General features: G+C 63.4%; 47 protein-coding genes and 3 pseudogenes (1 of these 50 running past the window's edge). 25 read left to right on the plus strand and 25 right to left on the minus strand.

Annotation, left to right across the window (positions count from 1 at the left end):
- From IPF85_RS18405 to IPF85_RS18420, 4 genes and pseudogenes are all read right to left on the minus strand, one after another.
- Positions 1 to 985: pseudogene (locus IPF85_RS18405) on the minus strand (transposase); the annotation flags it as partial.
- An 8-nt stretch (positions 986 to 993) separates the two neighbouring features.
- Positions 994 to 2,016, minus strand: a complete 1,023-nt coding sequence (locus IPF85_RS18410) for an aldo/keto reductase (RefSeq protein WP_343409518.1) — start codon at positions 2,014 to 2,016, stop codon at positions 994 to 996.
- A gap of 168 nt (positions 2,017 to 2,184) precedes the next feature.
- Positions 2,185 to 2,931 (minus strand): SDR family oxidoreductase, encoded by a 747-nt coding sequence (locus IPF85_RS18415; protein ID WP_343409519.1) that lies wholly within the window; start codon positions 2,929 to 2,931, stop codon positions 2,185 to 2,187.
- A gap of 89 nt (positions 2,932 to 3,020) precedes the next feature.
- A complete protein-coding gene (locus tag IPF85_RS18420) occupies positions 3,021 to 3,704 on the minus strand; it encodes an NAD(P)-binding domain-containing protein (RefSeq protein ID WP_343409520.1) in 684 nt (227 codons plus the stop codon).
- Positions 3,705 to 3,816: 112 nt separating this feature from the next.
- On the opposite strand from IPF85_RS18420, the gene IPF85_RS18425 reads away from it, so the two are divergent.
- Both IPF85_RS18425 and aspS read left to right on the plus strand, forming a co-directional pair.
- Positions 3,817 to 4,425, plus strand: a complete 609-nt coding sequence (locus tag IPF85_RS18425; RefSeq protein ID WP_343409521.1) for a TetR/AcrR family transcriptional regulator — start codon at positions 3,817 to 3,819, stop codon at positions 4,423 to 4,425.
- A gap of 859 nt (positions 4,426 to 5,284) precedes the next feature.
- Positions 5,285 to 6,658 carry an aspartate--tRNA(Asn) ligase gene (gene aspS, locus IPF85_RS18430; RefSeq protein WP_343409522.1) on the plus strand — a complete coding sequence of 458 codons (1,374 nt, stop codon included), beginning with the start codon at positions 5,285 to 5,287 and terminating at the stop codon, positions 6,656 to 6,658.
- A gap of 173 nt (positions 6,659 to 6,831) precedes the next feature.
- On the opposite strand, the gene IPF85_RS18435 is transcribed toward aspS, so the two are convergent.
- From IPF85_RS18435 to fdrA, 10 genes are all read right to left on the minus strand, one after another.
- Positions 6,832 to 8,796 carry a glycoside hydrolase family 3 N-terminal domain-containing protein gene (locus tag IPF85_RS18435; protein WP_343409523.1) on the minus strand — a complete coding sequence of 655 codons (1,965 nt, stop codon included), beginning with the start codon at positions 8,794 to 8,796 and terminating at the stop codon, positions 6,832 to 6,834.
- Position 8,797: 1 nt separating this feature from the next.
- Positions 8,798 to 9,337 (minus strand): hypothetical protein, encoded by a 540-nt coding sequence (locus tag IPF85_RS18440; RefSeq protein WP_343409524.1) that lies wholly within the window; start codon positions 9,335 to 9,337, stop codon positions 8,798 to 8,800.
- Between the two features lie 137 nt (positions 9,338 to 9,474).
- Complete coding sequence (locus tag IPF85_RS18445) at positions 9,475 to 10,896, minus strand: solute carrier family 23 protein (protein ID WP_343409525.1); 1,422 nt, start codon at positions 10,894 to 10,896, stop codon at positions 9,475 to 9,477.
- A 202-nt stretch (positions 10,897 to 11,098) separates the two neighbouring features.
- A complete protein-coding gene (locus IPF85_RS18450) occupies positions 11,099 to 11,740 on the minus strand; it encodes a carbon monoxide dehydrogenase subunit G (protein ID WP_343409526.1) in 642 nt (213 codons plus the stop codon).
- A 181-nt stretch (positions 11,741 to 11,921) separates the two neighbouring features.
- Complete coding sequence (locus IPF85_RS18455) at positions 11,922 to 14,267, minus strand: xanthine dehydrogenase family protein molybdopterin-binding subunit (RefSeq protein ID WP_343409527.1); 2,346 nt, start codon at positions 14,265 to 14,267, stop codon at positions 11,922 to 11,924.
- A gap of 33 nt (positions 14,268 to 14,300) precedes the next feature.
- Positions 14,301 to 14,780, minus strand: a complete 480-nt coding sequence (locus IPF85_RS18460) for a (2Fe-2S)-binding protein (RefSeq protein WP_343409528.1) — start codon at positions 14,778 to 14,780, stop codon at positions 14,301 to 14,303.
- A gap of 25 nt (positions 14,781 to 14,805) precedes the next feature.
- The gene (locus IPF85_RS18465) at positions 14,806 to 15,666 is read right to left on the minus strand and encodes a xanthine dehydrogenase family protein subunit M (RefSeq protein ID WP_343409529.1); all 861 of its coding nucleotides are present in this window, start codon (positions 15,664 to 15,666) and stop codon (positions 14,806 to 14,808) included.
- A gap of 66 nt (positions 15,667 to 15,732) precedes the next feature.
- Positions 15,733 to 17,406: a cyclase family protein gene (locus tag IPF85_RS18470; protein ID WP_343409530.1), complete on the minus strand. Its 1,674-nt coding sequence runs from the start codon at positions 17,404 to 17,406 to the stop codon at positions 15,733 to 15,735.
- Between the two features lie 200 nt (positions 17,407 to 17,606).
- Positions 17,607 to 18,857, minus strand: coding sequence for a DUF1116 domain-containing protein (locus IPF85_RS18475; RefSeq protein WP_343409531.1), 1,251 nt, complete (start codon positions 18,855 to 18,857; stop codon positions 17,607 to 17,609).
- A gap of 149 nt (positions 18,858 to 19,006) precedes the next feature.
- Positions 19,007 to 20,728 (minus strand): acyl-CoA synthetase FdrA, encoded by a 1,722-nt coding sequence (gene fdrA / locus IPF85_RS18480; RefSeq protein ID WP_343409532.1) that lies wholly within the window; start codon positions 20,726 to 20,728, stop codon positions 19,007 to 19,009.
- Between the two features lie 283 nt (positions 20,729 to 21,011).
- On the opposite strand from fdrA, the gene IPF85_RS18485 reads away from it, so the two are divergent.
- Complete coding sequence (locus tag IPF85_RS18485; RefSeq protein ID WP_343409533.1) at positions 21,012 to 22,397, plus strand: carboxypeptidase-like regulatory domain-containing protein; 1,386 nt, start codon at positions 21,012 to 21,014, stop codon at positions 22,395 to 22,397.
- Positions 22,398 to 22,430: 33 nt separating this feature from the next.
- On the opposite strand, the gene IPF85_RS18490 is transcribed toward IPF85_RS18485, so the two are convergent.
- On the minus strand, positions 22,431 to 23,591 hold the full coding sequence (locus IPF85_RS18490; RefSeq protein WP_343409534.1) for a hypothetical protein: 1,161 nt from the start codon (positions 23,589 to 23,591) through the stop codon (positions 22,431 to 22,433).
- Between the two features lie 100 nt (positions 23,592 to 23,691).
- On the opposite strand from IPF85_RS18490, the gene IPF85_RS18495 reads away from it, so the two are divergent.
- Together IPF85_RS18495 and IPF85_RS18500 are read left to right on the plus strand one after the other, a co-directional pair.
- Positions 23,692 to 24,768 carry a zinc ribbon domain-containing protein gene (locus IPF85_RS18495; protein ID WP_343409535.1) on the plus strand — a complete coding sequence of 359 codons (1,077 nt, stop codon included), beginning with the start codon at positions 23,692 to 23,694 and terminating at the stop codon, positions 24,766 to 24,768.
- A gap of 10 nt (positions 24,769 to 24,778) precedes the next feature.
- Entirely contained in the window at positions 24,779 to 25,345 is a 567-nt protein-coding gene (locus tag IPF85_RS18500) for a class I SAM-dependent methyltransferase (RefSeq protein WP_343409536.1), read from the plus strand.
- A gap of 25 nt (positions 25,346 to 25,370) precedes the next feature.
- On the opposite strand, the gene IPF85_RS18505 is transcribed toward IPF85_RS18500, so the two are convergent.
- On the minus strand, positions 25,371 to 25,922 hold the full coding sequence (locus IPF85_RS18505) for a hypothetical protein (RefSeq protein WP_343409537.1): 552 nt from the start codon (positions 25,920 to 25,922) through the stop codon (positions 25,371 to 25,373).
- Positions 25,923 to 25,943: 21 nt separating this feature from the next.
- Between IPF85_RS18505 and IPF85_RS18510 the strand changes: the two genes are divergently transcribed.
- The 5 genes from IPF85_RS18510 to IPF85_RS18530 all read left to right on the plus strand — a co-directional run bounded on the left by IPF85_RS18510 (position 25,944) and on the right by IPF85_RS18530 (position 30,217).
- A complete protein-coding gene (locus IPF85_RS18510; protein WP_343409538.1) occupies positions 25,944 to 26,342 on the plus strand; it encodes a cation transporter in 399 nt (132 codons plus the stop codon).
- Positions 26,272 to 26,937 carry a cation diffusion facilitator family transporter gene (locus tag IPF85_RS18515; protein WP_343409539.1) on the plus strand — a complete coding sequence of 222 codons (666 nt, stop codon included), beginning with the start codon at positions 26,272 to 26,274 and terminating at the stop codon, positions 26,935 to 26,937. Before IPF85_RS18510 ends, IPF85_RS18515 begins: the two co-directional genes overlap by 71 nt.
- 34 nt (positions 26,938 to 26,971) lie before the next feature.
- Positions 26,972 to 28,351, plus strand: coding sequence for a radical SAM protein (locus tag IPF85_RS18520; protein WP_343409540.1), 1,380 nt, complete (start codon positions 26,972 to 26,974; stop codon positions 28,349 to 28,351).
- 46 nt (positions 28,352 to 28,397) lie between these two features.
- Entirely contained in the window at positions 28,398 to 29,366 is a 969-nt protein-coding gene (locus IPF85_RS18525; RefSeq protein ID WP_343409541.1) for an NAD-dependent epimerase/dehydratase family protein, read from the plus strand.
- Between the two features lie 173 nt (positions 29,367 to 29,539).
- Positions 29,540 to 30,217 carry an acyltransferase gene (locus tag IPF85_RS18530; RefSeq protein WP_343409542.1) on the plus strand — a complete coding sequence of 226 codons (678 nt, stop codon included), beginning with the start codon at positions 29,540 to 29,542 and terminating at the stop codon, positions 30,215 to 30,217.
- 7 nt (positions 30,218 to 30,224) lie between these two features.
- Here the strand turns inward: IPF85_RS18530 and IPF85_RS18535 are convergent, their stop codons facing one another.
- Positions 30,225 to 31,646: a glycosyltransferase family 39 protein gene (locus IPF85_RS18535; RefSeq protein WP_343409543.1), complete on the minus strand. Its 1,422-nt coding sequence runs from the start codon at positions 31,644 to 31,646 to the stop codon at positions 30,225 to 30,227.
- 206 nt (positions 31,647 to 31,852) lie between these two features.
- On the opposite strand from IPF85_RS18535, the gene glgB reads away from it, so the two are divergent.
- Together glgB and IPF85_RS18545 are read left to right on the plus strand one after the other, a co-directional pair.
- A complete protein-coding gene (gene glgB / locus IPF85_RS18540) occupies positions 31,853 to 34,093 on the plus strand; it encodes a 1,4-alpha-glucan branching protein GlgB (protein ID WP_343409544.1) in 2,241 nt (746 codons plus the stop codon).
- 112 nt (positions 34,094 to 34,205) lie between these two features.
- On the plus strand, positions 34,206 to 34,520 hold the full coding sequence (locus tag IPF85_RS18545; RefSeq protein WP_343409545.1) for a hypothetical protein: 315 nt from the start codon (positions 34,206 to 34,208) through the stop codon (positions 34,518 to 34,520).
- A 47-nt stretch (positions 34,521 to 34,567) separates the two neighbouring features.
- Here the strand turns inward: IPF85_RS18545 and IPF85_RS18550 are convergent, their stop codons facing one another.
- Positions 34,568 to 35,185 (minus strand): CBS domain-containing protein, encoded by a 618-nt coding sequence (locus IPF85_RS18550; RefSeq protein WP_343409546.1) that lies wholly within the window; start codon positions 35,183 to 35,185, stop codon positions 34,568 to 34,570.
- Between the two features lie 154 nt (positions 35,186 to 35,339).
- Between IPF85_RS18550 and IPF85_RS18555 the strand changes: the two genes are divergently transcribed.
- A complete protein-coding gene (locus IPF85_RS18555; protein ID WP_343409547.1) occupies positions 35,340 to 36,530 on the plus strand; it encodes a hypothetical protein in 1,191 nt (396 codons plus the stop codon).
- 128 nt (positions 36,531 to 36,658) lie between these two features.
- On the opposite strand, the gene IPF85_RS18560 is transcribed toward IPF85_RS18555, so the two are convergent.
- The 5 genes and pseudogenes from IPF85_RS18560 to IPF85_RS18580 form a co-directional block, all read right to left on the minus strand.
- A complete protein-coding gene (locus tag IPF85_RS18560; RefSeq protein WP_343409548.1) occupies positions 36,659 to 37,018 on the minus strand; it encodes a LysM domain-containing protein in 360 nt (119 codons plus the stop codon).
- Positions 37,019 to 37,230: 212 nt separating this feature from the next.
- A complete protein-coding gene (locus IPF85_RS18565) occupies positions 37,231 to 38,487 on the minus strand; it encodes a DUF1501 domain-containing protein (RefSeq protein WP_343409549.1) in 1,257 nt (418 codons plus the stop codon).
- 14 nt (positions 38,488 to 38,501) lie between these two features.
- Complete coding sequence (locus tag IPF85_RS18570) at positions 38,502 to 39,128, minus strand: DUF1800 family protein (protein WP_343409550.1); 627 nt, start codon at positions 39,126 to 39,128, stop codon at positions 38,502 to 38,504.
- A pseudogene (locus IPF85_RS18575) lies at positions 39,094 to 40,203 on the minus strand (DUF1800 domain-containing protein); the annotation flags it as partial. The gene IPF85_RS18570 and the pseudogene IPF85_RS18575, both read right to left, overlap by 35 nt.
- 22 nt (positions 40,204 to 40,225) lie before the next feature.
- Entirely contained in the window at positions 40,226 to 42,145 is a 1,920-nt protein-coding gene (locus IPF85_RS18580) for a molybdopterin biosynthesis protein (RefSeq protein WP_343409551.1), read from the minus strand.
- Between the two features lie 467 nt (positions 42,146 to 42,612).
- Here IPF85_RS18580 and IPF85_RS18585 point away from each other — a divergent pair, with 467 nt between their 5' ends.
- Entirely contained in the window at positions 42,613 to 42,981 is a 369-nt protein-coding gene (locus tag IPF85_RS18585) for a DUF2089 domain-containing protein (protein ID WP_343409552.1), read from the plus strand.
- Between the two features lie 43 nt (positions 42,982 to 43,024).
- Positions 43,025 to 44,311: a hypothetical protein gene (locus IPF85_RS18590; RefSeq protein WP_343409553.1), complete on the plus strand. Its 1,287-nt coding sequence runs from the start codon at positions 43,025 to 43,027 to the stop codon at positions 44,309 to 44,311.
- A gap of 109 nt (positions 44,312 to 44,420) precedes the next feature.
- Here the strand turns inward: IPF85_RS18590 and IPF85_RS18595 are convergent, their stop codons facing one another.
- A complete protein-coding gene (locus tag IPF85_RS18595; protein WP_343409554.1) occupies positions 44,421 to 44,729 on the minus strand; it encodes a CopG family antitoxin in 309 nt (102 codons plus the stop codon).
- 267 nt (positions 44,730 to 44,996) lie between these two features.
- On the opposite strand from IPF85_RS18595, the gene IPF85_RS18600 reads away from it, so the two are divergent.
- Genes IPF85_RS18600 through IPF85_RS18610 form a run of 3 tightly spaced genes read left to right on the plus strand, consistent with a single transcriptional unit; the run spans position 44,997 to position 47,458 of the window.
- Positions 44,997 to 45,230: a hypothetical protein gene (locus IPF85_RS18600; RefSeq protein ID WP_343409555.1), complete on the plus strand. Its 234-nt coding sequence runs from the start codon at positions 44,997 to 44,999 to the stop codon at positions 45,228 to 45,230.
- A gap of 24 nt (positions 45,231 to 45,254) precedes the next feature.
- Entirely contained in the window at positions 45,255 to 46,175 is a 921-nt protein-coding gene (locus tag IPF85_RS18605; protein WP_343409556.1) for a site-specific DNA-methyltransferase, read from the plus strand.
- A complete protein-coding gene (locus tag IPF85_RS18610; protein ID WP_343409557.1) occupies positions 46,172 to 47,458 on the plus strand; it encodes a carboxypeptidase regulatory-like domain-containing protein in 1,287 nt (428 codons plus the stop codon). Before IPF85_RS18605 ends, IPF85_RS18610 begins: the two co-directional genes overlap by 4 nt.
- Positions 47,459 to 47,608: 150 nt before the next feature.
- On the opposite strand, the gene IPF85_RS18615 is transcribed toward IPF85_RS18610, so the two are convergent.
- Positions 47,609 to 47,800 carry a hypothetical protein gene (locus tag IPF85_RS18615; RefSeq protein ID WP_343409558.1) on the minus strand — a complete coding sequence of 64 codons (192 nt, stop codon included), beginning with the start codon at positions 47,798 to 47,800 and terminating at the stop codon, positions 47,609 to 47,611.
- Here IPF85_RS18615 and IPF85_RS18620 point away from each other — a divergent pair.
- From IPF85_RS18620 to IPF85_RS18650, 7 genes and pseudogenes are all read left to right on the plus strand, one after another.
- Positions 47,793 to 49,064 carry an MFS transporter gene (locus IPF85_RS18620; protein ID WP_343409559.1) on the plus strand — a complete coding sequence of 424 codons (1,272 nt, stop codon included), beginning with the start codon at positions 47,793 to 47,795 and terminating at the stop codon, positions 49,062 to 49,064. The genes IPF85_RS18615 and IPF85_RS18620 overlap by 8 nt on opposite strands.
- A gap of 96 nt (positions 49,065 to 49,160) precedes the next feature.
- Positions 49,161 to 49,964 (plus strand): polyphosphate kinase 2 family protein, encoded by an 804-nt coding sequence (locus IPF85_RS18625; protein WP_343409560.1) that lies wholly within the window; start codon positions 49,161 to 49,163, stop codon positions 49,962 to 49,964.
- A gap of 20 nt (positions 49,965 to 49,984) precedes the next feature.
- Positions 49,985 to 50,455 (plus strand): DinB family protein, encoded by a 471-nt coding sequence (locus tag IPF85_RS18630; protein ID WP_343409561.1) that lies wholly within the window; start codon positions 49,985 to 49,987, stop codon positions 50,453 to 50,455.
- A 45-nt stretch (positions 50,456 to 50,500) separates the two neighbouring features.
- On the plus strand, positions 50,501 to 50,998 hold the full coding sequence (locus tag IPF85_RS18635) for an ASCH domain-containing protein (protein ID WP_343409562.1): 498 nt from the start codon (positions 50,501 to 50,503) through the stop codon (positions 50,996 to 50,998).
- Between the two features lie 172 nt (positions 50,999 to 51,170).
- The gene (locus tag IPF85_RS18640; protein ID WP_343409563.1) at positions 51,171 to 53,936 is read left to right on the plus strand and encodes a lamin tail domain-containing protein; all 2,766 of its coding nucleotides are present in this window, start codon (positions 51,171 to 51,173) and stop codon (positions 53,934 to 53,936) included.
- A gap of 43 nt (positions 53,937 to 53,979) precedes the next feature.
- Positions 53,980 to 54,366, plus strand: a pseudogene (locus IPF85_RS18645) (lamin tail domain-containing protein); the annotation flags it as partial.
- Positions 54,367 to 54,694: 328 nt separating this feature from the next.
- Positions 54,695 to 57,671, plus strand: the beginning of a protein-coding gene (locus IPF85_RS18650; RefSeq protein WP_343409564.1) for a lamin tail domain-containing protein. The gene runs 4,115 nt beyond the window's last position; the window shows 2,977 of its 7,092 coding nt (coding positions 1-2,977); its start codon is at positions 54,695 to 54,697; its stop codon lies beyond the right edge, outside the window.

The raw sequence follows: 57,671 nt of genomic DNA on the forward strand, positions 1-57,671 counted from the left end.
TACAAGGGCGGCAAGCCAATGCGGGTTGGGGCTGAGCCTGGGTGTAGACTGCTTCCGGTATGTCAAGCAAGTCCAAGATACGCCGCTGCAGGTGCGACAATGGCGTGACGTACTCCCAAGTGGTTTGACCATCCGACACTTGATACCAGGTGATGTCATCGAAAGCCCGCAACAAGCGTTCAGCGGTCGGTTGTTGGGTGGCCCGTTTGGGGTTGCCCGCATACAAACCCCGCAACGGCGTGGTTTGCTGGGCGAGTTGGCGCCGGGCCACGAATTCGAGCAAGGTCAAGACCCGCAACGCGATGACCAAGATGCGCACCAGGCCACAGATGCGCTGATCAGAGCGCAGCAACAAGGGCCGGATCGCCAGCGCCGCACCCTTGAGCCGATGAAAGCCGCGTTCTGGTTGCCATTCTTCCCGGTAGCAAGACACGGCGGCCTGGACATCCAGGCGTGCGGCTGGGGCGTTGGTGACGTAGATCCGCCAGCCGGCCAATTGGTTGAAAGTGGCAATGGCCTGCGTGAGTTGGGTCACCTGCACATGCCACGAACTGCTCTTCACCAACTCAAACGGGCTCTTTGGGCCGTGGCGGCCGCGCTTGAGATAGTGTTTGGTCTCTGTCGTGTGCGCCGTCCAGGTCACCTGCAGGTAGGCGGCGACGTCGTGGCGGTCCAGCAGGGCCTGGCTTTGGCTCGTGAGTTGCGCCAAGTCGGCCTCCGGGGTCGCCTTCAATTTGGTGAGCGCCCGTTCCGCCCGCCGCAGACGTTCGACCAAACCGTGTTGCTGGCGGTGGGCGTGTTTGTCACTGCGCACGACCAAGGTGCGCTCGCTCCAGGTAATCACGGTCGCAGCCGGGGTTTTCTTGGTCTCATTCGCCGCCGGCGGCTGGGTCCAGGTCTGGTCTACGACTACCTCAAAACCCTGGCCGACCGGCTGCGGTTCGTCCGGCAGATGGATGGCGCACGGTGGCGTGGGTGGGGTCAATCGAATTTTTATCTATGGTTATCTATCATCGCAAACGTGCCGCCAAACACAACGTCATGGATTTCATCCGAGGCCAGAAAGTCGTGCGGGAAGCCGAGTTCGATCTTGCTCACGGCGTCCAGCTTCGCCAGTTGCGCCGCATCCAACGTGATCTTGAGCGAGTCGAGGTTCTCCTGCAACTGCGTCACTTTTGACGCGCCAAGCAGGGGGATGATCACACCTGGCTGTTGGCGCACCCAACTGAGCGCGACCTGCGCCGGCGGGCAGCCGATCTCCTGCGCCACATCCACCACCGTCTCTGCCACTTTCAACTGATAAGGCGGAATCTCCTTCCAGTTGGCGGCGCGTCCCTGCGCGGTTTCCTTCTGATTGTATTTGCCCGTCAGCACCCCTGCGCCCAGTACGTTCCACGGAGTCACGGCGAGATCGAGCGCGCGCGCCATCGGCAGTAGATCGCGCTCGGCGGCGCGGTCCACCAGATTGTAGCGAATCTGCAAACCGACGAAGCGCGACCAGCCGCGCAGTTCGGCCAGCATGTTGGCGCGCGAGACGATCCAGGCGGGCGTGTCGGACACGCCGACGTACAGGATTTTGCCCGCCCGCACCATATCGTCCAGCGCGCGCATGACTTCTTCCACGGGAGTCATAAAGTCCCAGGCATGTACCCAATACAGATCAATGTAATCGGTGTTGAGCCGTTTCAGGCTGGCTTCCAAAGACTGGATCATATTCTTGCGATGATTTCCGCTGGCGTTCGGGTCATCTCGCCGCATGAACAGGGAGTACTTGGTCGCCAACACGAAGCGCTCGCGCTCCGCCGCGACAAACTCGCCGACGTATTTCTCGCTCGTGCCGTTGGTGTAGCGGTTGGCGGTGTCAATGAAGTTGCCGCCCGCCTGCGCGAAGGCGTCGAAAATCTTGCGGCTCTCTTCCTTCGACGCGCCCCAGCCCCACTCTTTGCCGAAAGTCATCGTGCCGAGCGCGAGTTCGGAAACGCGCAAGCCGCTGTGTCCCATTAGTTTATAACGCATCGTTTTATCTCCTGCTTTCCAAAAGTTGAACCTGACGGGAATCGTTGAAGTAGATTACTTGAATGCTTCCGCGTAATCCTTGGCGAACTGCTCGAAACGGACAGGCTGGCGGCCCGTGATCTGCTTGTATACCGAGTTAACAAGCAGAAGCCGCCATCCCTGCCAGCGTCATGGTCTTGCGGACTTCGATGAAATTCCGGCGCACCGCTGGCTCGGCTTTGTTGGCAAAGCCTGCTCCTCCGACAACGCAACGTACTCGATCTTCTTTCCAGCGGCGCGGGAAAGTATCTCCGCAACCTGGTAGTAGGAAAGGGACTCCGAGCCGGTCAGGCTATAGCTCTTGCCCGCGTGGCCGCCGCTCGTCAACGTCACAACGGCGGCAGCGGCGACGTCGCGCACGTCTATGAAACCGACCTTGCCGTCGCCTTGCGCCAGATAAAATATGCCCGTGTCCCTGATCGCTTGCCCGTAGTAGTTGATTAGATTCTGCATGAACACGTTGGGCCGCAGGTGGGTGTAGGCGATGCCGGTTGATTCAATCGCTTCTTCCGACTCACGATGCGACCTGGCGATATAGAACTGCGGGGCAAAATCCGCGCCGAAAGCTGAGAGCTTCACGAAGTGTGCGACCCCCGCCTTCTTTGCCGCTTCCGCGAGATTCCTGGAAAGCTCAGCGAATGTCGGCCCAGCGTATCCCACGAAAAACACTTTCGCGGCCCCGTCAAAAGCCGCCGCCCAGGTCTCCGGTCTGGCGTAATCCAGCTCAACAGTCTCGATGCCGAGTCGTTTGAACACATCGCCTTTACTAGCGGTATGCACAGCCGCCCGGACTTTCATGCCGGCCGCGGCGAGTTGTTTGACGACTTCGCGGCCGACCGTGCCGGACGCGCCGGTGACGATAATTGTGCCTGTCATTATTCTTGCCTTCCTGTGATCTGGAATTGGGACATAGATTAGCGTCGGCTGCCTGCCATCGCTGAGGCGATGGCAGGCAGCAACTTCAACTACCTTACGATCTTGATGTTGAACATTCCAGTGCCGAGCACGCCAAATAGCCGAATCCAGATGGGCAGAACTTGCTCCGTGCCGCGCGCGTTCGTGATGTCACCCAGGTCAATCACATCTTTCCAGCCAAACCAACCTTTGAGCCAGTCGGTCACCTGGGTTTTGGCGTCGGCGTCGTCCCCGCACACAAACAGCGTGTGGTCGCCGTTGCCAACCAGAGCAGGATTCACCATTAGGAACGCCGTCACGGTGTTGAGGGTCTTTACCACCTTTACATTTGGATAAGCGCGCTGGATTTGCTCCCCCAGCGAGTCGGTATTGCTCACCGAGAGTGAGGGCGGCATGCCCTGGGAGAAGTCCAGCGGGTTGGCGATATCCACGAGCACCTTGCCGTTGAGGTTGGATTCACCAGCCAGTTTGAGCGCGTCCAAGGAACCTGTGCCGTTCGTGGCATTGAACACAACTTCACCGTGTTTGGCGGCGTCGGCAAAGGTTCCGAGTTTGACGCTCGAATGTTCTTTCTGCCAAATGCTAAATGCTGGAAAGCCGTAGGGATGGGGTTCAATGTTCGCCTGTGTTTTAGCCACATCGCGTGTGCCGACCATTACATCATGTCCAAGTTCCGCCAGTTTCCCGCTGATCGCTTGACCAACCATGCTTGTGCCGAGGATGCCGATTTTCATTGTATTACTCCTTTTCGGGTTGTACAAAATTACGAAATATGTTACGATACAAGTCTGTATCGCTATGGTGATTATACGATACAGGCCTGTATCGTGTCAAGAGGCAAAACCTATGAATCAGAAATCAAGCACTTCAACGAAAGGTCAAATATTGGAAACCGCCGCCCGCTTATTTTTTCAAAATGGCTATCGCGCCATTGGCGTGGATACGATTACAGCCGAAGCGAACATAGGCAAGATGACCCTCTATCGTCACTTTGATTCCAAGGACGATTTGATCGTGGCTTGTTTGCAGGAAACCAACACAAAATTTTGGGAATGGTTTGAGCAATCTACCAACGAGGTTGATCAGCCGCGTGAAAAGTTGATCGCATTCTTCCGCGCGCTGGAGAAACTGGCATCTAAACCGACGTGCTACGGTTGCCCGTTCCTCAACGCCGCCGTAGATTTCCCGGAGCGCGACCATCCGGGGCATCAAGTGGCGCTGGAGCACAAGCAGGCCGTGCGCGCACGCTTCCGCGAACTGGCGCAACAGGCCGGGGCGCGCTCACCCGAAGTTCTCGCCGACCAGCTGCTCCTGCTGATGGACGGCGCGTTTATGGCCGTGCGTATGTTCGGCGTCAGGAACCCGGTGGCCGGTGTGGCGCAGGCGGCAGAGGCGCTCATCGAGGCGCAACTTCCCGGCAAATTGAAAAGTAAGGCATATCAACTTTGCCCGTGAACGGCCATTTGACACGGACAAAGAAGGGGACCGTCAATGCTGAGCCTGCATGAGCTGGGGAATGCCCGCCGCCAGCCGCCCAACAACTCGCTGGAGCCGACCCGGCCAGCCAGTCGTTGAGTTCAGCGTGACCCCTACCCTTGGCTGGCCGGGCGGCTCAGCTCGAGGCCGTTAGGCGAACCAGGTCGAGATGGTGTCAAGGTTGACAACAAAATGGAAGATGAGCTTCGCCCAGAATACGATTTGAGAAGCTTACGAGTAGGAAGAGTCGGGCCTGAGCGGACGGGATTCGGTGGGCAGAAGCCTTGTTGCGCCATCCGCAATTTCAGGCGCGCATCGCACGCGCCCGCTAAAGTGCGCGGAAAGAAAAGGTCATTACTATCGAACAGTTACGGGCCGAACTGAATATCGCCCCCCGATAGCAGCCGTTGAAGCAGAAATTGGTGGTGATCAGAATGCGGCCCTGAACACTGCTTCTCCTCAAAACGGCGCTGCCAAGAATCGCTTATCTTCCGGACGGCTCAGTTCAAGTGGCGCCAGGAAGTCGCTGGCGCCGGGTTATGCGGCGGCTCGGCCGTTACGAAAAGTGTGATGCTGTCTTGTTTGCCGCCGCATAACCCATATTTCGTTTAGGCCAGGACAATCACCTGTGGTATAGTTGAACTATCGGCATTGAAGACGGCGAGATATTGGCGGGAAAGTTGCCCCGCAAGCAGTTGCGGTTGGTAGAATCCAGAGACGAAACGATGGCGAGTGGGAAACTGCCTGCGGTCATGAATCCGTGAGTGGATGAAAATGCCAGCGGACCGGGAGTGCCGAACAAGTTCGGCGCTTTTTCAAGTCAGGAGAAGAAATGTCAATGGAAACCGTGATATCCGCGCCGCCGCGCGTACGCACGAACGAAGCCGGGCGCGCTGTGGGTCAACGGGTGCGCCTGTGCGGCTGGGTGCATCGCCTGCGCCAGATTGGCGCCATCAACTTTCTGGTCCTGCGTGACGGCTTCGGCCTGTTCCAGGCGGTGTTGACGCCGGAGCAATTGGCGCCGCTGGCCGGCTGTGTGGAAGGCAGCGTGGTGGAGCTGACGGGGGTCGTGACGCTGGAAGCGCAGGCGCCCGGCGGCTGCGAGCTACACGATTGCCAGGTGCGCATCATCACCGCGGTGACAGAGCCGCCGCCGTTCGAGATCAACAAGAAGGAAGTCAAAGCAACCCTCAGCACCTTCCTCGATCACGGTGTGGTAGGGCTGCGTCACCCCAACAAATGGGCGCTGTTTCGACTGAGTGCGGGCATCATGGCCGGCTTCCGCGCCACCCTGACCGGCCTGGGCTTCACCGAGGTGCAAACGCCCAAGTTGGTCGCGTCAGCCACGGAGAGCGGCGCCAATGTCTTCAAGGTGGACTATTTTGGCCGCGCCGCGTACCTGGCGCAAAGCCCGCAGTTCTACAAGCAGACGATGGTCGGCATTTTCGAGCGCGTCTTCGAGGTTGGCCCTGTCTTCCGCGCGGAGCCGCACGACACGACGCGGCACATCAATGAATATGTCAGCCTCGACGTGGAGTTCGGCTTCATCGAGAATCACTTCGACGTGATGGAGATGTTGGCCGCGGTCATTCAGGGCATCCTGCAGCATTTGACCCATGCGCAGGCTGTGGAACTGGCGCAACTGCGAGTGAAGATGCCCGCGTTCGCGGCGCCCGACGCCATCTCGCCGCTGGCGGCCGCGGGCACCGGGGGCATCGTGGCCCACATTCCCTGGGTCTATTTCCCTGCCGCGCAGGAGATGATCTATCAGGCCACGGGCGAAGATTGCCGCGACGAGCCGGACCTGGCGCCGGCGCATGAGCGTTGGTTGGGCCAATGGGCGCTGCAGACGTTGGGCAGCGACTTCCTGTTCGTCACCGGTTACCCGATGGGCAAGCGGCCGTTCTACACCCATCCGAACCTGGCCGATCCGGCCTTCTCCAACAGCTTCGACCTGCTGTTTCGCGGTACAGAGCTGGTGACGGGCGGTCAGCGCCTGCACCGCTATGCGGATTATGTCGCCGCGCTGGCGCAGCACGGCATCAGCGATCTGACCGCGTTCGAGGCGTACCTGGAGGTGTTCAAGTACGGCATGCCGCCGCACGGCGGCTTTGCTATCGGCCTGGAACGCTTCCTGATGCAACTGCTCGGCCTGGACAACATCCGCCTGGCCACCCTCTTCCCGCGCGACCTCGGCCGCCTCACGCCGTAAGACTTTTTTGCCACGAATTGCACGAATTGACACGAATTATTTTTTGTTTTCGTGCAAATTCGTGTCATTCGTGGTGAGACGATTTTTTCGCGGGGGGCCGGGGGAGGAAGAATAATTTTCTTCTTTTCGTGTAAATTCGTGTCATTCGTGGCAGGAAATCCTGGTCCAGAAGTTCAATTAGTGGGCGTCGGGCACTCCGGCAAGATGAGAGGGCCGCCAGCGCTGGCATCCAGACCGTAGCCAAAGGGGAAGAGCGGCGCGGCGCAGCCGGCGGCTGGCAGGTTGGCGAAATCGAAGGGAATCTGCTCGTTGCTGCGCGGCCAGGAGAATGGCGTCTTGCCCTCGAAGGGGAAATCGCCGAAAAGCACGTCGGCCATGCCCTGGCCTTCAGTACCGGGCAGCCACGCGGCTACAAAGGCATCGCTGGCCGCCAGGTGTTCGGTAATCACCAGCGGTCGCCCTGAGAGAAGGATGACCACCAGCTTGCGGCTCTGACCGCGCACCCGCTCGATCAGCCCTGCGTCGGCCTCGCTCAGCCTGAGGTCGGCGCGGTCGCCCACACCTTCGGCATAGGGCGCCTCTGCCAGCACGACAATGCCCACATCGGCGATGGCCGGCTTGCCGTCCGCGCCGGTGACGGCATCGAACTTGCCAAAGCGGTTGAACTGCACCTGCGCGGCGGGGCTGACCGTGGCCCGGATACCGTCCAGGAGGGTGACGCCGGTGGTGATGGCGCCATCGCTGCCCTGCCAGGTGATGGTCCAGCCGCCGCACTGCGTCCCGATGTCGTTGGCGGCTTGCCCGGCCAGGAAGATCAGCGGTGTGTCTTTGGCCAGCGGCAGCGCGGCGTTGTCATTCTTGAGCAGCACCAGCGATTTGCGCACGGCCTCACGCGCCAGCGCCCGATGCGCCTCAGAACCGACGGCGCGCGCGTCCGGATCGGGCGGCAGCGGGTTCTCGAACAACCCCAGTGCAAACTTGACGATCAGGATGCGCCGCACGGCGTCGTCAATGCGCGTCATGGGAACATCCCCGGCCTCCACCGCCTGGGTCAGCGTGGTGATGAAGCGGTCGTACTGCTGCGGCACCATATTCATGTCCACACCGGCGTTGATGGCCGCGACGACGGCCTGCCTGTAATCGGTTGCGATCTGATCAATCGCGCCCCAGTCAGAGACGATGAAACCCGTGAATCCCAACTCGCCTTTGAGCACATCGCTGAGCAGATATTTCTGGGCATGCACCTTGACGCCGTTCCAACTGCTGAACGAGGCCATGATGCTGAGCGCGCCGGCGTCCACCGCGGCCTGGTAAGGCGGCAGGAAGCGCGCCCGCAGGGTGGCTTCGTCCATCTGCGTGTCGCCCTGATCGAGCTTGTATTGCTCGGTCCTGGAGGTGCCCCAGGTGGTGGCGCCATCGCCGATGAAGTGCTTGGGCGTGGCCAGCACGGCCGGCGCCGCGGCCAGGTTATCGCCTTGCAGGCCGCGCACAAGGGCTGTTCCTAATGAAACGACCAGGTCGGTGTTCTCGCTGTACCCCTCATAAGTGCGACCCCAGCGGATATCCTGTGGCGCAGCCACGACCGGCGCAAAATTCCAGCGGATGCCGGTGGCGGTCATCTCCTCGGCCGTAGCGCGGCCAATGCGCTGCACCAGGTCCGCATCACGCGTGGCGCCCAAGCCGATGTTGTGCGGGAAAATGGTCGCGCCGGCCACGTTGTTGTGACCATGCACCGCGTCCACGCCGTAGATGAGCGGGATGCCCAAGCGTGTCTGCAGCGCACGCGTCTGAAACTTGGCCACCATGTCGTACCAGGCGGCCGGCGTGTTGGGCGACGGCGAGCCGCCGCCGCCGCTGAGCAGGGAGCCGATGAACTTCGTGGTGATGTCTTCCGGCTTGATGCTATCCTTTTCCACCTGCGTCATCTGACCGATCTTCTCAGCCAGGGTCATGCGCGACAGCAGGTCTTGCGCCCGTGCGGCGGGCGGGCGCCCGGCATCCTTGTAGAGGGGAATTGCGTCCGCAGCGGTCGTTGGAGATGGCGCAATTGTGGAGGGAGGAGTTGGCGTGGGCTGGCAGGCCGCCAGTAAAACAACCATCAGCAGGAGCCGGCTGATCGGCCAATGTTTCGATTTCATTTTATTTCATTTGATTTGATTTGATTTGATTTGATTTGGCGGCGGGCGGCTTGCCGATGACGGTTTGGCCATTGATCTGCACGTGGCGCGCGGCCACCAGTAGCTTTTTCAGATGGCGGACGAACTGCTGGCGGGTCGCGGGCGGGAGCGCGTCGAAGTCGGCCAGTTCCAGGTGATAGTCCACGCGATCCACCCAGGGGCTGAGCAGCATGCGCTTGAAGCTGCGGCGATCTATGCGGCGGAAGGCGTGGTCGGCATACCACTGCACGAGGCGGGCTGCGATGAGCGGCTCGTAGGCGCCGGTGTCGGGGTGTTTTTCCGTGAAGTCGAAAGGGTGCAGAAACGTGATCTTGGCGTGGTTCTTTTCCCAAAATGCGGGCGCGTTGGCTTTCATCTCTGCGGACGTGTCGCCGATCGAGATGATTTGTTTGGTGGCCAGGTGGTACCCCACAAGGTTGCGCACCTGCAACGCGAGGTCAACCTGCGGGGCTGTGATGCGAATGGTCTGCCGGTTCGCGGCGAAGGTGAAATCAAGGATCATGGGTGGTTGTTCGAGTGATGTGCGACGCCCGGCGGCTGCGCTGGCGCCCGGCGTCGCACATCGTTCATCCGTATTTTCTCAATGTGTAGCGCACCCTTGCGGTCGCTCACGCGGGCAGGCGCAAGGCCATGCCCCTACTATTTGTGCAGAATGTCAGCACGTTCTGCAGGGGGCTTGAAGACGAGGGTGATCAGGTTGAACAGAATGCCGAGCATGGCGCCCGTGGCGATGGCCGGCCAACCATTGGGGAAGATTCCGGTCAGCAGCGGAATGGGCAGGAAACCGTTGGGGAAGCCGATGTTGCCACCGATGCCCACGATCAGGATGATCGCGCCGATCGCGAGCTGCCGAGGATCATACAGATTGACCTTCTCGGCCATCATCAGCGCAATACCTTGCATGCCGATGACGCCAAACAGGTAGATGGCCAGACCGCCGGAGACCGCGGTGGGGATGCTGGAAATGGCTTCGGCCAGCGGGCCGATGAAGCCCAGAATCATGGCAATGACGCCGGCTGTCAGCAAGGCCGGGCCGGCGTAGTTGCGGGTGATGACCATCAGCGAGTTGTTTTCGCCATAGTTGGTGCCGGCTGTGGAGCCGAACAAGCCGTTGATGAAGTCGTCCAGACCATCGAGCATCAGGTTGAAGCCGATGTACTCGGCCAGGGCATACTTCTTGCGTCCCTGCTCTTCGGCCAGGTGATCCACATACAGGCTGATCTGATACAGGTGCGCGGTGGACTCTGGAATGGTCGCGATCGCCATGATGCCGATGCCTACGATAGCGGTGAGCGTCAGCGGGTCGTTGAAGCGCGGCAGGGTGATGACCGGCGCGCGCAGCAGGGCTTCCTGACCGAAGCCGGCCCAGTTGACCAGGCCCAGGGGAATGGCAACCAGGTAGCCGACGACCGCCGCCAGCAAGATGGGCAGCATGCCGACGAACCCCTTGCCTTGCAGATAGACCGAGAAGATGTAAGCGGCGAGTAGGGTGACGATGGCGGCCGTCCACCATTTGATCTGCGTCCCAGGATCAGCAATGCCGCAGCAGGTGCCGCTGGACATGGTCAGCGCGGCCGCGCCCAGGCCGATGCCGATGGTGCAGGCAACGGGGCCGGTGATGATGGCGGGCAGAACCTTGTCCAAAGCCTGCTTACCGCCGGAGGCGCGGATGATGAAGCCTACCACCACGTTGATGATCGCGGTGGCGATGAAACCGGCGGTGACGACGGAGATGGCCTCTGGCGGGGCGACCGCGGTCTCTGAGCTGACGCCCAGGGCCGCCATGATGCCAGCAACCGCGGTGATGTAGCTGAAGCTGGAGCCGTAGTAGAGCGGGATGTAGGTGCCCAGGGCCAATTTGCTAACAATCAGGGTGATGACCGTGCCCAGGCCGGTGATGGTGAGCACGGTGCTGACGGGGAATTTCATCAAAATCGCGGCCAGCACAGTGGCGGGGAACATGGTGAGTACGTGCTGCAGGCCAAGCAGGACCATTTGACCGAATGGGGGGGTATCGTTCGGTAGATAGCCCATGACTTGGGGTTTGGTTTTCGCTGCCATTGCATCCTTCCTTTCTGATTGAGAACCCTTGTACGAACTGATGATGCGAACGATTGTGCGAAATACGGACCTTTCGTGGGGACTTCACCTGGCGCTCAGCGCCTGCCCGGTTTGCTGCCTCCCGTGGGTGACGACTGCGCGAGCGGCGCACGATGGTCTTGTGGAATTCACCTCGCTTTCTGGGGGTTGACTTGATTCGGCGTCACGCGGCGCATCTCGACAGGATGAACACCAGGATGATGAGCACGGCGATGAGCGGAACTGCATAGATCAGGGTGCGACCGTAGGGGCTGGCGAGGGCACGCTCCTTGAGGTCGCCGGCGACATCCTTGGCCACGGCGATGGCAAACTCGGTCTCGCTGGGTGGCGTATACGCAACCGCCTCGCCCGCTGAGGCGGCGACGCGGGCTTCGAGGGCTTTGTCGAGCGCGGCCAGGCCTTGCTTGACCAGGCTCTTGCTCACGGTCTCGATGTTGCGCTGGCCGACGCTGGCAAGTTTGCCACCGACGAGGATGTCGCCCTCGTAGGTCATCAGGGTTTTGTTGCCTTCCTGCGACTGCAACTGCACGCGGCCCACGCCTTTGCCGAAGCCCTGGCTGCCTTTGCCTTCGGCGGTCAGGGTGAGGCTTTCGGGGGGAACTTCATCGGAGACAAGGACTTTGCCCGAGAAGACGCCGGTGACGGGGCCGATGTGGAGGTTCATGGCGCCTTCGAATTCGGTGTCGCTCAACCTGGTCAGGCTTTGCGTGCCTGGCAAGGCGGTTGCAAGCACATCGGGGTCACGAATTAGCTTCCACACGTCGTCACGCGGGCCGTTGAACAGGTATTCACCTTCGAGCTTCATAAATCGTACCAATCTCCTCGGTAGATGGTGCGGCCGGCGCCTGCCTTGCACAGGCAAGGGCCACCGCGGGCTTACGTTCTCTTGGGGTAAGCGTTCAGGCCCTCACCCCCTACCCCCTCTCCCGACGACGGAACTGCTGTCGTCGGGAGAGGGGGCCGGGGGGTGAGGACCAACTGAACGCTTACGTTCTCTTGGGTTGCACCAACTCAAAGATCCGGTTGGGGCTAAGGGGAGATTCCATGATCTCAATGCCGAGATGGCCCAGGGCGTTTTCGACGGCGCTCACGAAGGCCGCCGGTGTGGGGATGGCGCCCGCTTCGCCCACGCCTTTCGATCCCATCGGGTTGAGGGGCGATGGCGTGTTCAGGTGTCCGATCTCGATCCTGGCCGGCATGTCCAGGGCGTTGGGCAGCAGGTAGTCGGCCAGGGATCCGTTCAGAAGTTGCCCGCCCTCGTTGAACATCAACTGCTCGTAGAAGGATTGACCGATGCCCATGGAGACACCGCCATGAATCTGGCCGTCCACAATCAGGGGGTTGAGAACGGTGCCGCAATCGTGAGCGATGACGAAGCGCTGAATCTGAACCAGCATGGTTTCCAGATCCACTTCGACGATCATTGCGACGGTGCCACTGGCGGTCGCGCCGTATTGAGGGCCAAAGTATTGGGTAGATTCGAGGCCAGGCTCGGTGCCCGGTTCGACTGAGCCGCGCATGGGGTTGGCCTTGAAGGCCAGCTCGGCCAGGCTGATGGTCTGCTCAGGCAGATCAGCCACGCGCACCTGGCCGTCCGCTAGTTCCAACTCCTCTTCGGGCGTGTTGAGCAGCTTGCTTGCCAGCTTCAGGATTTTGCCGCGCACTGCGAGGGCCGCCGCGTTGACCGCGTTGCCGGCCACCACCGCGCCGCGGCTGGCAAAGGTGCCGGTGCCCCACTGGAACTGGGCGGTATCCCCGGTGACGACATGCACATCCTGCGGACTAACCCCCAGGTGTTCGGCGGCCACTTGCGCAAAGGATGTGAAATGTCCCTGCCCCTGGGTGCCGACGCCCGTCGCCAGGTTGATCTTGCCGCTGCTGGCCACGGTGATGCGCGCGCCTTCGTAAGGCCCCACGCCGCCGCTTTCGGTGAAGCAGGCAATGCCAATGCCGACGTGCTTGCCTTGACTGCGCAGCCGCGGCTGTTCTGTGCGCACAAACTGGTCGTAGCCGATCATCTCTTTCGCCATCTGCAGCGTGGCCGGGAAATTGGCGCTGTCGTAGATCTGCTCGGTGAAGTCCTGACCAATGATCGTTTGGTGAAAGGGGAACGCGTCCGGCGGGATCATGTTGATGCGGCGCAGCTCGGTGGGGTCCATGTGCAGCGCACGCGCCGCGGCGTCCATGATGCGCTCCATGATGAACACGCCCTGCGGCCGGCCGGCGCCGCGCACGGGGGTGACGATCATCTTGTTGGTAAAAACGACTCGGTATTCGGTGTGGAAGTTGGGGATGTTGTACGGCCCCATGGTGTGCGTTTGCGTGTTCAGCGGCACGGTCAGTGCATACGGATCATAGGCGCCGGTGTCGTGCAGAAAAACATCCTGCAGCCCCACAATTTTGCCGTCGCGAGTCAGCGCGATCTCGACATCGTGCAGTTGGCTGCGTTCCTGGGTGGTGCAGACGAAATTCTCGGCGCGGTCTTCGATCCACTTGATGGGCCGGCCGAGCCTGCGCGTGGCCCAACAGAGCAGCACCTCTTCGGGCTGGGCGAGCATGATTTTGGGGCCGAAGCCGCCGCCGACAAAGGGCGCGATCACGCGCACGTCAGTTTCGGAAAGGCCGAGCATGCCGGCCATGACGTTGCGCAAGGCGATGGGCGCCTGGGTGGTGGCCCACATCGTCAACTGCTGCATCTTGGGGTCCCACCAGGCGACATAGCCGCGATTCTCCAGCGCCGCGGCCGCGCCGCGATCAATCGAGATGCGCCGGCGCACCACCACGTCGGCGCGGGCGCGGGCCTCCGCGTAATGGCCCTTGTGCTGCACCACGTGCGCGGCCAGGTTGGACGGCAGATCATCATGCACAAGCGCTGAGCCTGGCTTCAGCGCCTGCTCCAGATCGGTCACGGCATCCAGCGGGTCCATGTCCAGCAGGATGTCCGCCAGGGCATCTTCGGCTGTGTAACGGCTGTCCGCGATGACGACGGCCAACGGTTCGCCCACGTGGCGCGCCTTGTCCCTGACCAGGGGAATCTGGGTGCGCTTGTTGAAAATCAGGCCGGGGATGGAATGGGGCGCGGGAACGAGCAGCGGGCCGGGGCGCCAGAAGTCGCCCATGTCTTCCGCAGTGTAAACCGCGACCACGCCGGGATGGGCGCGCGCCGCGCTGACATCAATGCTGCGCAGGCGGGCGTGCGCGTAGTCGCTGCGCAAGAAAGCGGCGTGCAGCATGCCCGGCATCTGAACGTCGTCAACGAAGAGGGCCTGCCCCGTCAGCAGGCGGGGGTCTTCGTTGCGTCGAATGCGCTGGCCGATGTATTGGTTGCTCATGGCGATTGACTCCGTTTGGGCGCTGGTAGCGGCTTACGCCTGCGCCATCTGGCTGGCGGCCAGGTGGACGGCTTCCACAATGTGCTGGTAGCCGGTACACCGGCAGAGATTACCCGAAATGGCTTCCCGAATCTCGGCCTCGGTCGGCTGCGGGTTGTCGGCCAGGAAGGGGACCAGGGTCATCAGAAAACCCGGGGTGCAGAAGCCGCATTGCAGCGCATGCTTTTCCTGGAAGGCCGCCTGCAAGGGGTGCAGATGCTCAGGCGTGCCCAGGCTTTCGACGGTCAAAATCTCGTGGCCCTGGGCCTGAATGGCAAACATCAGGCAGGAGCGCACCGGTTTGCCATCGAAGAGAATGGTACAACTGCCGCAGACGCCGTGCTCGCAGCCGACGTGCGTGCCGGTCAGCCCCAGTTCGTGGCGCAGGCAGTCGGACAGCAGCAGCCGCGGCTCGACGAAGCGTTCGTATTGGGCGCCGTTGACGGTCATCGTCACAGGAATGGTTTGAGACATGAGTGTTCCTTAGGTCACGCCAGGGTTACGCCGTCTCGTGCAGGACTTTGCGGGTCAGCACTTTCACCAGGTGTCGGCGGTACGCGGCCGAGGCGTGGATGTCGCCGCCGGGATCAACGTCATAGCGGGCCGCGGCCTCCGCCGCCGCGGCGATGACGCCAGCCGAGGGCGCCTGGCCGAGCAGGGCTTTGGCGGCCTGGGCGCCGATCATGGGCATTTCACCGGCGCCCAGATAGACAAGCCGGGCGGCCTGGTAGCGGCCGCGTTCGTCCAGGGTGATGACCGCGGCCACGCCGGCCAACGGAAAGGCGCCGTGCTGACGGGCCACCTGTTGATAGCCAATGCGGCTGCGCGGCGGCAGCGGAGGCAGCATCACCTCTGCCAGCAATTCGTCCGCCTGCAGCGCGGTGGTGAACAGACTGAGGAAGAAATCATCTGCATCCAGCCAGCGTTCGCCGCTTGCGCCCATGATGCGAAAGCGCGCCTGCAGGGCAAGGGCCGCAGTGGGCCAATGGCCGGCCGGGTCGGCGTGTGCCATGCTGCCCCCAAAGGTGCCGCGATTGCGAATCTGCGCGTGGGCAATGTGGGGGGCCATGGCGCGCAGGAGTGGGGCGCGCGCCGCGACCAGTGGGTCATGCTCGATCGTGCTGTGGCGCGTCATCGCACCGACGGCCAGCCCGCCGTCAGCCTGCGGCCGCAGGTAGGCCAGGTCGGGGATGGTGTTGAGATCAATCAGGGCAGCCGGCTGGGCCAGGCGAAAGTTCATGGCGGGGATCAGGCTCTGCCCGCCGGCCAGGAGCTTGGCATCGAAGCCGTGTTGGCTCAAAAAGGCGAGCGCCTCGCTGGTACTGCCAGGAGCGAGGTAGGTAAAAGGAGATGGCTTCATTCAGATACGTGCCTCCACTGGTACAAGAACCTCCTTGTGCAACGCCATCATCCGCGGACGGCGTTGCTACTCCCCTGCTTTGATCGCCACGAAGCGCGCCCACATGGATTCGGCTTCCATCGCCTTTTGCGGGTAGCAGCCGATGTAATAGCGGCCGCTGGGCATATTCAACAGGTCGCCGGCCAGATTCTCCGCGTGAACGATTCGTTTGGGGAAGAGGTTCAGGTGCATATCCTGGTAATAGTAGTCCAACGGGTACATCTCATCCCAATCCCTGCCAAAGTCCCGAATCAGCTTGGCGTTGGCCGCGGCGAAGGTCTTGGGGTGCCAGATGCGCATGATCGTGTTCATCGGGTGGTCCGCGCTCACCGCATCAACGCCGATCCACTTGATGCGCATGTCGGTGACCCATTTGGAAAAGTCGGGCGACGGGCCGGGATGGTTGACCATGTAGCGAAACTCGTCCGCGTCGGGGCTGTACCAGCCGTAGTTAGCCCAGCCGGTCTTGATGATCAGGATGTCACCCGGGCGAATATCAACGACGTCCTGGATCATCTGCGGTGTGTAAACACTGGCATCACTGACAAGATGCGAAATGTCGGCAATGACGCCGGGGCCAACCCAATCGGTTAGCGGCACCTCACCGATGGCGCGCCCGGCCGGGTAGAAGTGCTTCTCGCCGTCCATGTGAGTGGCGATGTGAATGCTGGCGTTGCAGGTGGAGCCGTTGCGGCCCATGCCGAAATACTGGCCGCCGACACGCTTGTTGTAGGTGACGCTCAACGGCACGTAGTTGAGCCACTGCGGCGTCTGGCAGCTAAAGGGCGCAGTCAGGTCAAAGATCTCGGCCGCGGCCATGGCCTGGTAGAACGCTGCGTCATCCATGCCCTCCGGCGGCTGATAGGCGCAGACCCTCGCCCACGCGGTTTCGACCTCCATGAAGGGGACCGGCATGATGGCGATCCAGGCGCGCTGATTCTTGAGCTTGTCAATGTCCCCGACGATGGCCTCGGCGAAGATCAGATGGGCCTTCGGCAGCGTGATGTGGGTCATCTGGTAGTAGTCATCCTGCGGGAACATCTCGTCCCAGGACATGCCGTAGGTTTGCTTGAGCTTTGCTTCGGCGCGCTGGAAGTGATTTTCGTGCATACGGCGGATGGGGGTATTCATCGGATGCTCCGCACAGCCACAGTCCACGCCGACCACCTTGAGCTTCATGGCGAGCGCCCAGGGGAAGAAAGAGGGCGCGGGGCCAGGGTGGCGCACATAGAAGCCAAACTCCTTCGACTCCACGCCGCCCTGCGCCTGCGCGGAAAAGACATCGGGCTGATCCCAGGAGTAGCGATGGTAGCCGGTGTTGATGATCAGGATGTCGCCGGGGCGCACATCGGCCCGGCTCATGATCATCTCAGGCGTGTAGAGGCTGTAGTCGGAAACCAGGTCGGAAATGTCGGCGACGACGCCGGGGCCGCACAGGTCGCGCAAGGAAATGTCGGCGATGGCGCGGCCGCCCGAATGGAAGGCGCGCTCGCCGACCAGGTGTGTGCCGACGGTATTGCTCCAGTTGAGAATCTGGCCGTTGGCGCCCTGACCGCCGCCGTAGGCGCCGGTCACGCGCTTGAAGAAATGAATTTCCAGGGACTTCTCGCCCGGCCAGGGCGGCGTGAAGATGCTGCACCCCTGGGTCAGATCAGTCATCTTGGCCGTAGACAGCATGTCAATAAACGATGCGCGGTCCATGAATTCGTGTCCTTTCGAGTAACTGCTGGGTCTGCCTGGAATTCAGACAGGATTCCAGGATTGACAGGATATTCGACTCTGCCGGGTAGTTTTGCACACCACAGAGCAAGAATCCTGTACATCCTGTTCATCCTGTCCAAATCGGCCTGCAGGGTGAGCAGTTACCCTTTCGAGAGATGTCAAGCCAGAAACCCGGCTTCTCAATCGGCAAATCCGTATTCCTCGGCGTAGGCCATGAACGCATCTTCGAACGCGGACATCGGCGCCACAACGATTCCCGCGCCTACTTGCCCGATCCCCGGGTCCTTGTGAGCCACGCCGGTGTTGACGCGCGGGGTCATACTCTTCTCGACCACTTTGCGGATGTCAATGCCGGTGGGGGTGCCGCGAAAGTCGAGCGCGGGCATGGAGAAGTAGCGGTGTTCGGCAAACGTGATCTCGTACATGTCGAGGGTGGTGCGCACCGCATCTTTGGCCGAACCGCCGATGAAGGCCACGATGGCGGGCGCGCCGGCCATGGCGAAGCCGCCGATGCCGGCCGTCTCGGTGATCGTGCTATCGCCGATGTCGGGGTTAGCATCCTGCTCCGTGAAACCGGGAAAATACAGCGCCTTGACCACACTGGCCGGGGCGGTGAACCAACGGTCGCCCAGCCCGGAGACGCGGATGCCAAACTCGGTGCCGTTACGCGCCATGGCGGTGACAATGCTGCTGCCGGCGATGTTGTGGCCGGCGTCGGCCATCGTCTTGCATGCGGCCATGACCGGGTTCAAGACAGCGAGCGCGTTCTCGCCGATGATCTTGAGGATGTCAGAGGCCACGTCACAGTTGGGTGCGGCTTTGACGATCATCGGGTCGAGACTCTTGAGAAACAGCAGCGAGGCGGCCTGCAAGCGGTTGTGGCCGTCATCGCCCATGTGCAGAGCCTGGGTCAGTAGAATGCGCAGGTCAAGGCCGCCACTGAGGCGAATCGCCTCGTCAACAACGGGGGCAAAGACATCGTTGAGCCAGTGCATGCGCGTAATCACTTCCTCGCTGTACGCGCCCATGCGCAAGACGCGGCCGCGGCCCTCGTTCATGCCGGAATAGGCCCGATTGCCGTGGGTCTGATTTTCGACAATGTAGACCATCATGGAAGGAGAGATCAGGCCGGCCATGGGGCCGACCGCGGCATGGTGATGGCAGGGAGCGAACTGAATGGCGCCCGAATTCACCAGGGCTTCGGCATCGTCCCACCCCTGCGCCTTGCCCTCGAAGATCAAAGCGCCCACCACCGCGCCCTTCATGGGGCCGGCCATGCGCGCCCAGGTCACCGGCGGGCCGGCGTGCAAGAGCAGGTTGTCGTGCATGCCGGGGATGACATCCCGCGCCCGCCCGATTCCCACCAGCACGGGCCGGGCTTCCATCATGCGCTCGACGGTTTGCCGATTCGCCTCTTCGATGTCAATCATTGTCTCCTCCCACCTCTATCTTCTATCTTCTATCTTCTATCTTCTATCTTCTATCTTCTATCTTCTATCTTCTATCTTCTATCTTCTATCTTCTATCTTCTATCTTCTATCTTCTATCTTCTATCTTCTATCTTCTATCTTCTATCTTCTCAGGCTGAGGTCTTCTTCATCCTCGCCAGGATGCCTGCCAGCCGTTCGTTGCCGCCGGCCGGTGGGCGCCAGTCCACATGAATCACGGACGCTCCTTGCAGCTTGAGGTTGTCAGCAAATGACTCCAGCCCCACATTGATCGCGGCCAGCGGTTGTCCCAGCAGGGTCAGGTTCACCGGCGGCAGTCCTGACCGGACGGAGGGAGTGACGAGCGGCAGCAGCAGTTGTCCAGCCTGGCGCGCTGCCGCCTCATTGCTGGTGGTGACCCATGCGCCCGCGCCGCGCAACTGCTCGATCTGCCCGTCCAGGTTTTGCGGATCGGCGTCGGTTCCGGTGACAACCGCCACCACCGCCAGGTGGCGATCAGCGTCGGCGGCCAGTTGGCGGGCCTGGGCGATGGCCGGGGCCAGTTCGCTGGCCGGGTTGGGATGCGCCCCGTAGCCGAGCACCACATCCAGCAAGATCACGGCCGTTTCCGGGTCCTGGGCCTCTTGCAGCAGCCGGCGGATGCGCAGTTCGTTGTCCAGCATGGGGTGCAGGCGCCCGACGGTAAACTCGTCTTCGCCCAGGTCAACGATGGTGTGCTCCTGGCTGTGCAGGGCGTTCGGCAGTTTGTAGGCCTTGTTCAGCGGCGCGTTGGCCCACACGGCCGGCAGATAATCAGCCAGCAGGTGCTGCGCCTCGTAAGCCAGCGTGCCGCCAGAGAAGAGCCCACGCAAATAGCGCTGGCTGGGGGCAAATTGCTCGATTGCATGGCGGTCCTGCGGCGTCTCGGCCTGGTCCAGCAGGCCCACGGCGATCTCTGCGGCGTGATCCAGCCCGGCGGCAAAATGCAGATTGCCCACCTGCGCGGCGATGGGCGGCCGCCCGACGAAGGCCACGACCACCGGTTTGGTCGCCGCGCGGGCCAGGTGCAGCATCTGCGCGGCCACGGCGGGCGCGGGCGGCTTGGAGACCAGTACGATGACCCTGGTCTGCGGGTCGCGGTTGAGGAGGTCAATGCCCTGGCGGAAGGTGATCGCGCCCACGGCCTCAGTCAGGTCACGACCGCCGGTGCCGATGCCGTGGCTGACGCCGCCGCCAAGCTGATGGATGCGCGCGGTCACCTGCTGCAGGCCGGTGCCGGCGGCGGCCACAACCCCGATCGGCCCGGGGCGCACGTGGTTGGCAAACCCCAGGCCGACACCGCCGATGAGGGCCGTGCCGCAGTCCGGGCCCATGACGACCAGGCCCCCGGCGGCGGCCATCTGCTTCAGCGCGATTTCATCTTCGACCGGAACGTTGTCGCTGAACAGAAAGACGTGTTTGCCCAATCCCAGCGCCTGGCGAGCCACTCCGGCTGCATAACGCCCGGCGACGGAAACCAACACCCAGGCAGCAGCGGGCAGGGCTTGCGCGGCCACCTCCAGGCTTTGCGGGCGATATTCCTGTTCGAGCGTCGTGCGGCGGTGGGTCAGGAGCTCGTTGACTTGCGCGAGGGCTGCGCCAGCCGCGGCCGCGTCTTGCGCAGCCACGACGATCACCAGGTCGTCGGGCTTGGCTGCGGCCGCTTCGGCCGGCAACAGGTTGGTTTGAGAGAGTAACTCTTTGTTGGCGGGCGTTCCCATCACCACGCCTGCTTCGATGATTCCCGGAAGCACTGCGAGGGCGCGCTGCAACTGCATCAAGATCACCGAATCGTAGTAGACTCCCGAACGGACTTCGACTCTGGTCTCTGCCATAGACACCTCGTCTGCGCGCACACAAGCCGATGGAGACACGAGAGGGGTGTGGTCAATCAACGCTTGTCTGGCATGTGGAGCGGGCGGTTGGCCAGGAAAGAACGATTGTAGGCGTCCTTCCAGGTCACTGCCAGTATAACATTTTCTCGCGCGAGTGTCAATCTGGGATAAATCGCACTCGAATTTTGCGCTCTTGACAGAGCGTTGCGCGCGTGCTATGCTGTGACCAGCCACAAGCCTGTTCCCCAGGATGACTGTCACAAATCCTTGCAGGAGTGTACCCATGACAACGATCCGTTTTGTCCTTAGTCTGTTCGTGTTGCTCCAACTGCTGCCCGCCTCGGCAGGGGTCATGCCTGCGGCTGACGTGCCGCTGCCCTTGCTCAACGGCAATTTCGAAGCCGGTTTCAACCCTGTCACCGTCGTGGGTGTGGCCGGCATGGTGGGCAACCACTGGACGCCCTTTGTCATCACCGGCACGCTGGCTTTTCAGGCCGGCCAGGTGGAGCCGCCGCTCAACCGTTGGCAGGTGTTGGCGGCCGATACCGGCGCCTATGTCGCAGGCATCGCGCAAACGGTGACGGGCGATCTGCTGCCCCAGGACAGCCTGCGCGCCACGGCCCGCGTCTACCCGCCGGCCAGCGTGGATGGCATCACCCGGACGATCGGCCTGGATCCCCTCGGCGGCAGCGATCCCCTGGCGCCTTCGGTGGTCTGGAGCAGCGCCGGCAGCGCAGGCGCGTGGGCCACGCTGACGGTGACGGCCACTGCCGCCGCCACGCAGACCACGGTTTTCGTCAAGGTGGAGCAAGCGGCGGTCGGGCCGCACGGCCTGGTCTTCGTAGATGATGTGACGCTGGAGCGCACCGGCCGCACGCTGCGCACCTTCTTGCCCTGGGTGACCACGCCGCTCGGTGACCCAACCTGGCAGTACCAAGCCACGGGCATCATCATCGGCGCGACAGCCTGCACATCAACCGGCTTGCAGGGCCGCGTGGTCGCTGCTGGTGGAGCGCCGCAAGCCGGTGTACGCGTTGCAGTGTGGTCCGCTCTGCCCGGCGGCCCGCAGATGACCGTTGTCACCGGCGCAGACGGGCGCTGGCGGGCGCTGCTTGACCCGGCCGCGCCCCTGGCCGGACGCTGGCAGGTTGCCGTGGTGGATAGCCGCGAGCGCCTGCTCTCTCCTCTCGTGGGCCAGATTGGTTTTCTGGATTCCTTGAACAGTGTGGATGCGCCGGGCATCCCTACCAGCGACGACTGTGTCAACGGCCATCAGTGGTTGACGGTGAATTTCCAGGCACAGACCACCTTCCCGGATTACACGCTGGTTTCCACGCGCTACATCTCGTGCCAGGACAACCACCTGAATCACAACCTGCGCGTGTGGGTCATCGAGGCCGATGGCACGCAGCGCCGCGGCACGCCGGTTCGTTTTCATGAACAGGGCGGCTTCGAGGAGGACAAGCTGACCGGCGCGGACATCTACAAGCCGGCCGGCTACATTGATTACAACCTGCCGGGGCGCCAGGAATTCACGGTGCAGGTGCTGGCCGGCCCCTCCGGCGTAACCCCTTACTTGAGCAGCATGACCCCGCCCACCATTGACAACTGCGGGGGTAACAACTGGGGACACCATTCGTACGAGGTCATCTTTCAGCATGGTCAGTAGGGGCAGAGGGCAAGAGATAGAATGACCGTGCGGTTACGGATAAGCGGGCGGGGGCGGCAGGGCCTGGCCGGAGTCGGGATCAAGCATCAGGGAGGAGACGTTCACCGCCTCGAAGTCAGCGCCATGCACGCCCGTCTGCAGTTGGTGCAGATCGTCATCGTCCCAGCGCGCATCGGGCGTGCCGGAGAGGTACCAGTTGCTGCCGTTGTCGGCCATCATCATGCCGTAGCGCTTGAGCGCGGTGAGAATGACGCGGTTGCTGGCTGAAAAGGCGCTGATGTCGAAGTTGGCCTTCAGGCGGAAACGCTGACCCATCGGCGGATAGGCCGGATTGGTGGAACTGGAGGCATAATGACGCGCCGGCCAGACGTAGGCGCGCTGTGAGTTTTGCACCGTAAAACGCAGCGCATGGGTAATCTCGCCGGCTGCCACCTCATCGTAGCTAACTAATCCCGGCAGCACGGGAAGTCCCGCGGCGTCGGCCGATGTCCAGGTGTCCGGGCGCAGGTTGTGCGCCAGCAGGTTGAAAACCGCGCCATTACCGGCATCCCACCGATTGCCAGAACGGGGCCAGGCGTAGTACAATTCGTACAGATGACACGTATCGTGCTCAACCACCAGCACGTGCCGGTCGCCCGTGCTGTTCGGCCCGCCTTCGATGGGCGCATCGGGCGGAATGGGATAGGGACCAGGGTCGCTCTCTTCGGGATACCAGATGAAGGTGATGGGCGCCAGGGGTTGGCTGCCGGGTACGGTGGTGAACGGGATGCCGATGGGCGCACCCTGCCAGAGAGCGGCGCCGAAATCAGGGTGCATTCCCGTGGTGGGGCCGATCGAATTGATGTAGGCCTGGGAGTGGGCATCCAGCGGCAAGGTGTCCACCGGGGTATTCCAGATATTGTCTGGCGGGAAGAAGGGGCAGGTGCTCAGGGGAGTACAGAGTTCGTGCCAGCGCACGGCGACCTGCTGAATGTCGGTGACGGAAATGCTGCCATCGCCATCACGATCGAAGCGGGGATCGGCGGACGCTGTGGCCCAGCGCGCTGCGATATTCGTGACATCGTTGACGTCAACGCTGCCGTCATGGTTGAAATCCGGGCAGGTTCCGGCAGCGGCGGCCGGCCTGGCCGGGAGCGCGAGGGTCACAAGACACATCAGGAATATGAGACCACACAGGATCTGTCGTAAGCGCATGAATCACCTCCGTGGCGAAATATCAAAAAACGATGCCAGCGCCATCATACAACGCGAACGATAGACGTGCAATAGTCACTCAAGCACAGGATGCACAAGGATGACGCAAGAAACAGTTGGTTATGTTGAGCTTGAATGGACGTGCCGGCAGTGCAGCCGGCGTAACCCCGGCGAACGTAAGACCTGCGCCAGTTGCGGCGCGGCCATGGCGTCCGATGCGGCCTTCGAGCTGCCGGCGCAGCAGGAGTTGTTGCAGGACCAGGGTAAGCTGGCTCGCGCAGTGCTAGGCCCGGATATTGCGTGTGGCTTTTGCGGCACGCGCAATGCGGCCGATGCGAAGACCTGCAAACAGTGCAGCGCTGATCTCACCCAGGGCAAGGCGCGCAGCAGCGGCCAGGCGGTGGGCGCGCTGCAAACGGCGCCGCTGCCGGAGATGGCTTGCCCCTTCTGCGGCGCCATGAACCCCACCGGCGCCACCAAGTGCAAACAGTGTAACGGCAACCTGGCGGCGGCGCCAGCATCCGTGACCGCGCGCCCCGCGCAGCCGGCCAATCCGCGCTGGCTGTGGCTGGCGGTCGCGGCGGTCATCGGTTTGTGCGTGCTGGGCATGATCCTGTTCAGCGCCATGGGCAGCCGCCGCACCGAAACCGTGGCCACGGTGGAGAGCGTGCAATGGCAGCGCACGGTTGCCATCCTGGGCCTGCGCCCGGTAACTGCCAGCACCTGGCAGGATGCGGTGCCGTCTGGCGCGGACATCGCCACGTGCGAGGCGCGGGTGCGCTATACGCAGGCAGAACCGGCGGCCAATGCCGAGAAGGTCTGTGGTACACCGTATGTGCTTGACCAGGGCAGCGGTTTCGGCAAGGTGGTGCAGGACTGTCAGTATAACGTCTACGACCAATGGTGCGAGTACCAGTCGTTGACCTGGACGATTATCAACACGGTGGTGGCCGAGGGCGCGGATCTGTCACCTGCCTGGCCACAGACACTGGCGGCGCAGGATGAACGGGAAGGAGAACGCAGCGAGCGCTACTCGGTGCTTTTCAGCGACGATGGCCAGCAGATCACCTATACACCGGACAACGCGGATGAGTTCGCCCAGTTTGCGCCCGGCAGCCGCTGGAGCCTGACCGTCAACGGCTTCGGCGACATCACGGACCTGCAGCCGGCGCCCTGAGGAGGGGACCATGCCAGCGACCGACGCCCAGCGTTGGAACGAGCGCTACCGCAGCGGACAACACGCCGGTTTTGATCAGCCGCGCGCCTTTCTGGTCGAGCAAAGCGTCTGGCTGCCCACCCACGGCCTGGCGCTCGATGTGGCGATGGGCCTGGGGGCCAACGCGGGCTGGCTGTTGGCGCATGGCCTGCGCGTCATCGGCGTGGATATCAGCGAGGTGGCGGTGCGCCAGGCCCTCGCTCGCCATCCCGGCCTGCAAGCCGTGATCGCCGACCTGACGGTCTTCACCCTGCCGGCGAATTCGTTCGATGTCATCGTGAATTTCTATTACCTGCAGCGTGATCTGTGGCCGCAGTTGGTGCAGGCGCTGCGTCCCGGCGGCGTGCTGATCTGCGAAACCCTCACGCAGGCCGTGCGCCAGGTGCGCCCGGAAATGTCTCCCGAATTCCTGCTTTCGCCGGGCGAACTGCGCCAGGGCTTTCCGGGTCTGGAGGTTCAAGTTTACCGCGAGGCATGGATCGAGGCCGGCTGCGACTCGCCGCGGCCAGTGGCCAGCCTGGTGGCGACGAAGCGGTAACGTAAGCCGGAGGCTTGCGGCGTTTTCAACGCAAAGACGCCAGGGCGCAGGGGCGGGCGCCAGGGCTGTAACGCAAGCCGGAGGCTTGCGGTGTTGGCGCACCGGAGCATGATTTGTCGCAGACGGCGTCGTCACGCCGGAGGCGTGACCTACGGTTGAAGCGAGTGGGGCGCAGGCCGGGATACGGATCGGGTACAATTTCAATCTGAATGAGCTGAGGGAGAGGGTCGAAATGAGTCAGCACGGAGAGGATCACGAAGGCGCGAGCGATCTTGGACAGGGCCGCGAGGGTGGAAAAACGGGCCGCCGGTTCACGATGACAAAACAGGTTTCCCGGATAACGGCTGCGGAATCCGGGCATGCCCATGATCACGCCGGGCAGGATGCCGGGCATGCCCACGGTCACGCCGGGCAGGAGGCCGGGCATGCCCACGGTGACGCCGGGCAGGAGGCCGGGCATGCCCACGGTGACGCCGGGCAGGAGGCCGGGCATGCCCACGGTGACGCCGGGCAGGAGGCCGGGCATGCCCACGATCACGCCGGGCAGGATGCCGGTCATGCCCACGGTGACGAGCATGGGCACAGTCATGGGGGAGGCGTGTGGGGCTTCATTCAGACGGTCTTTCACATGCACGGCCACGGGGACGGCGGGGGTGAACTGGTTTCTGATTCTGTCTTGACGACGAGCCGGGAGGGTATCCGCGCCTTGCAGTGGTCATTGGTCAGCCTGCTCCTGACCGCAGTGATGCAGGTTGTGATCGTGGCCATCAGCGGCAGCGTGGCGCTGCTGGCCGATACCATTCACAATTTTGCCGATGCCACTACCGCCGTGCCGCTGTGGTTGGCCTTTGCCCTCAACCGGCGTCAGCCCTCGCGCGGCTTCACCTATCGCTATGGCAAGGCCGAGGATCCGGGCCGGCGCGTTTGTGGTGCTGGTGATCTTCAGCAGTGCGCTGGTCATCTTCTACGAAACGTGGCAGAAGCTGATCCACCCTGAACCGATGCGCAACCTGGGCTGGGTGGCGGCCGCGGCCATTATCGGTTTTATTGGCAACGAGTTGGCCGCATACGTGCGCATTCGTACCGGACGCCGCATCGGCTCGGCCGCGCTGGTGGCCGATGGCCTGCATGCACGCACCGACGGGTTGACCTCGCTGGCGGTGCTGGTGGGCGCCATTGGCGCCTGGCTGGGCTTTCCCCTGGCCGACCCGCTGATCGGCGCGTTGATCGGGGTGGCGATCCTGTTCATCGTGCGTGACGCGGCCCGCACCATGTGGCTGCGCCTGATGGATGCAGTGGACCCGGCGATGGTGGATACCGTGGAAAAAGTTGCCAGCCGGGTGCCCGGCGTCGAAGCGGTGCATGAGCCGCGTCTGCGCTGGGTGGGTCACGCGCTGTGGGGCGAGCTGCACATCGAGGTGGATGGTAACCTGGCTACGCAGGCCAGTCATACGATTGCCGAAGAGGTGCGCCACGGGCTGTTTCATGCGCTGCCGCGGCTGCGCACCATGATCGTCCATGTGGACCCCCGGCCGCAGCCAGGCGCCGATTCCTGGATCCACCACGCCATCACCGCGCACCACGCGCAGTGAACGGCCCATTTTTCGCTTCGGGAAGGGGTCCCGTATGTCCCATGTTCTTTTGATCAACCCACCTGGCCCTGCGGGCAAGACTGCGAACCGTGAAGGTTCCGCCGGTCTGGGTGTCATCGGCCCGCACGCGGATGATTTTTACTATCCGCCGCAAACCATCGCCACCGTGGCCGCGGTGCTGCGCCAGGCCGGCTATAGCGTCACCTGTGTGGATGCCGTGGCCGAGAAGCTCGATGTGGCGGCCACCCTGGCACGCGTGCCTCCCCGCGCAACCGATCTGCAGATCGGCGTGCTGATGAGCCAGGCGACGCTGACCGTTGACGTAGATTTCTGCCAACATCTGCTGGCCGATACCGATGTGGATGTCGTTGCCTTTGGCTCGGCCATGCGTTTCATCGGCCAGACCGTCATGGAGCAGTGTCGTGTGACCGCCGTGGCCCTGGGCGCACCGGAGACGGCCGTCTTGCGCACGCTGCAAGCGCTGGCCACAGCATCCGCTGACGACGAGAGTGACGGCGAGTGGGTCGCCGGCCCCGCGCTGCCCAGGGCCGACCTGACGACGTTGCCGCGGCCGGCATGGGAACTGCTGCCGCACGATCGCTACCCCTTCCTGACCCTGCGCGCAGGGAGCGGCTGCGATGACGACTGCGCCTATTGCCCCTACGTCGCCGTCGAAGGCCACGGCCGCCAGGTGCGCCCCGTGCAAGCTGTCGTGGACGAGCTGGCCTGGCTGCAGCAGACCTTCCCCAAAGCACGCTACCTCTTTCGTGACATCGTCTTTGCGGCCGATCGTGCCTGGACCGAGGCTTTCTGCGCAGCCCTCATTGCACGTCTTGCACGTCGGCTCAAGATCAACTGGGAGTGCGAATCAAGGCCGGAGCATTTCGATCTGGCCCTGCTGCGGCAGATGGCTGGCGCCGGCTGCACCACCATCAAGATCGGCCTGGAAACGGTGGATGATGAGATGCTGGAGTTGATGGGGCGCCTGCATCCCCGGCAAACCGCCGACGATTACCGCGACCAGGTGTTGGAAGTGCTGGATGCCGCCGCGCAGGTGCGTATCGCCTGCCGGCTGTTCGTCATGGTGGGCCTGCCCGGCGAAACTTACGGCGCTCGTGCGCAAACCCGTGAGTTCCTGGCCAGCGTGCGCCCGCCCCTGCTCAGCATCAAGGCCTATCGGCCGTATGCCGGTGTGCGACTGGAGCAGGATGGCCTGGGCGCCAACCTGAACAGCCGTCCCGGCGCCCGCCCCTTGACGCGCAGCGAAATCCTCGAGTTGCAGCGTGAATGGCAGAGCTTGCAGGGCGAACCACCGCCCCCGCAAGGCATCGGCAGCAAGTTGGCTTCGCTCCTGGGCTGGAACGGCGGACGCTCCTATCAGGTATCGGCGCGGCGCGGGCGACGGCTCTCCTAGGCCGGCGGCAGGGCGCGTGCGCGTCATCTCAAGAATGGCAATTCACATGATCGCTTTGGTCACGGGGGGCAACGGATTTGTAGGGGCCGCGGTGGTGCGGGCGCTTCTGCGCGCTGACATCGCGGTGCGTGTGCTGCTGCGCCCCGGCAGCGATCGGCGCAATCTGGCCGGGCTGGCGGTGGAGGTCTGCGAGGGCGATGTGCGTACACCGGCCAGTCTGCCCGCGGCGCTGCTCGGCTGCACGCACGTGTATCACCTGGCGGCGCTCTACAGCGCCAATCCGGCCGATGGTGACCTGCTCTATGCCGTCAATGTGGAGGGCACGCGCCATCTGCTGCAAGCTGCGGCCGCGGCCGGCGTCGAGCGTTTCGTGCATACCAGCACCATCGGCACGATTGGCCGGCCGCCGGCTGCAGACGATCTTCCCACTGAGGACGTGGCCTTCAACCTGGAGGGGAGCGCCAGTCATTACGTTCTCTCCAAGTGGCGGGGCGAGCAGTTGGCACTGGCGGCGGCCGCGGCCGGCGACGCGGCCGTGGTGGTCGTTCACCCCACTGCGCCCGTAGGCATGGGCGATTGGCGCCCCACCGCCACCGGCGGCCGCATCCTGGCCTATTTGCGCGGACAGATGCCGGGCTTCCTGGCCGGCGGCATCAACTTTTGCGGCGTGGATGACATCGCCCGCGGTCACCTGCTGGCGGCCGCGCACGGCCAGATCGGCCGGCGCTACATCCTGGGGCATCCGGCCGGCAATCTCGACCTGACCGGTTTCCTGGCCCTGCTGCAGGCGGCCAGCGGACAGCCGCCCCCGCGCCCGGCCCAGGGCTGGCGCGCGCGGCTGACCGGGCTGCTGCGGCCGGTCGCGTCTCCGGTCACAGTGCCGGCCGCGGCCCGCCCCGCCGCGCTGACCTGCGACCCCGCCCGCGCCCTGGCCGAACTGCACTGGACGCCAGGCCCGCTGCTGGAGGCCTTTCAGACGGCCGTGGCCTGGTATCGGGCCAGCGGCATGGTTTGATGGGTGCGGATTTCAACGCAAGGACGCCACGGCGCAGGGACGCAAGGGTTGTAATGCAAGCCTACGGCTTGCGGCGTTGGCGCACCGAAGCATGATTTGCCGCGGACGGCGTTGTCACGCCGGAGGCGTGACCTACGGCTTGCGGCGCGAACGATCTACAAGGAGAGGACGCTTTGTTACCCTGGCGCGTGAAGGAACCGATGCTGCGCAGGCTGATGGCTGTTTCCGGGCCAACCGGCGGCGGCCGCCTGGCGACGCGGCTGGCGGTCTGGCTGTTGGGCGGCGTGTACAAGGACCGCAAACTGCTCGCCAACCTGACGCCGCGGCCCTTCATCTCGCCGCTGGCGCAGATTCGCTGTGCTGATCTACGCGTGGGGCGCCATGCTTTCATTGATGACGACGTGACCATTTACGCGCACGATGACGGGGGCCGGGTCGAAGTGGGCGAATTTTCCTCGCTGCACCGTGGCACCGTCATCGAGATCGGCGCCGGCGGCAGCGTGGTCATCGGCCGCGATAGCCACATCCAGGGCGCCTGCAATCTCAAGGGCTTTGTGGCCGATCTGCGCATCGGCAACCAGGTGCAAATTGCGCCGCAGTGTGCGTTCAGCCCGTACCAACACACCTTTGCCGAACGGACGCAGCCGATCAAGAATCAACCGCTGGCAAGCAAGGGGCCGATCGTGATCGAAGATGATGCCTGGCTGGGCCTGGGGGTGATTGTGCTGGATGGTGTGACCATCGGCCGCGGCGCGGTGATTGGCGCCGGCGCGGTGGTCACCGGGGACGTGCCGCCCTACGCGATTGCGGTGGGCGTGCCGGCGCGGGTCGTTGGCAGTCGGCCGTCGTAGCGCATCCTCAGAGCCGTAGCTGTGGCACGATGAACCAGAAGAGGCTGACAAGGCACAGCCCGGCCAGCCCGGCGAACACGGCGCGGTAGAGCAGACCGTGCCAGCGTTGCAGGCGGGGCAGCAGCGCCAGCAGAATGACCGCCGCCGCCCACAGCAGCAGCGTCCAACGGCCGGGCGCCACGGCCAGGCTCAGGAGCAGGCCACCCGCGGCCAGGGCGGCCGCTGTGCGACTGGCGCTGGGTTGCGCCAGCGCGGCCAGTCCTGCGCTCAGGCCCAACGCCGCCGGCAGCAGCGCGGAGAAGAGATAGCGCCCCTGGTGCTGTACGAAGCCCAGGTTGTACCAGAGATAGCCGCCCACCGCGCCCAGCATGGCCAGGGTCAGGATCAAGAGCGCCCGGCGTCCGGCGCCCGGCCGCCAGGCGCGCCACAGCGCCCAGCCTGCGCCTACGCCGGCCGCCAGGCTGAGGATGAGCAGCGCGGTGTAGATACGGCTGTCGAGCAGGACGCTCATCCAGCCAAATTGACCCCAGAAGGAGCGGAACGTCCAGGTGACGAAACGCGTGCCCAGGCTGACCCAACCCTCCTGCGCGAGAAATTCACTCGTGCGCAGTTGTCCGAGCACGATGTCCTCGTGCCGGTTGAGGCCGAGGAAGTCGGCGCCGCCATAAACGGCCAGGTTGCGCACCCACCAGGGCAGCGCCAGCAGGAGCAGCGGCAGCGTCACAGCGAAGGTCAGGCTGGCAGCCCGGCGCCAGGTTGGATCATGACGATGACTATCACGCCAGGCCAGCAGCAGCGTCACCCCAAGCAGGGGCAGCATGGCGTAGACGGTGCTCTTGGTGATCAGCCCCAGGCCGGTGACGATGCCCAGCCACAGCCAGGGCCACAGCGTCCCTGGCGCGGGGCGGATCAACAGGCGCAGGCATTGCCAGAGCATGATGGCAATCAACAGCTCCGCCAGGCTGTCGTTGTTGACCGCGGCCAGCATGGCGATGTGCATGGGCAAGAAGGCGACGAAGGCCATGGCGCCCAGGGCGATGGCCGGGCGCACGATCAGCATGGCGGCGCGGTGGACCACCAACAAGAGCAATCCACCCAGGAAAACGGAGAACAGGCGTAACGGCAGCAGGGCGCCGCCGGTCAGGCGAAAGAGCGGCGCAGCCAGGACGTAATAGAGCGGCGGCTGATGGAATTCGTAGCGGAAAGCCTCGATGGAAGTGCCGGGACCAAAGCGGGCGACGATTGCCGCGGTCTGCTCGGCCTGGTTGTAATCGCCCGCCTGCAGCACCGGCAGCACGCCCTGCGTGGCCACAACGTGGATGTAGTTGTAATGGGCCGGCTCATCCGGCGCCTGCCAGGCTGGGGTGTAGACCGCAAACAGAACGCCAATGACCAGGTAGGTCAGCACAATGGCTCTGTGCCAAAGCATGGTCTGCTTCTTCAAGTGGCTTCGCGCATCCCCCATAGATTTGCCTGCGCAGACAGGCACCGCAGCTCGGTTGGCGCAGTATAACACAGGCGATTATGCGCGGCAAACGACTGAGTTGAAGGGGACGCGAAAATCGGGTACAATGACTCAGGACGCAACACGTCACCGCCTGGCAAAAGGGTGATGAGAGGAGACGAAACAGAATCATGAAAACCGTATTGGACGGCGAAATAGATGCGATTGTGTTTGCTTATCATGGCGCACCGCTGGACGTGCTGGGGCCTCACGTGAAGGACCTGGGCGCTGGGCGTCAGGCGGTGGCCATTCGCGCCTTCCGCCCGCTGGAGGCGCAGGTGTGGGTGGTTGCCAAAGACGACCCCACGCAGAGCACGGCGATGCAGAAACTGAACGACGTCGGCTTCTTCGAGGCCGTGTTTGCAGATAGCGCGGAGATTTTCCCTTACTATCTGCACCTGGTCGGCCACGATGGCAGTGAGGTGGACATCGAGGACCCGTACGCGTACCCTCTGCAACTGACGGAGTTCGATCTGCACTTGTTGGGCGAGGGCACGCATTTTCGGACGTACGAGAAGCTGGGCGCCCATCTGCGCACAGTGGCTGGTGTGCAAGGCGTGCATTTTGCGGTCTGGGCGCCCAATGCCGAACGGGTCAGCGTCAAGGGCAATTTCAATCAGTGGGACGGACGAACTCACCCGCTGCAACTGCGGGGGCAGTTGGGCGTGTGGGAGTTGTTCGTGCCTGGCCTGGTGCAAGGCGAGGTCTACAAATACGAGATCAAGTCCCGCTACATGGGCTTCACCGGCGATAAGTCGGACCCGTACGGCGTTTACGCGGAACGGCGCCCCAACACCGGCTCAGTCGTATTCGACATTGAGCATTACGAATGGGGTGATGACGACTGGGCGGCCAACCGCCGCCAGCACAACGCCTTGACCGCCCCCATGGCCATCTATGAAGTACACCTGGGCTCGTGGCAGCGCGCGCCGGAGACTAACGATTTCCTGAACTATCGCGACCTGGCGCATAAGCTGGCGGCGTATGTCAAGAAACTTGGCTACACCCATATCGAACTGCTGCCTGTGGCCGAACACCCCTTCGATGGCTCGTGGGGCTACCAGGTCGTCGGCTATTTTGCGCCGACCAGCCGTTTTGGTACGCCGACCGACTTCATGTATTTTGTAGATCATCTGCATCAAAACGGGATCGGCGTCATCCTGGACTGGGTGCCGGCTCACTTCCCCAAAGATTCGCATGGCCTGGCTTATTTCGACGGGACGCACCTGTACGAGCATGCGGACCCGCGGCGGGGCGAACACGCGCAGTGGGGCACTAATATCTTCAACTTTGGGCGCAACGAGGTGCGCAATTTTCTCATCTCCAACGCGCTCTACTGGCTGGACAAATATCACATTGACGGGTTGCGCGTGGACGCGGTGGCTTCGATGCTCTACCTGGACTACGGCCGGGAGGGGGGCGACTGGCTTCCCAATCAATATGGTGGGCGCGAGAATCTGGAAGCGGTTGATTTCATCCGTCGCTTCAACGAGCAGGTCCACAAGGAATTCCCGGATGTCTTGACCATGGCCGAGGAGTCAACCTCATGGCCGCTGGTCACCCGGCCCGGTTACGTGGGCGGTCTCGGCTTCGATCTCAAGTGGAACATGGGCTGGATGCACGACATGCTCGACTACATGGAGATGGACGCCGTCTTCCGGCGCTTCCACCACCACAGCATCACTTTTTCTTTGATGTACGCCTTTAGTGAGAATTTCATCCTGCCCTTCTCGCACGACGAAGTGGTACATCTGAAAAAAGCCATGGTGACCAAGATGCCAGGCGATGATTGGCAACGATTCGCCAGCCTGCGCGCACTCTACGCGTACATGTACACCCATCCCGGCAAGAAGCTGCTCTTCATGGGCGGTGAGTTTGGCCAATGGCACGAGTGGGACCACGATCACAGTCTTGATTGGCACCTGGCCGAGTCCGGCTTGCACAAACAACTGCAACAGTTTGTGGCCGACTTGAATCATCTGTACCAATCAGAGCCGGCCATGCACCAGGTAGATTTTTCGTGGGAAGGCTTCGAGTGGATCAACTTTCACGATATAGACAAATCCATCATTGCCTTCGAGCGCCGCGCGGCAGATTCCAATCAGCGTCTGGTAGTTGTCTGTAACTTCGCGCCGGTGCCCCGCAGCGGGTACCGGGTTGGTGTGCCGTTTGCGGGCTTCTATACCGAGGTTTTCAACTCTGATGCCGTCCCGTACGGTGGCAGCAATGTGGGCAACAATGGCGGCGTGCCCTCGGATCCAATAGCGTGGGACAAGCGCCCGCACTCTGTCTTGTTGACCATTCCGCCGCTGGGTGTGGTCATCCTCAAGACGCCTGCACAAGAACCGGTCATCAGCGCGCCGGATGCCTGAGCAGTTACGAAAGGAGAACGATCTATGCCTGGCGCATTTTTTGCCGGCTTGATTCAGGATGAAGATGGCCGGCCGGTGGACGCGGTCGTCATTGGGGATGAGGGCCTTCTATGTGGTGCTCGATGCAGGTTTTCGACGCCACATCGCGGCGCGCCAGGTAGATCAGCAGGTGTTGCACATGCTGCGGGACGAAATCGAGGCCCATCACGACCTCGCCGTCAGCAGCGCCTTGCAGATGCTGGGGCGCGATGACCTGTTTACCAAAGCGGCCGTGGACGCTTCGATCAAGAACATGGACCAGGTGCTCGATCACACCCTGCCCGACGAGACCAAATCATGGCTGGGGATGTTGGGCTTTCGTGTCATCATCAACCTGCACGGAGACATTGTGCGGGTGGAAATGCCGGGCCAACTGGCCGAAGATTAGCGCCGGCGCCGCAGGAGGGGGCGTTGCTGACGCCCCCTCCTGGTTTTTCAGGCCTGGCGCACACTCTCGATCTCCACCGGGAAATCGCGCAGGAGCATGCGTAGTTCATCCTCGTTGATATATTTGACCTTCAACACCATGAGCGTTTCATCCTGATGGGTGACACTGCCAAAACTGCGCAGCGCGCCGCCGGCGTTGGAAACGGCAATCGCGACATCGGCCAGAATATCAACGTTGGCGGGCGCCCGCAGTGTGACCCGCAGTCCGGGATCGCGACCGCCCAACAGATCAAAAAACACGCGGTACAGATCGCGGTCGGTCAAGATACCGATTGGTTTCTCGTCTTCCACCACCAGCAGAGCGCCCACGCGTTTGTCAGCCATGAGCGAGGCGGCCTCCTCCAGCGGCAGGTCTGGTGTCACCGTAAACACCGGGGCCGACATGACGCGGCCAACCGTTGGCAGGGGGTCGCTGCGATGACGTCGCGGCTCTGCCAGCAGACGCAGCAGGCTGCGGTCGTTCACGATGCCGACCAGGCGTCCTTCGTTGTCTACAATGGGCAGGCGGCGGATGATTTTTTCACGCATCAGTTGCAGGGCCAGGCCCGCGCCGGTGTCTGTCGTCGCAGTAATGACCGGCTGGCTCATCAGATTACGCACGTACATGATGTTTCCTCCCTCAGGCAAACTACGCAAGAAGTCACAGTTTTATGATACGCCGCCCGGCCCCTGGTGTCAAGCTGGCATGGCGCGACGCGACATGTAAGCCCTGCGGACACCGGCCCTTGCTGCTGACTGCCGGTCGTGCTATACTCAGGTCATGCCAAACCAGACTCGCACACCGTGGGACGAACTCGCGCTGCCTTTCTTGCGCTTCAAGGGGCGTCACCTGACGGCCGCTCAGCAATTGCGCCACGCGTGGCGTGAGCATCGCTCTGCCATTATGCTGCTGGATACGATCGGGCCTGACCTGAGCATGATTGACCCTGACTTACCCTTGCAGGCGCCGAGTGGCGGACATGCCGTGCCGGAACCAAGCTATCGGCCCGCGTTCCACAATCTTTCGGCAGAGCAGCGCTGGTTTTTTTGGAACTGGCTGCGCACGCACGAGGGGCATCTGCCTGTCGGCTACACCGTGCTCTATGTGCAACAACTGGAAACAGCGCTGTTCGACACGCACGCGCTGGCTGCGCTGCAGGAGATGCGCTGGCTGTTGGAGCACCACCGCGCCCTGTCTGTGCGTGAGTTTGTGGCTTACGGTCTGGCCATCGGCGCCTGGCTCTATCGTCAGGCTGAGTTGTTCGCATGGGTCGTCAATCAGGGCAGCCTGGGATCGTGGCAAATGGGAATGCTGCTCTCTTTGCAGAACGAACTGGGCGTGCCCTTGAGCGCCGGTCAAGCCCTGGGCCTGGGGCGCTTCTTTCGCTACAACTGGAGCACCTGGGCGCGCCAGCATCCACAAGAGGTGGAGCAAGCCGTGACCGCAGAGCTGGCCGCGACCGGCCACACCTGGCTGAACCAACAAGTCAGCGCCCTGCGCGCCGAACAGCGCCCCATGCAGATTCAACTCATCAATCCCAGCTTGTGTTTTAGCGTGCAGGCGATTGATATGTGCAGCAACCCTGGCTTCGAACGGGCGATGAACGATCTTCTGCAGGCCGCGGAGCGCAGCGCGCAACTGGGTGGGCACTTCACCGAGCGCCCGCGGGCTGTTACCCCGGCCGGCACAGCCTGGGCGGACCGCGGCTGGTATGTGGTGCTGGAATTTGGCGAATCAGCGTCCGAAAAGCTGAACTCAACTGTGACCCTGGCCCGCCGTCACCCTGGTTTCATCAAGCTTCTGGATGAAAACCGCGAGATCGTCTACCGCAATGTGTATCAGCGTCGGGATCTGAACCGGTTTTGGGTCCTCTTCGACCGGGTGCATACCTGGAAGGGGACGCGGGTCTTCGTCAACGGAAATCCGATCAAGATCGAGAACCTGTGGCCCGGCTCGCCAGAGATGGAGTGAGGTAATACTTATGCAGAAACCATGGCTCAAACAACAGACCCTCTGCCCCGTGGCCGTTGACGCAGACGAAAAAGACCGCTCCGACGCACGGAGCGGTCTTTGCAATCACAGCGCTGTCTATGGATCAATCAATTGTTGGGGCGCCCGGTTGGCAAGACGGAGGGTAGCTCTCGTGTTGCCGACGGGACAGAGGTGGCAAGTGGCATCGGGGTGGCTACGGGTGTCTTGCTCGGAATGCGCAGCTTTTGCCCAACAAGGATCTTGCTGGTGCTCTTGATGCCATTCAACTTCGCAATGGCCTGGATGGTGACGCCATAACGCTTCGCGATGCTCGTCAGAGTATCGCCCTTCTTGACAAAGTAGGTAGTGGGGCCAGTTCCAGCGGAGGCAGAGCTGGCTTGCGCTTCCGTGGTATGCCAGGCGAATTGCACACCGACGATCATGACGGCGATCAACAAGGATACAAGATGATTTCGGGTGGGCTTCACGGCATTCCTCCTCATTCACACCAAAAGCAGGCGGGTCTTACTAAAGGAATGAAATTTCCAACGATCCAATTCTGAGCAACACGTACAATCAACGAAATCATAGCGCAAAACCCGCCTAAACGCAAGAATCGCTCGTTGTCGCTACGTGACGATAACGTGACGATTCTGGACAGGCGACTTTACGCTCCGGACAGCTCAGGCCGCGCTGCCTTTTACCGCAGCAGACCGTGCATGTGAAAATCGCTGTAGTGCGGAAAAACAGCCGCCAGGTTGGAATTGCCCAGACGTTTCTGCACAATTTCGCCGATGACATCGCGAAAATCGGTGGTAACGGCCAAATCACCCGGGCCGTACAACTCATCCTGACTCAGGCCGGGCCAGCGTGTGTACACCTTGCCGCCGTTGACATTGCCGCCCAACACAAACATGATACTGCCATGCCCATGATCGGTGCCAGCGGATGAGTTCTCGCGCAGGCGACGCCCAAATTCGGTCATCGTTACCAGGGTGATGTGCCCCATCCGGTCTTGCAGATCGGTGTAGAACGCATGCAGCGCATCGGCAAAATGGCCCAACAGGAAGGAAAAATGGCCGTCAGCCCCGCCCTGATCGGCGTGCGTGTCGAAGCCGCCAATATCTGCACAGGCCACCTCAAGCCCAATGTCCGCTTTGATGAGTTGGGCGGTGGCTTTCAGTGAACGCCCCAGCGAACTCTGCGGATACTTCGCCCCGGGTGCCGGCTCATAGGTGCTGTCGGCAATCTGGGTCAACTGCTGCACCGCGCTGAGGGTCTGCTGCCCCTGGCTGGCCATCAGATCATCCCCTGCGTACAGCGCGGCGATGGTTGCCTGAATTTTATCCAGCTCCTGGCGCCGGCTGCGCAGGTGAAAATCGGCGATGGATTGCAGGGCCACGGCCGGAATGGGGCCGCGCAGGCTGGGCTGCAGCAGGGCGCCAAAACCGACGGCGCGGAAGGGCGACTGCTTGTCGGCCGCCTTGACCTGCAGATGACGGCCAATCCAACCGGTGGGAATGGCTTTCTCGCCGGGGGTGCCGCGTTCCATGTAGTCCATGGCCTCGAAGTGGGAATGGGTGGGATCGGGTGAGCCGACGGCGTGTACGGCTGCCAGGACCTTGTGCGTGTAGAGATCGTGCAGCGCCTTGCACGTTGGGTTCAGGCCAAAGAAGCCGTCCAGGTCCAGCGCGCTCTTGTCCTGGCCTGCTTTTGGCTCAGAAATCGCGATGGACTCCCGTTGGGTGTAGTATTCTGGGGCGCCATAGGGCACCAGGACGTTCAGGCCATCCAGGCCGCCGCGCATGAAGACGACGACGAGGACATCGCCTGTGGATGCGGCCGCAGGGCTGCGCAGCGCCACGCGCGGCATCCACGCCGGCCAGGTCAGGGCGCTCAGGCTCAGGATACCCGTTTTTTGCAGGGCCTCACGCCGGGTCAATTGATCAAGCAGCATCACATCACCTCTCATCAGCGCATCTGAAATGCAGGCGACGCCAGAATCATGGCGATTAGTTGGCGCTGGCCGGCGGCAGAGACATCGTTACCCACATGATCGAGCAAGTGCTGGCGGGCGGCTGCGGGCAGCGGCCGATGCAGCAAGCGCTCGATCCAGTAATCCACGGCTTCTGGCGCGGTTTTCAGCGCCGCGCTGCCGGCATGGGCGCCCGGCTTGAACAAGGCGCCCGATCCCTTGCCTGAGGTCAGCGTCAGGGCCAGGTTCCAGCGCGCCAGCAAGTTGGCGGTGTTGATCCAGGCCGCGCCCTGGTCCGGGTAGCCATCCGGCGTCGGCCAGTAGAAGGGGACCTGCCCCATGTCAAGCAGGGCGTTGAACAGAAGCTGGCTGAAACTGGCGGGCAGCGGGCCAACCGCGTCAGCGGATGACAGCGTGCGCGCTTTGGGCGCCGGTCCGAACGGCGGAATATCCAGCGCCCGCACCACGGAGGTCGCATATTCCAGGGGCCGTTTGATCTTGCGTCCGCCGGCCGCCTTGAACTCGGCCGAGCGCAGCAGCGTAGCCAGCACCTGGCGGATGTCGCCGCCAGACTCGAGAAAAGGTGGCTGCCACGCGGCCAACCAGGGCCGGCGGCGGATCATCGGCCACGAAGCGGCGCACCAGTTTGTTGGCGATGAACTGGGCGGTGCTCGGATGCCGCGCCAGCATCGTCAACAGGCGCTCCCCTTCCTCCACACCGCCGCCCTTGATCCTCAGGCCCAGGACCACTTTGTCGCCCTTGTCGTGGGTCGTTGGATCGAAGACGAACTCGCCCACGTTGGCGCCCGCGCCCTGCACGCCGCGCTTGATCTGGCGCACGGTCCAGCCGGTCAGCACCCGCGCCGCCTCCTGCACGTCGGTCTGCGTGTAGCCGCCGGTCACGCCCAGGGTGTGCAGTTCCAACAGCTCGCGCGCGTAGTTTTCCTGCGCCACGCCGGCCTTGTTGGAGAGATTGTCCAGGTAGACGAGCATGGCCGGGCTTTTGGCGCTGGCCTGCAGCAGATCGCTGAACTTGCCCAGGGCGTGTTTGCGAATGACCTCGCGATCGTCTACGATCTTGAACATCCGATTGGCTTCTTTGAGCACGTAGATGTTGAAGTGGTTCGACCAGAAGTCTACCATCAGTTCGTACAACTGACGGCGGCTGAAGGCGGCGCGCAGAATGGTGGCGCTCACCAGTTCGCGATTGGCCGTTTGCGGAAAGCGCGGCGGCGCGGGATTGCCCGTGTTGGGCGGCGGCGGCTCGTCGTCGCGCGGGTCGTCCTCTGGCGGTTTGGACGCACCCGCGCCCGCGGCCGGCAGATGGTAGGTGTTCACCAGCTCGGTCAGCGTCATGGTCAGCGCCGGAAAGCGGAGCAGGGTGGCGTCCATCTCCTCATCGGCGATGGTTTCGGGGTGCAGCTGCTCTTCGATCCACGCGTCCACGCCGATCTCGCGCACGCGGGCCAGGTCAGCAGGGCGCGGGCCGAATGTGAGCCGCGTGACGGCTGCCACTGCCGGATCCAGCCCGGCATCCGCCTGACTGAGCGTAAGCGGTTGATCTGCCCACGCCGCCCACGGGCTGTCCGGCGCCGGGCGTTCATCCAGGCCAGACATCCAATCCGCGCCCCCCAACAGGACGGCGCCGGCCGCGGCCCCCTTGAGAAAATCACGACGCGACAGCAAGTTCGGTGTCATAGGTTCTTCTCCGATTTCTCTCTCATCCCAGAACCCGCCCCAGGTCTGGGGTGCGGTAGCCGCCCAGGCGCATCACGGCCGCGGCCAGCTCGTCGCTACGGATGACCGCCAGCAGCGGTTGCAGCAGCGTGCTCTCGTAGGTGGCCTGCGTCATCACCAGATCATAGCGCTCTTCGGCCAGGGGGATGAAATCGAGTTCCAGGGCGCGCGCGGCGGCCAGAATGCCCAGGGTGCAGTCGGCCGCGCCACTCTTGACGGCCGCGGCCACGGCCAGGTGTGTAAATTCCTGGCGCGCATAGCCTTGAATCTGACGCGGGGCGATGCCTGCCTGCTTGAGCCGGTAATCGAGCAGGACACGCGTGCCCGCGCCGCGCTGACGATTGATGAAGACCACATCGGGCCGCGCCAGGTCGTGCAACGTCCTAATGCCTTTGGGATTGCCTGCGGGCACGATCAGCCCTTGCGTGCGCTGCACAAAGCCGAGCAACACCACCGGCACGCCAGGCAGCTGCTCGGCCACGTAGCTGACATTGTACTCGCCGGTCGCCTCGTCCAGCAGGTGCGAGCCGGCCAGGTGGGCTTCGCCACGCGCCAGCGCCAGCAGCCCGCCGTAGGAACCGACATTGGACGACGACAGGGTCAAATGGGGGTGACGGCGACGCAGGTAGTCGGCCAGCACGTCGAGGGTCAGGTCATGGCTGCCGATGGCGACGATGGTGTTTTCGATCTCGCTACGCTGGCGCAGCAGCTCCACCGTCACCTCGGCGCCGGGCGGGTAGCCTTCGCTGAAGCGCGGCACCCGCACGATGCCATCCGCCTTGACCAGGGACATGATCACGCCCGCGCCGCGCTGCATCGGCGTCGCGACGAAGCGGTCAGCGACCTTGCCCACGGTCACGCGCATGAACTCGTCTTCGCCCATGGGGGAGAGCACCTTGCGCGTCAGGTTGGCGGTCAGGGTGGGGCGTTGGGGTGGCAGTTGCCCCTGCCAGCGTGCCAGCAGCGGCTTGATCAGCAGGTCGAAGGCGACGATGGCGCTGGCAGGGTAGCCGGGAATGCCGGCCACTGCCTTGCCCTGGGCCACGCCCAAAATCACCGGGTGGCCGGGGCGCATGGCAATGCCATGCACCTGCACGCTGCCGATTTCACGGAAAATGTCCGCGGTGAAATCGTGCGAACCGGCCGCGGAACCGGCGTTGACCACCACCAAATCGTGCTCGGCCAGCGCGGCCAGGATGGATGCCTTGATCTGCGCGACGTCATCGGGCAGCGGCGGCAGGCGCACGGCTTCAGCGCCCCACTCCGTCGCCATGCCGGCCAGCACCAGCGAGTTGTACTCGATCACATCGCCTGGCTTCAAATCGCTGCCCGGCGGCACCAGTTCACTGCCGGTAGGCTGAATGGCGACACGCGGCCGCCGGCGCACGAACACCTGGGTATGCCCGCAGCCGGCCACTGCGCCCAGGTCCTGCGGACGCAGACGATGGTTGGCGGGTAGCACCAATTCACCGGTCACCATATCCTCGCCCATGGGGCGCACATGCTGCCAGGGGGCCACGGCCGCCAGGATGGCGATGGACACGCCATCTTCCAGGACATGCACCTGTTCGATCATCACCACCGCGTCGAAGCCGGCGGGGATGGCGTTGCCGGTGTCCACGTAGATGGCCTGGGCCGGCGCCGCCAAACGCCGGGGGCTGGTTTCCAGGGCGCCCAGGGTCTCCGCGGCGCGCACCGCGTAGCCATCCATGGCCGCGGCGTGATAGTGCGGCGCGGAGGTCAGCGCCCACACCGGCTCCGCGGTCACGCGGCCGAGCGCCTGGGGCAGGGCCACCCATTCACCGGGCAGAGGTTGATCCAGCCCGGCCGCGCAGAGCGCGCGCTGCCAGCGGTCAATGGCTTCTTCCAGGCTGATATCTTCCAGGTAGATGTTGCGAGACAAGCGGTAGCTCCTTCGGACAAAACAAATCGGATGCGGCTGATTGTACCACAGGCCGGGGAGAAACGCGAAGGGACGGTGAGACACCAAGAAGAATTCTCTGGTAACTGCTCACCCTGCAGGCCGATTTGGACAGGATGAACAGGATGTACAGGATTCTTGCTCTGTGGTGTGCAAAACTATCGGCACGAGAGTTCGAATATCCTGTCAATCCTGTGAATCCTGTCTGAATTCCAGGCAGACCCAGCAGTTACCTCCTTTGCGTTCCCTGTGTCCCGGTGTGGGAAATCTTTGCTGGCTCACACGGGGACACAGGGACACAAAGATCAGTTTTTTGTTTTGATGAATCTGATTGAAAAATACAAAACAGATTCTTGACAAATCAATCCGTTTGCTGTATTATTAAATCAGATTTAATAAATGAAAAACATATGTTTTTTACCGAGTGATTGTAACGGGAGGAGAGAGGAATGTACAGAGCACCACATGCCTGCCCGGTGTGCGCGGCGGATATGCAGACGACGCGGCTGAGTTGTCCCACGTGTGGGACGGCCGTGGAGGGGCGTTTCGAGCGCAGCGGGCTGGAGAAGTTGAGCAGCGAGCAGGTCCATTTCGTGGAGGTGTTCCTGCGCAACGAGGGCAAGATCACCTGGGTGGCGGAGGAGTTGAAGCTCACCTACCCGGCGGCGCGTGCCCAGTTGTTGGACATTGTGACAGCGTTGGGCGTCAAGCCGGCGCCGCGGGCTGCGCAGAGCAGCGAACGGCAAGAGGTTCTGCGCAAGCTGGCGGCAGGCGAGTTGAGCGCCGAAGAGGCCCTGCAGCAGATCAATCGTGGATAGAACCTGTCAGGAACAAGCAGAGCAGTCATAAGGAGTGAATGAAATGTCAGACCGTTTCGAGTTTTCCCTGCCAGAGGGAATTAGTCAGTTGACGATCTATGCCAACGATGAGTTGGCGGTGCGCGGCAGTGAGCGGCGCAACCTCAGTGTGGCGTGCGATGAGAAGCCGATCCTGGAGACCACCGACGCCGGGGTCGTGCTGCGCCTGGCTGAAGATGCTGAGGTCGAGGCGCCCGCGCACCTCGACCTGTTGATTGCCCGGCTGGGTGATGACCTGAGTCTGCGCAGTTTGCAAGGCCAGGTGCGGGTGGAGGCAGCGCCCGATGATGTCAGCATCAAGCATTGCGGCCCGGTGACGATTGGGCGCATGCAGGGCGATCTGTCCGCCCAGGAAGTACAGCGCTTGCAGGTGACCTCTGTGGATGGCGACGCCAGTCTGCGCGGGGTACAGGAAGTAATCCTCGGTTCAGTTGGCGACGACCTCTCCATCAGCCAGGCCGGCAGCGTCAAGGTCGAGACTGTGGGCGGCGATGTGGCGCTGACCAACATTCAAGGCAACGTTGAGATTGACAGCATCAAGAAAGACTTCGCGGCCACCAACGTGGGCGGCAATCTGCACGTGAACACGGTTGGCAGCGACGCGGTCATTCGTGGGCGGGCGACATCCGGTCAGCAGATTCACGTGCGCGCCTGGGACAGCCTGGCCCTGGTGTTGAACGGCCCGCTGGCGCTGCACCGGCTGGAAGGTCACGGCGGCTGGGTGGCCCTGCCGGCCTGGGAGGAGATCCGCAGCCAGGCGCCTAACCCGGCGCAGGAGGGCGGCGCCGAAGTGCTGGTCGCGGCCGGCGATCGTGTGACCGCGGCCAGCTATGACTTCGACGCTGATGAGTTGACGGAAAACCTGAATCACCTCGGCGCACAACTGAGCAACCTGGGCGCGACCATCGCCGAGCAGGTGCGCAGCAGCCTGGCCGCGGCCGATTTCGCAGGCATTGGCCGTCAGATCAAGGACGCCATGACCGACATTGATTGGAGTGGTCTCAAGCGCAATGTGCGTGCGGCCGAACGTGCGCAGCAGCAGGCTGAGCGCATGGCCCGCCAGGCGGAGCGCCGCCAGGCCTACCGGCCGGGGGTTCACGTGACCATGCATCCGCCGGTTCCGCCAACGCCGCCGATGCCGCCGTCAGCGCCGATCACGCCCGCGGCGCAGGCCGACCGGTCGGGCAATGGTCATCTCAGCCAGGAGCGGCTGCTGGTGCTGCAGATGATCGAGCAGGGCAAGATCACGCCTGAGCAGGGCGAGATGCTGCTCGAAGCCCTGCCCGCCTGAGTCGGGTTCGAGTCCGGCAGGCGGTTGCAGAAAAACAAGACCGGGCTTCTGAGCGAAACCCGGTCCTGTCTTTGTTCAATTACCTTGCGAAGCCGCGACAGTCATCTCCCTATGACGCGTGGAACTCCCTGACGGCTCTGCGCATCAACTCTGTGTAATAGAGCTTTTCCAAGACCCATTCTCGAACCAGGGTGATCGTGTCCATCTTGCGTTCCCCGGCAATCTGTTCGAGCACCTCGAACTCCTTTTCTGGCAGATCTATCCTGACGGTTTTCTTATCGAGTCGCTCGAACACCAATTCCGTAACCTCTTCCAAACCATCTTCGAAGTCAGTTACATCATGAAAATCCCAAAACTCAGCTAACTGTTCTATCGAGTCCATTTGCGGAATGAACCTGGTATTCAGCGTCGTTTCCATTCTCGATATCGCCTTTCTTCCTTGAGCGTCATGGGTCGCGCAGTAACCGGAAATCCTTTGCCGTCAGGGAATAGTATCACAATACACAACAAATAGCGTCCTTCTGCTGTTTGCCCAAGCACATGATAGACTGGGTTGGCTCCGAACGCCTTCGACCGTAACACCAAGGAACGGTTGAAGCAAACCTCTTCAAATTCCTGCGGCAAGACACCGTGCGCCGCAATGTGATCAATTCGGTCAACGGGCCAGATAATCTCGTGTATCATCATGATCGTACTTGTCTGCCGTGCGTTCGACAATTGCCCACCAGAAGTCATCGCGCGACAAGCCCTTGCCGAGGCCGATACTCTCCCGCGAGCGCATCAAAAGCTACTGGAAGCGCGGCGACCGGGCCAGCAGCAAGCCTTCCAGGTCATCATCGAAGGCAGTGTACATCCGGTCTTCGTCTCTGTCAAGACCTATCTGTATTTCAAGCAGCCCTATGGTATAATTCACTATTGATACTCACCAGGATCAGGTTTTGATATGACTGCAGTAAGAATAGCGTCAACATTTCAGGAAGAAGCCGATTTTGTGCTTTTTCCCGGCGACTGCCTGGATCTGCTGCCCCGGCTGCCAGGCCAATCGGTCAAACTGATTGTCACCTCGCCGCCGTACAATCTCGGCAAAGAGTACGAACGGCGCCTGAGTCTGACCTCCTATCTCGACCAGCAGCGCCGCGTGATTACGGAATGTGTGCGCGTGCTCCACCCGCAGGGAAGCATCTGCTGGCAGGTAGGCAATTACGTGGACAACGGCCAGATCACCCCACTCGACGTCAAGCTGTACCCGATCTTCGAGGCGCTTGGTATGCGAATGCGCAACCGCATCATCTGGCACTATGGTCATGGACTGCACGCCACGCGCCGATTCTCTGGTCGCTACGAAGTTCTGCTGTGGTTCACCCGGTCGGACACCTACACCTTTCATCTGGATGCGGTGCGCGTGCCGCAGAAATATCCGGGCAAGAAGTATTTCAAAGGCCCGAGACGCGGGGAACTGTCGGGCAACCCGTTGGGCAAGAACCCAGGCGATGTGTGGGAAATTCCGAATGTCAAGGCCAACCATGTGGAGAAAACCGCGCATCCCTGCCAGTTTCCGGTCGAACTGATCGAACGTCTCGTGCTGGCCATGACCGACCCCGGCGATTGGGTGCTCGATCCCTTCATGGGCGCGGGTACGACAGCGCTGGCGGCCCTGATCCATCAGCGCAAAGCGATTGGCGCCGAAATCATGCCCAAGTACGTGGAGATTGCCAGGGAAAGGGTGAGGCTGGCCGAAGCCGGTCAGTTACGCATCCGGCCGATGGAGCGACCCGTCTATGATCCAGACGCCCCCTCCAGGAATCTTCCACCGCTCGATGTTCAACTTGGAGATGGCTATCGTCAGAAGAGGCTTTCTTTGTGAAACGCCGACGTTTCGTTCGACTGGCTCTGATTGCTCTGGCGCTGATCGTCGTCGGCCTTCTGCTTGCGGCGCGCACGCCGAATGGCGCCGCGGCCGTCAATGTGATCGAATACCGCGTGCGCGCCTGGTGGTGGTCGCTGACCGGCCAGCCCAGCTATGATCCGACGCGCAGCGGCAGCTTCTCCGGCGTCATCCGCACCGCGGACGGGCAGCCGCTGGCCGGCGCCGTGGCCCTGGTCGCCACCGTGCGCGGTGAGGTGTACCAGGCGCACAGCGACGCCGCCGGCGCCTACCGCGTGGATGGGGCGCCGCCCGGACGCTTTGTGCCGATGAGCGGCGCCTGGGGATTCGCCGAAGTCAACGGCCCGGCGCTGACGATCAACGTGGGGCAGGAACGCAAAGGGGTTGACTTCACCCTGGCGCGCTATGTCCCCTCGCCCATCGGCCCGACCGCGTGGACCGCTGGCCCGGCCGCGGCCGCCGCGTCCGATTTTCCCAGACCGCTGACCGCGCAGCGCATCCCCTTCACCTTCACCCTCGACAGCCTGGTCATCGCGGGCGGGCAGTTCTACCTGCCCGATCCCATCACGCACACGTTGCCCACCATCTTCATTATTTACCCCAGCCCGGCCATCAACTGGAGCAACGTGTCCGCGGCGATGGCGGCCGAGGGCTTTGCCGTTGTGGCCGTCGGTCCCACCCCTGCCCGCGTCCTGGACATCGAAGGCCATGTGCGTGACTTCCGCGCCGTGTTCCAGGCCTGGCAGGTCGGGCGCTTCGACGAGATGGCGCCTGGCGCCGCGCTCGATCATGATCGTTGGCTGCTGATGTCCGGCAGCTTCGGTTCGCTGATGCTCTTCCGCAGCCTGCGTGACCTGCCCGCGCCGCTGGCCATCCTCAGCGTGGGCGGTATCAGCGACGCCTTCCTGGGCATTCAGTCGCTCTACAGCACAGAGTTGAAAATTCCGCCGCCCTACGACAACTACGTCGCCGCGCTGGGCCGGCCGGACCGCGACCCGGCCTTCTTCTTTGGCTACTCTCCGCTTTTCTACGCCGACCGCCTGCCGCCCATCTTCCTGATTCACTCCTACGGCGACGAAATCATCCCCTACAACCAGACCACCACCCTCAGCACCGCGCTCGATGCTCTGCAGGCGCCACACGAAACCCTGCTCTATCACGACACCACCCACTACCTGGACGCCTACAACCCGACCGAGTCCACCTTCCTCGTCTTCCGCCGCGCCATGGCCTTCGCCGGCGCGCACACCGCTCGGCGCTGAGTCGCCTGCTTTGACGCTGTCGCCATTCCCTTGTACAATACCGCCCATGTCTCCCGTCCACTCGACGTTGGCCTTGCTGTTCGTGAGAGCCAGGCTGCGTGCCGCTCGAAAAGTGCTCCGAGGTGTGCGATGTGCGTCTTTTGTGCCTCTCTACCGGCTGTCCTTTCCATCGGTGTGGCGACGCGGGCCGACCAGCGCCGCCAGCAGCAGCACGCTGAACAGGCCGGGGAGCCTGTTTCCCCGCCGCTGCTCCCGGCCGGCCCAATCACAGCCCTGACCCTGGCCGGCATCGTCACCGCGGCGGTGATTTTCCACACGCAGCAGGGGGCTTGAGATGTCCACTCGACGCCAGGCTCTCCTCAGCGCGTACTGGTTTGCCGTCAGCGCCCATTGGACCGCCATCCTGGTGGTGCTCCTGCCGGCGCAGGCGCAGCAAATGGGCGGCGATGCCTTCAAGGGGCGCACCCTGGGTCTGGTCCTGCTGGCCGGCGCGCTCGTCTCCATGCTCGTGGCGCCGATCGCCGGCGCTCTTTCCGACCGCCTGCGCTCACGCCTGGGGCGGCGCCGGCCCTTCCTCATCATCGGCACGTTGGGCAACATGATTGCCCTGCTCGGCCTGGCCTACCTGGCCAAGCCGCAGATGTTGGGCCTCTACATCCTGGCCTTCATGGCGGTGGAGTTCTTCAACAACATCGCCACTGCGCCCTACTCCGCGCTCATTCCTGACGTGGTGCCGGCCGGCCAGCGCGGCTCTGCCTCTGGCTGGATGGGCCTCATGACCATGCTCGGCAACTTCCTGGGCGGCATCATGGGCCTGCTGCTGGGCAGCATCGGCGGCATCGCCGGCGCGTACTGGCTGCTGGCCGCCATCCTGTTGATCGGCATGCTCATCACCGTTTTCAGCACCGAGGAACCGCCGCCGCCGCCGCTGCCGCTGCCGCCCTTCGCCTGGCGCCCCTTCCTGCGCAGCCTGCTCGACCCGTTCAAATCACGTGATTTCACCTGGGTCTTCTGGACCCGCTTCCTGATGGTGATGGGCACCTTCATCGTGCAGGAGTTCTTGATCTATTACCTGGACGATGTGGTCGGCGCGCCGTTCAGGATTTTCGGGCTGAGCATGAACGAAGCGGCCGAGGCCGTGTCGCTGGCCATCCTGGCCCTGCTCATCGGCGCCATCATCAGCAGCCTGGTTGCCGGCGTCGTCTCCGACCGCTTTGGCCGCAAGAAGATCGTCTATTTCTCCGGCGCCCTGCAGGCTGTAGTCGTCACGGTCTTCTTGTTCGCCCACTCCTACCCCCTGGCGATTGCCATGGGCGTTGTCTTTGGCCTGGGCTATGGCGCGTATATCAGCGTAGATTGGGCGCTGGCCACCGATGTGCTGCCCAGCATGGACGATTACGCGCGTGACATGGGCGTCTGGCATGTGGCGCTCACCCTGCCGCAGGTCATCGGCGCACCGATCGCCGGTGTCTTGCTCGATTTGGGCCAGGCCTACGGGCCAGGCGTTGGCCTGCCGACCCTGGGCTACACCCTGCTCTTCAGCCTGGCGTTGTTGTTCTTCATCCTGGGCACCGTTTTCGTCAGCCGCATCAAACGGGCCAGGTAGCGCAAATTGATGCAAACTAAAAAAGGAAAGCGAGGAAAACGGCCGGACGCCGGTCGTGAAACACCAATGGCAAGAAAAAGCGTAACGGAGCAGATCATGGATCAGTACGGACTCAGCCCGGACAAGCCCATCAAGCTCAGCGATTTCGATCCTGACGACGGCGAGGGGTTCAAGAGCAAGAGCGATGCCCAGCGGCAATTGCGCAAAGACCTGATGCGCATCCGCGTCTTGCAGGAAGCGCTGTACGCAGAGCACAAACAATCGCTGCTGATCGTGCTGCAGGCCATGGACACCGGCGGCAAGGATGGCACAATCGAGCATGTGTGCGGCGCGGTGAACCCGCAGGGCGTGGTGGTGACGCCGTTCAAGGTGCCGAGCGCCGAGGAACTGGCGCACGACTTCCTCTGGCGCGTGCATAAAGTAACGCCGGCCAGGGGCATGATCGCCGTCTTCAACCGCTCGCATTACGAAGATGTGTTGGTGGTGCGCGTGCATGATCTGGCGCCTAAAGAAGTGTGGAGTCAGCGTTATGAACTGATCAATCAGTTCGAAAAGCACCTGACGGCCAACGGCGTCGTCATCCTCAAGTTCTTCCTGCACATTTCCAAAGCGGAGCAGAAAGAGCGCCTGCTCGACCGTCTCAACACGCCGGACAAGCAGTGGAAGTTTGCCGTGGGCGACCTCAAAGAGCGCGCCCTGTGGGATCAGTACCAGGAAGCCTATGAGGATGCGCTCAACAAATGCACCACGGCCGCCGCACCCTGGTACGTCATTCCCGCGAACCGAAAATGGTATCGTAACTACCTCGTGGCCCGCATCATCCGCCAAACGCTCGAAGCCATGAACCCCCAGTTCCCGCAACCCGCCGAGGATCTGAGTCAAGTCGTTATCGAGGATTAGCTTTTTGGGGACGAAGCACGATGGGAATAGCCGACATTCTCGAACAGACAGAAGCCAGCCGTGAGCGATTGGAAGACGCGCTGGAGGGATTGACGACGGAGCAGATGAGCGCGCCGGGCGTGATGGGCGACTGGTCCGTCAAGGACATCCTGGCCCACATTGCCGTCTGGCAGTCACGCCTGGTGCGCCTGCTCTACCAACTGGCGCGCCAACAGAAACCGCAGTGGGACATGCGCGATGTGGACGGCATCAACGCCCAAATCTACGCGCAGCAAAAGGAGCGGCCGCTCGACCAGGTGTTGGAAGATTTCGAAGGCGTCTTCGAGCAAGTTTGTCTGCGCCTGGAAGCGCTGCACGAGCCGGACCTGGCGCGTCGCTTCGGTGACGCTAATCTGGCCCAGATCATCGCCGCTAATACTTACGAGCACGATGACGAGCACGCCGCGCAGATCAGCGCCTGGCGCAGTCAATTGCCGCCTGAGGAAGCGTGATCTGCCGCTCATGACCTTCGACCTCCGCCCATGCGGGCCGCTGCCATGAACCAAGAGATCATCGAAGCCTTCTGGCGCGCCTACCTGGCCACGCTGCCGGCCGACGCACCGGCCCAAAACGCAGCCTTTGTGGCCGAGTCGTTCGGCGATCATCCCGATCTCGCCGACGAACTGGCCGCGCTGGTGTTGGCCGGCGTCAAGACCGCCACTTGTTCGGCGCTGTGGGAATGGGAGGCCGAAGGCGCTTCCCTCCCACAGGCTGGACTGCACACCATTGTGCTTGATGCGCAGGGCGCACCGCTGTGCATCATCGAAACTACCGCGGTCTTCATTTGCTCTTACGATCAGGTAGACGCCCCATTTGCCTGGGAAGAGGGCGAAGGCGACCGCTCCCTGGCCCATTGGCGCGAGGCTCATGCGCGCTTCTTCACGCGCACCCTGCGGGCCATCGGGCGCACGTTCACGCCTGACATGCCGCTGGTGTGCGAACGGTTTCGGTTGGTCTACCGACCAGTATCCGCAGGCGACCCGCACATACGCTGAATGCCGGCGCTGCCTCTGCCAGTTTTCTCATGCACCTGTCCTGGCGCGAAAAGCGATCAGGCATCACCGTTAGTGTCCTCAAGACCGCGCCCCCCGCACTTCGATCGTTTTCCAAATCATCTTATCGTGCCCGTCAGAACTCACGCTGGTCAACCGGCAGGAGGGATTTCATATGCTGCCTGCGCCCCGGGTATCCCTGCTCATGGTTCTTTTGATGGTTGCCACCCACAGTCTACCGGCGGCTTCGGTCCAGTCAGCGACCGCGCCCAGTCAACAAACCGTGGTTATCAACGAGGTGGCCTGGGGCGGCACGGCCGCCAGCAGCGCCGATGAGTGGATGGAGCTTTTCAACCCCGGCGACGCGCCGCAAAGCCTCGACGGCTGGACCCTCTCCACCGGCGATGGTCGCATTGCCATTACTCTCGCCGGCGTCCTGGCGCCACATGGCTTCTTTCTGCTGGAACGCACCGACGACACCACGGTCAGCGATATCCCGGCCGACAAAATCTACACCGGCGATCTGCTCAACAGCGGCGCCTCGCTCTTCTTGCGCGACAACAGCGGCAGCCTGATTGACTCCGCCAACGGCAATGGCGGCGCCTGGCCGGCCGGCTCTGGCTCGCCCGGCTATTTCTCGATGGAACGCATGGACCCCACCGCGCCGGACAGCGATGGCAACTGGGCCGCCAACAACGGCGTCACTCGCAACGGTCACGACGCCAACGGCAACCCGTTGAACGGCACCCCCCGCCAGCCCAATTCCGTCTACCAACCGGCGCCCACGGCCACGCCAACTTCGCCTGCCCCCACGGTCACGCCGACTGCCAGCGCCACGGTCACACCGACCGGCGCCAGCACGGTCACACCCACCACCACGCCCACCACCACGCCCACCGACGCCAGCACGCCGACGGTGACATCCACGCCCACCGCGACCGGGGTTCCCACGCCCACGACTGATCCGGGCGCGACCAACACGCCGACGCCGACGGTGACGGCGATTGCGACGGACACCCCCACGCCGACCGCCACGCCCGCGCCGCCCCATACCATCGTCATCAACGAGGTGGAGTACGACACGGTGCAGGCGGGCAGCGACAGCGATTACGAATGGTTCGAGCTGTACAACACGAGCGGCGACGCGCTGGTTCTCAGCGGCTGGCGCATTGGGGACAACAGCAGCCAGGACATCATCCCCGATCTGACCATCGCCGGGCATGGCTTTGTCATCGTGGCCTCCAGCCCGCAGTTTCACGTCAACTACCCGGTCGTGCCCGCGCCGGTGGTGTTTCTCAACAACGCCATCGGCAACGGGTTGGGCAACAGCGGCGACCGCCTGCTGCTCTCGGACCCGGCCGGGCTGACGGTGGACGGGCTTTCCTGGGGTACCGACACCACCGTGCTCGATCCTTCCGTGCCGGTGGCGCCTGCGGGTCACTCGGCCGAGCGCCTCAGCGCGGGTTACGACACCGACACCGCGGCCGATTGGGCCAACCGCTTCCCGCCCGCGCCCGGCTGGGACGGCGGCGCGACGACGCCGACGGTCACGCCGACGGTGACATCTACGCCCACCGCGACCGGGGTTCCCACGCCCACGCCCACGACTGATCCGGGTGCGACCCATACCCCGACGCCGACGGTGACCGTCACGATGACGGCAACGGCGATTGCGACGGACACCCCCACGCCGACCGCCACGCCCGCGCCGCCCCATACCATCGTCATCAACGAGGTGGAGTACGACACGGTGCAGGCGGGCAGCGACAGCGATTACGAATGGTTCGAGCTGTACAACACGGGCGCGGACGCGCTGGTTCTCAGCGGCTGGCGCATCGGCGACAACAGCAGCCAGGACATCATCCCCGATTTGACCATCGCCGGACACGGCTTCGTCATCGTGGCCTCCAGCCCGCTGTTTCACGTCAACTACCCGACGGTGCCCGCGCCCGTGGTGTTTCTGAACAACGCCATCGGCAACGGGTTGGGCAACAGCGGCGACCGCCTGCTGCTCTCGGACCCGGCCGGACTGACGGTGGACGGTCTTTCCTGGGGCGCCGACACCACCGTGCTCGATCCTTCCGTGCCGGTGGCGCCTGCGGGTCATTCGGCCGAGCGCCTCAGCGCGGGTTACGACACCGACACCGCGGCCGATTGGGCCAACCGCTTCCCGCCCGCGCCCGGCTGGGACGGCGGCGCGACGACGCCCACCGCCACGCCGACGGTGACATCCACGCCCACCGCGACCGGGGTTCCCACGCCCACGCCCACGACTGATCCGGGTGCGACCCATACCCCGACGCCGACGGTGACCGTCACGATGACTGCAACGGCGACGGCGACGGACACCCCAACGCCCACGCCATCCGCGCCGCCCCATGCCATCGTCATCAACGAGGTGGAGTACGACACGGTGCAGGCGGGCAGCGACAGCGATTACGAGTGGTTCGAGCCTGCACAACACGAGCGGCGACGCGCTGGTTCTCAGCGGCTGGCGCATCGGCGACAACAGCAGCCAGGACATCATCCCCGATCTGACCATCGCCGGGCACGGCTTCGTCATCGTGGCCTCCAGCCCGCAGTTTCACGTCAACTACCCGGTCGTGCCCGCGCCGGTGGTGTTTCTGAACGGCGCCATCGGCAACGGGTTGGGCAACAGCGGCGACCGTCTGCTGCTCTCGGACCCGGCCGGGCTGACGGTGGACGGGCTTTCCTGGGGTACCGACACCACCGTGCTCGATCCTTCCGTGCCGGTGGCGCCTGCGGGTCATTCGGCCGAGCGCCTCAGCGCGGGTTACGACACCGACACCGCGGCCGATTGGGCCAACCGCTTCCCGCCCGCGCCCGGCTGGGACGGCGGCGCGACGACGCCCACCGCCACGCCGACGGTGACATCCACGCCCACCGCGACCGGGGTTCCCACGCCCACGCCCACGACTGATCCGGGCGCGACCCATACCCCGACGCCGACGGTGACCGCCACGATGACTGCAACGGCAACGGCGACGGACACCCCAACGCCCACGCCATCCGCGCCGCCCCATGCCATCGTCATCAACGAGGTGGAGTACGACACGGTGCAGGCGGGCAGCGACAGCGATTACGAGTGGTTCGAGCTGTACAACACGAGCGGCGACGCGCTGGTTCTCAGCGGCTGGCGCATCGGCGACAACAGCAGCCAGGACATCATCCCCGATCTGACCATCGCCGGACACGGCTTCGTCATCGTGGCCTCCAGCCCGCTGTTTCACGTCAACTACCCGGTCGTGCCCGCGCCGGTGGTGTTTCTCAACAACGCCATCGGCAACGGGTTGGGCAACAGCGGCGACCGCCTGCTGCTCTCGGACCCGGCCGGGCTGACGGTGGACGGGCTTTCCTGGGGCGCCGACACCACCGTGCTCGATCCTTCCGTGCCGGTGGTGCCTGCGGGTCATTCGGCCGAGCGCCTCAGCGCGGGTTACGACACCGACACCGCGGCCGACTGGGCCAACCGCTTCCCGCCCGCGCCCGGCTGGGACGGCGGCGCGACGACGCCCACCGCCACGCCGACGGTGACATCCACGCCCACCGCGACCGGGGTTCCCACGCCCACGACTGATCCGGGCGCGACCGACACGCCGACGCCGACGGTGACCGCCACGATGACTGCAACGGCGATTGCGACGGACACCCCAACGCCCACGCCATCCGCGCCGCCCCATGCCATCGTCATCAACGAGGTGGAGTACGACACGGTGCAGGCGGGCAGCGACAGCGATTACGAGTGGTTCGAGTTGTACAACACGAGCGGCGACGCTGGTTCTCAGCGGCTGGCGCATTGGTGACAACAGCAGCCAGGACATCATCCCTGATCTGACCATCGCCGGGCATGGCTTCATCATCGTGGCCTCCAGCCCGCTGTTTCACGTCAACTATCCGGTGGTGCCCGCGCCGGTGGTGTTTCTAAACAACGCCATCGGCAACGGCCTGGGCAACAGCGGCGACCGCCTGCTGCTCTCGGACCCGGCCGGGCTGACGGTGGACGGTCTTTCCTGGGGCGCCGACACCACCGTGCTCGATCCTTCCGTGCCGGTCGTGCCTGCGGGCCACTCGTCCGAGCGTATCAGCGCGGGTTACGACACCGACACCGCGGCCGATTGGGCCAACCGCTTCCCGCCCGCGCCCGGCTGGGACGGCGGCGCGACGACGCCCACCGCGACCGCCACACCGACACCCTTGCCCGGCGCCGACACCTCGACGCCGACCGCGTCACCCGCGCCGCTGCCGCCCATCTCGCTGAACGAGGTGCTACCCGCGCCATTCGCCATTGACTGGAACGGCGACGGCACGGCCGACCAGAACGATGAATGGATCGAACTGTACAACGCGGGCGCGTCCCCGGTCAACCTGGAGGGCTGGCAGCTCGACGACCTGGCGAACGGCGGCACCGCCCCTTACACCATCCCGGCCGGACGCCTCCTGGGGCCTGGCGAGTTTGCCATCTTCTTCCGCAGCGAAACCGGCGTCGCGCTCAATAACACCGGCAGCGAGCAGGTGCGCCTGCTGGCCCCGGGCGGCATCCAGGTGGAAGACTACTGGTTCGCCAACCCCGATGTGGACTGGTCGTACAGCAAAGTCGTTGATGGCGGCACGGTTTGGACCGACGCCTACCCGCCGTCGCCGGGCGCTTCCAATCAACCGCCCACCTCCACGCCCACCGCGACCGCCACACTGACGCCAACGGTTGGTCCGACGCCGACGCTCACCCCAACGCCCACCCCCAACCCGTCCTGGCAAGGGGTGCGCCTCAACGAATTCCTGGCCGCGCCGGAAAACGTGGACTGGAACGGCGATGGCATCCTGGATGAAGATGATGAATATGTGGAGCTGCTCAACACAGGCGACATTCCCGTGGATGTGGGCGGCTGGCAGTTCGACGACATCGCCAACGGCGGCTCGACACCTTACACCTTTGCGGCCGGCACCCTGCTGCCCGCACATGGCTTCCGCGTCTTCTTCCGCAGTGAGACCGGCGTGGCGCTCAACAACACCGGCGGCGATGATGTTCGTCTACTGGCGCCGGATGGCCAGCAGACGCAAATTTTCCATTTCACGACGGCGGGCGACGATCAGGCCTGGAGCGCGTTGCCCGATGGCAGCGACACCTGGGTAGATTCCGTGCCGCCGTCGCCCGGCGCCAGCAATCAGCCCACGCTCGGCCCGGTCACGGTCAGCGGCGCGGTCTACCGCGGCCAGCCTGGCGACACCACGCAGCCGCTGGGCGGCGTCACTGTGCAGTTGTGGGCCGGCGCCCGCGCCAACGCCTGGGACCGCTGGCTGCTCAACGGCCTGACGCGGCCGGATGGCAGTTTTCTCCTGGAACTCCCCCAGGCCCTGGCCGAATTCCCCTACTACCACCTGGTCGAGATTGACCCCGCCGGCCTGACCTCCGTGGCCGCGCTGGCCGGCAGCGGCGGCGTCGTGATGGACCCCAACTGGATCGCCATCGGCCCCACGAGCGGCGGCCAGTTCACCGGCTTCGCCTTCTGGGACGACGAGCCTTCGGCCACGCCGACCCCTCTGCCCGCCGCGGCCGTACTCATCACCGAAGTGGAGTACGACAGCATCGAGCCTGGCACTGACAGCGCCTGGGAGTGGGTGGAACTGCGCAACAACAGCGATTCCCTGCTGCGCCTCAGCGGCTGGTCGCTGACTGACAACCTGGGCACTGACCTGCTGCCAACCCTGGTGCTCACGCCCGGCGCCTTTCTGATCCTGGCCGCCAGCCCGACCGATTTCCTGGCGCACTACCCGGCTGTCACCGCACCCATCATCGCCATCGCCGACGGGCAGATCGGCAATGGCCTGGGCAACACCGGCGACCTCCTGCGCCTGAGCGACGGCGCCGGCCGCCTGGTGGATGCCCTCTCCTGGGGCGACAACACCGCCGTTTTTGACCCGTCCGCGCCCGATGTAGCGCCGGGGCACAGCCTGGCCCGCCGCGATCCGGCCGTGGACACCGATCGCGCCGCGGACTGGTTCGATGAAGCGTCGCCGTCACCCGGCCGCGGCCCGGTGTTCGTCACGCCCACGCCCACGAATACGCCGGAAGGGACGCCGACATCCACACCCACGCCGGCCACTCCCTTGACCGTGGTCATCAACGAAATCGCCTGGGGCGGCACCCTGGCCAGCGCCAGCGATGAATGGATGGAACTGTTCAACCCTGGCCCCGCGGCCGTTGATCTGGCCGGCTGGACCCTGAGCGATGGCGGCGATGTCACCGTCACCCTCAGCGGCGCGCTGGCGCCGGGCGCGTTCTATCTCCTGGAGCGCAGCGACGATACCACGGTCAACGACACGCCGGCCGATCTCATCTACGAAGGCACGCTGAGCAACAACGGCGAAGCCCTGACCTTGCGCGACGCCCGCGGTCATGTCGTAGATACGGCCAACGGCGACGGCGGCGCATGGCCGGCTGGATCGGGTTACCCCGATTACGTGACCCTGGAGCGCCTGGACGCGGCCTTACCCGACAGCGACGCCAACTGGGCGACCAATAACGGCTTGGTGCGCAACGGCCTGGATGCGGACGGCAACGCCATTCAGGGTACGCCGCGCCAGCCCAACTCGGTGACGTTACCCACCCCCACCGCCACGCCGACCGAGGCCGTGACACCCACCGCCACGCCGACGC

This window comes from Candidatus Amarolinea dominans (assembly GCF_016704685.1).
GTDB lineage: Bacteria > Chloroflexota > Anaerolineae > SSC4 > Amarolineaceae > Amarolinea > Amarolinea dominans.

Coding starts and splice junctions, on each gene's coding strand:
- IPF85_RS18500 (WP_343409536.1), top strand. CDS start 24,779: ATGCCAGCGACCGACGCCCAGCGTTGGAACGAGCGCTACCGCAGCGGA.
- IPF85_RS18455 (WP_343409527.1), bottom strand. CDS start 14,267: ATGAGCAACCAATACATCGGCCAGCGCATTCGACGCAACGAAGACCCC.
- IPF85_RS18425 (WP_343409521.1), top strand. CDS start 3,817: ATGAATCAGAAATCAAGCACTTCAACGAAAGGTCAAATATTGGAAACC.
- IPF85_RS18605 (WP_343409556.1), top strand. CDS start 45,255: ATGACTGCAGTAAGAATAGCGTCAACATTTCAGGAAGAAGCCGATTTT.
- IPF85_RS18520 (WP_343409540.1), top strand. CDS start 26,972: ATGTCCCATGTTCTTTTGATCAACCCACCTGGCCCTGCGGGCAAGACT.
- IPF85_RS18420 (WP_343409520.1), bottom strand. CDS start 3,704: ATGAAAATCGGCATCCTCGGCACAAGCATGGTTGGTCAAGCGATCAGC.
- IPF85_RS18460 (WP_343409528.1), bottom strand. CDS start 14,780: ATGTCTCAAACCATTCCTGTGACGATGACCGTCAACGGCGCCCAATAC.
- IPF85_RS18535 (WP_343409543.1), bottom strand. CDS start 31,646: ATGCTTTGGCACAGAGCCATTGTGCTGACCTACCTGGTCATTGGCGTT.
- IPF85_RS18565 (WP_343409549.1), bottom strand. CDS start 38,487: ATGCTGCTTGATCAATTGACCCGGCGTGAGGCCCTGCAAAAAACGGGT.
- IPF85_RS18590 (WP_343409553.1), top strand. CDS start 43,025: ATGTCAGACCGTTTCGAGTTTTCCCTGCCAGAGGGAATTAGTCAGTTG.
- IPF85_RS18505 (WP_343409537.1), bottom strand. CDS start 25,922: ATGCTCGTCACCGTGGGCATGACCGGCATCCTGCCCGGCGTGATCGTG.
- IPF85_RS18620 (WP_343409559.1), top strand. CDS start 47,793: ATGTCCACTCGACGCCAGGCTCTCCTCAGCGCGTACTGGTTTGCCGTC.
- IPF85_RS18495 (WP_343409535.1), top strand. CDS start 23,692: ATGACGCAAGAAACAGTTGGTTATGTTGAGCTTGAATGGACGTGCCGG.
- IPF85_RS18635 (WP_343409562.1), top strand. CDS start 50,501: ATGAACCAAGAGATCATCGAAGCCTTCTGGCGCGCCTACCTGGCCACG.
- IPF85_RS18625 (WP_343409560.1), top strand. CDS start 49,161: ATGGATCAGTACGGACTCAGCCCGGACAAGCCCATCAAGCTCAGCGAT.
- IPF85_RS18415 (WP_343409519.1), bottom strand. CDS start 2,931: ATGACAGGCACAATTATCGTCACCGGCGCGTCCGGCACGGTCGGCCGC.
- IPF85_RS18485 (WP_343409533.1), top strand. CDS start 21,012: ATGACAACGATCCGTTTTGTCCTTAGTCTGTTCGTGTTGCTCCAACTG.
- IPF85_RS18525 (WP_343409541.1), top strand. CDS start 28,398: ATGATCGCTTTGGTCACGGGGGGCAACGGATTTGTAGGGGCCGCGGTG.
- IPF85_RS18450 (WP_343409526.1), bottom strand. CDS start 11,740: ATGAAGCTCGAAGGTGAATACCTGTTCAACGGCCCGCGTGACGACGTG.
- IPF85_RS18595 (WP_343409554.1), bottom strand. CDS start 44,729: ATGGAAACGACGCTGAATACCAGGTTCATTCCGCAAATGGACTCGATA.
- IPF85_RS18640 (WP_343409563.1), top strand. CDS start 51,171: ATGCTGCCTGCGCCCCGGGTATCCCTGCTCATGGTTCTTTTGATGGTT.
- IPF85_RS18630 (WP_343409561.1), top strand. CDS start 49,985: ATGGGAATAGCCGACATTCTCGAACAGACAGAAGCCAGCCGTGAGCGA.
- IPF85_RS18435 (WP_343409523.1), bottom strand. CDS start 8,796: ATGAAATCGAAACATTGGCCGATCAGCCGGCTCCTGCTGATGGTTGTT.
- IPF85_RS18465 (WP_343409529.1), bottom strand. CDS start 15,666: ATGAAGCCATCTCCTTTTACCTACCTCGCTCCTGGCAGTACCAGCGAG.
- IPF85_RS18445 (WP_343409525.1), bottom strand. CDS start 10,896: ATGGCAGCGAAAACCAAACCCCAAGTCATGGGCTATCTACCGAACGAT.
- IPF85_RS18555 (WP_343409547.1), top strand. CDS start 35,340: ATGCCAAACCAGACTCGCACACCGTGGGACGAACTCGCGCTGCCTTTC.
- IPF85_RS18600 (WP_343409555.1), top strand. CDS start 44,997: ATGATCGTACTTGTCTGCCGTGCGTTCGACAATTGCCCACCAGAAGTC.
- IPF85_RS18570 (WP_343409550.1), bottom strand. CDS start 39,128: ATGATCCGCCGCCGGCCCTGGTTGGCCGCGTGGCAGCCACCTTTTCTC.
- IPF85_RS18490 (WP_343409534.1), bottom strand. CDS start 23,591: ATGCGCTTACGACAGATCCTGTGTGGTCTCATATTCCTGATGTGTCTT.
- IPF85_RS18440 (WP_343409524.1), bottom strand. CDS start 9,337: ATGATCCTTGATTTCACCTTCGCCGCGAACCGGCAGACCATTCGCATC.
- fdrA (WP_343409532.1), bottom strand. CDS start 20,728: ATGGCAGAGACCAGAGTCGAAGTCCGTTCGGGAGTCTACTACGATTCG.
- glgB (WP_343409544.1), top strand. CDS start 31,853: ATGAAAACCGTATTGGACGGCGAAATAGATGCGATTGTGTTTGCTTAT.
- IPF85_RS18470 (WP_343409530.1), bottom strand. CDS start 17,406: ATGGACCGCGCATCGTTTATTGACATGCTGTCTACGGCCAAGATGACT.
- IPF85_RS18475 (WP_343409531.1), bottom strand. CDS start 18,857: ATGATTGACATCGAAGAGGCGAATCGGCAAACCGTCGAGCGCATGATG.
- IPF85_RS18410 (WP_343409518.1), bottom strand. CDS start 2,016: ATGCGTTATAAACTAATGGGACACAGCGGCTTGCGCGTTTCCGAACTC.
- aspS (WP_343409522.1), top strand. CDS start 5,285: ATGGAAACCGTGATATCCGCGCCGCCGCGCGTACGCACGAACGAAGCC.
- IPF85_RS18550 (WP_343409546.1), bottom strand. CDS start 35,185: ATGTACGTGCGTAATCTGATGAGCCAGCCGGTCATTACTGCGACGACA.
- IPF85_RS18585 (WP_343409552.1), top strand. CDS start 42,613: ATGTACAGAGCACCACATGCCTGCCCGGTGTGCGCGGCGGATATGCAG.